The organism is Pseudomonas sp. GP01-A4, from assembly GCF_058780865.1.
Map to the genome: position 1 here is coordinate 1 of NZ_JBYSWF010000044.1, position 57,671 is coordinate 57,671.

The 57,671-nt window shown below is 61.3% G+C and carries 42 protein-coding genes (1 of these 42 running past the window's edge); 15 read left to right on the forward strand and 27 right to left on the reverse strand.

What is annotated here, in order from left to right; translation table 11 throughout:
* Window positions 1–140 precede the first annotated feature (140 nt).
* Window positions 141–434, forward strand: coding sequence for a transposase (locus AC3WKX_RS22475; RefSeq protein ID WP_102605264.1), 294 nt, complete (start codon window positions 141–143; stop codon window positions 432–434).
* Window positions 431–1,288: an IS3 family transposase gene (locus AC3WKX_RS22480; RefSeq protein ID WP_146014440.1), complete on the forward strand. Its 858-nt coding sequence runs from the start codon at window positions 431–433 to the stop codon at window positions 1,286–1,288. The genes AC3WKX_RS22475 and AC3WKX_RS22480 overlap by 4 nt, the downstream gene beginning before the upstream one ends.
* Window positions 1,289–1,421: 133 nt before the next feature.
* Here AC3WKX_RS22480 and AC3WKX_RS22485 read toward each other — a convergent pair whose 3' ends face one another.
* From AC3WKX_RS22485 to AC3WKX_RS22495, 3 genes are read right to left on the reverse strand one after another with little or no spacing between them, the layout of a single operon-like run.
* Window positions 1,422–1,973 carry a GNAT family N-acetyltransferase gene (locus AC3WKX_RS22485; RefSeq protein ID WP_003214088.1) on the reverse strand — a complete coding sequence of 184 codons (552 nt, stop codon included), beginning with the start codon at window positions 1,971–1,973 and terminating at the stop codon, window positions 1,422–1,424.
* 4 nt (window positions 1,974–1,977) lie between these two features.
* Window positions 1,978–2,439 (reverse strand): LEA/WHy family protein, encoded by a 462-nt coding sequence (locus tag AC3WKX_RS22490; RefSeq protein ID WP_003214086.1) that lies wholly within the window; start codon window positions 2,437–2,439, stop codon window positions 1,978–1,980.
* Window positions 2,440–2,452: 13 nt separating this feature from the next.
* Window positions 2,453–3,880, reverse strand: coding sequence for a nucleobase:cation symporter-2 family protein (locus AC3WKX_RS22495; RefSeq protein WP_008431217.1), 1,428 nt, complete (start codon window positions 3,878–3,880; stop codon window positions 2,453–2,455).
* A gap of 234 nt (window positions 3,881–4,114) precedes the next feature.
* Between AC3WKX_RS22495 and AC3WKX_RS22500 the strand changes: the two genes are divergently transcribed.
* Window positions 4,115–5,740: a methyl-accepting chemotaxis protein gene (locus AC3WKX_RS22500; RefSeq protein WP_003214083.1), complete on the forward strand. Its 1,626-nt coding sequence runs from the start codon at window positions 4,115–4,117 to the stop codon at window positions 5,738–5,740.
* 148 nt (window positions 5,741–5,888) lie between these two features.
* Here the strand turns inward: AC3WKX_RS22500 and AC3WKX_RS22505 are convergent, their stop codons facing one another.
* The 5 genes from AC3WKX_RS22505 to AC3WKX_RS22525 form a co-directional block, all read right to left on the reverse strand.
* Entirely contained in the window at window positions 5,889–6,866 is a 978-nt protein-coding gene (locus tag AC3WKX_RS22505) for a 2-hydroxyacid dehydrogenase (RefSeq protein WP_102605813.1), read from the reverse strand.
* Window positions 6,866–8,161: an MFS transporter gene (locus tag AC3WKX_RS22510; RefSeq protein WP_003214078.1), complete on the reverse strand. Its 1,296-nt coding sequence runs from the start codon at window positions 8,159–8,161 to the stop codon at window positions 6,866–6,868. Before AC3WKX_RS22510 ends, AC3WKX_RS22505 begins: the two co-directional genes overlap by 1 nt.
* A gap of 55 nt (window positions 8,162–8,216) precedes the next feature.
* Window positions 8,217–9,161 carry a sugar kinase gene (locus tag AC3WKX_RS22515; RefSeq protein ID WP_087694383.1) on the reverse strand — a complete coding sequence of 315 codons (945 nt, stop codon included), beginning with the start codon at window positions 9,159–9,161 and terminating at the stop codon, window positions 8,217–8,219.
* Window positions 9,154–9,936, reverse strand: coding sequence for a sugar phosphate isomerase/epimerase family protein (locus AC3WKX_RS22520; protein ID WP_102605812.1), 783 nt, complete (start codon window positions 9,934–9,936; stop codon window positions 9,154–9,156). Before AC3WKX_RS22520 ends, AC3WKX_RS22515 begins: the two co-directional genes overlap by 8 nt.
* Window positions 9,937–10,024: 88 nt before the next feature.
* Window positions 10,025–11,083 (reverse strand): LacI family DNA-binding transcriptional regulator, encoded by a 1,059-nt coding sequence (locus AC3WKX_RS22525; protein WP_003214073.1) that lies wholly within the window; start codon window positions 11,081–11,083, stop codon window positions 10,025–10,027.
* A 276-nt stretch (window positions 11,084–11,359) separates the two neighbouring features.
* Here AC3WKX_RS22525 and AC3WKX_RS22530 point away from each other — a divergent pair, with 276 nt between their 5' ends.
* From AC3WKX_RS22530 to AC3WKX_RS22540, 3 genes are all read left to right on the forward strand, one after another.
* Window positions 11,360–13,351 carry a hypothetical protein gene (locus tag AC3WKX_RS22530; protein WP_008431220.1) on the forward strand — a complete coding sequence of 664 codons (1,992 nt, stop codon included), beginning with the start codon at window positions 11,360–11,362 and terminating at the stop codon, window positions 13,349–13,351.
* A gap of 144 nt (window positions 13,352–13,495) precedes the next feature.
* Window positions 13,496–15,526, forward strand: a complete 2,031-nt coding sequence (locus tag AC3WKX_RS22535) for a hypothetical protein (protein WP_102605810.1) — start codon at window positions 13,496–13,498, stop codon at window positions 15,524–15,526.
* A gap of 232 nt (window positions 15,527–15,758) precedes the next feature.
* A complete protein-coding gene (locus tag AC3WKX_RS22540) occupies window positions 15,759–18,026 on the forward strand; it encodes an autotransporter outer membrane beta-barrel domain-containing protein (protein ID WP_102605809.1) in 2,268 nt (755 codons plus the stop codon).
* An 87-nt stretch (window positions 18,027–18,113) separates the two neighbouring features.
* Here AC3WKX_RS22540 and AC3WKX_RS22545 read toward each other — a convergent pair whose 3' ends face one another.
* The 7 genes from AC3WKX_RS22545 to AC3WKX_RS22575 form a co-directional block, all read right to left on the reverse strand.
* Complete coding sequence (locus tag AC3WKX_RS22545) at window positions 18,114–21,962, reverse strand: Ig-like domain-containing protein (protein WP_008431225.1); 3,849 nt, start codon at window positions 21,960–21,962, stop codon at window positions 18,114–18,116.
* A gap of 125 nt (window positions 21,963–22,087) precedes the next feature.
* Window positions 22,088–22,687 (reverse strand): LysE family translocator, encoded by a 600-nt coding sequence (locus AC3WKX_RS22550; RefSeq protein ID WP_008431228.1) that lies wholly within the window; start codon window positions 22,685–22,687, stop codon window positions 22,088–22,090.
* A gap of 188 nt (window positions 22,688–22,875) precedes the next feature.
* Complete coding sequence (locus tag AC3WKX_RS22555) at window positions 22,876–27,072, reverse strand: YncE family protein (protein WP_102605808.1); 4,197 nt, start codon at window positions 27,070–27,072, stop codon at window positions 22,876–22,878.
* Between the two features lie 125 nt (window positions 27,073–27,197).
* Entirely contained in the window at window positions 27,198–28,037 is an 840-nt protein-coding gene (locus AC3WKX_RS22560) for an AraC family transcriptional regulator (protein ID WP_008431232.1), read from the reverse strand.
* Window positions 28,038–28,119: 82 nt separating this feature from the next.
* On the reverse strand, window positions 28,120–28,761 hold the full coding sequence (locus tag AC3WKX_RS22565; RefSeq protein ID WP_003214055.1) for a DUF1345 domain-containing protein: 642 nt from the start codon (window positions 28,759–28,761) through the stop codon (window positions 28,120–28,122).
* Between the two features lie 43 nt (window positions 28,762–28,804).
* On the reverse strand, window positions 28,805–31,897 hold the full coding sequence (locus tag AC3WKX_RS22570; RefSeq protein WP_102605807.1) for a multidrug efflux RND transporter permease subunit: 3,093 nt from the start codon (window positions 31,895–31,897) through the stop codon (window positions 28,805–28,807).
* Window positions 31,898–31,909: 12 nt separating this feature from the next.
* A complete protein-coding gene (locus tag AC3WKX_RS22575) occupies window positions 31,910–33,067 on the reverse strand; it encodes an efflux RND transporter periplasmic adaptor subunit (RefSeq protein WP_102605815.1) in 1,158 nt (385 codons plus the stop codon).
* Between the two features lie 305 nt (window positions 33,068–33,372).
* On the opposite strand from AC3WKX_RS22575, the gene AC3WKX_RS22580 reads away from it, so the two are divergent.
* The 4 genes from AC3WKX_RS22580 (at window position 33,373) to nudC (ending at window position 37,249) form a co-directional block, all read left to right on the forward strand.
* On the forward strand, window positions 33,373–34,074 hold the full coding sequence (locus tag AC3WKX_RS22580) for a response regulator transcription factor (RefSeq protein ID WP_008430287.1): 702 nt from the start codon (window positions 33,373–33,375) through the stop codon (window positions 34,072–34,074).
* 3 nt (window positions 34,075–34,077) lie between these two features.
* Window positions 34,078–35,373 carry an ATP-binding protein gene (locus AC3WKX_RS22585; protein ID WP_003214046.1) on the forward strand — a complete coding sequence of 432 codons (1,296 nt, stop codon included), beginning with the start codon at window positions 34,078–34,080 and terminating at the stop codon, window positions 35,371–35,373.
* Between the two features lie 223 nt (window positions 35,374–35,596).
* Window positions 35,597–36,409: a crotonase/enoyl-CoA hydratase family protein gene (locus AC3WKX_RS22590; protein ID WP_003208502.1), complete on the forward strand. Its 813-nt coding sequence runs from the start codon at window positions 35,597–35,599 to the stop codon at window positions 36,407–36,409.
* Between the two features lie 6 nt (window positions 36,410–36,415).
* Entirely contained in the window at window positions 36,416–37,249 is an 834-nt protein-coding gene (gene nudC, locus AC3WKX_RS22595) for an NAD(+) diphosphatase (protein ID WP_102605806.1), read from the forward strand.
* On the opposite strand, the gene AC3WKX_RS22600 is transcribed toward nudC, so the two are convergent.
* From AC3WKX_RS22600 to AC3WKX_RS22610, 3 genes are all read right to left on the reverse strand, one after another.
* Window positions 37,217–37,996: a TSUP family transporter gene (locus AC3WKX_RS22600; RefSeq protein WP_102605805.1), complete on the reverse strand. Its 780-nt coding sequence runs from the start codon at window positions 37,994–37,996 to the stop codon at window positions 37,217–37,219. The genes nudC and AC3WKX_RS22600 overlap by 33 nt on opposite strands.
* Window positions 37,997–38,191: 195 nt before the next feature.
* Window positions 38,192–38,908, reverse strand: a complete 717-nt coding sequence (pcsA, locus tag AC3WKX_RS22605) for a phosphatidylcholine synthase (RefSeq protein ID WP_003208507.1) — start codon at window positions 38,906–38,908, stop codon at window positions 38,192–38,194.
* 148 nt (window positions 38,909–39,056) lie between these two features.
* Entirely contained in the window at window positions 39,057–39,983 is a 927-nt protein-coding gene (locus AC3WKX_RS22610) for a class I SAM-dependent methyltransferase (protein ID WP_102369233.1), read from the reverse strand.
* Between the two features lie 191 nt (window positions 39,984–40,174).
* Between AC3WKX_RS22610 and mdeB the strand changes: the two genes are divergently transcribed.
* Entirely contained in the window at window positions 40,175–42,853 is a 2,679-nt protein-coding gene (gene mdeB, locus AC3WKX_RS22615; RefSeq protein WP_102605804.1) for an alpha-ketoglutarate dehydrogenase, read from the forward strand.
* Between the two features lie 124 nt (window positions 42,854–42,977).
* On the opposite strand, the gene AC3WKX_RS22620 is transcribed toward mdeB, so the two are convergent.
* A complete protein-coding gene (locus tag AC3WKX_RS22620; RefSeq protein WP_003208512.1) occupies window positions 42,978–43,466 on the reverse strand; it encodes a DUF1289 domain-containing protein in 489 nt (162 codons plus the stop codon).
* A gap of 52 nt (window positions 43,467–43,518) precedes the next feature.
* Window positions 43,519–44,769 (reverse strand): ribonucleotide-diphosphate reductase subunit beta, encoded by a 1,251-nt coding sequence (locus AC3WKX_RS22625; RefSeq protein WP_008432895.1) that lies wholly within the window; start codon window positions 44,767–44,769, stop codon window positions 43,519–43,521.
* A 333-nt stretch (window positions 44,770–45,102) separates the two neighbouring features.
* Here AC3WKX_RS22625 and fae point away from each other — a divergent pair, with 333 nt between their 5' ends.
* The 4 genes from fae (at window position 45,103) to AC3WKX_RS22645 (ending at window position 49,638) form a co-directional block, all read left to right on the forward strand.
* Entirely contained in the window at window positions 45,103–45,615 is a 513-nt protein-coding gene (gene fae / locus AC3WKX_RS22630) for a formaldehyde-activating enzyme (protein WP_003212394.1), read from the forward strand.
* Between the two features lie 10 nt (window positions 45,616–45,625).
* On the forward strand, window positions 45,626–46,660 hold the full coding sequence (locus tag AC3WKX_RS22635; protein ID WP_102606526.1) for an aldo/keto reductase: 1,035 nt from the start codon (window positions 45,626–45,628) through the stop codon (window positions 46,658–46,660).
* Window positions 46,657–48,090, forward strand: a complete 1,434-nt coding sequence (locus AC3WKX_RS22640; protein ID WP_102606527.1) for an NAD-dependent succinate-semialdehyde dehydrogenase — start codon at window positions 46,657–46,659, stop codon at window positions 48,088–48,090. The genes AC3WKX_RS22635 and AC3WKX_RS22640 overlap by 4 nt, the downstream gene beginning before the upstream one ends.
* Before the next feature lie 174 nt (window positions 48,091–48,264).
* Complete coding sequence (locus AC3WKX_RS22645) at window positions 48,265–49,638, forward strand: MFS transporter (RefSeq protein WP_102606022.1); 1,374 nt, start codon at window positions 48,265–48,267, stop codon at window positions 49,636–49,638.
* Here AC3WKX_RS22645 and AC3WKX_RS22650 read toward each other — a convergent pair.
* The 7 genes from AC3WKX_RS22650 to AC3WKX_RS22680 form a co-directional block, all read right to left on the reverse strand.
* Complete coding sequence (locus AC3WKX_RS22650) at window positions 49,585–50,460, reverse strand: LysR substrate-binding domain-containing protein (RefSeq protein WP_008432889.1); 876 nt, start codon at window positions 50,458–50,460, stop codon at window positions 49,585–49,587. The genes AC3WKX_RS22645 and AC3WKX_RS22650 overlap by 54 nt on opposite strands.
* Window positions 50,461–50,603: 143 nt before the next feature.
* Window positions 50,604–51,773, reverse strand: coding sequence for a hypothetical protein (locus AC3WKX_RS22655; protein ID WP_003218578.1), 1,170 nt, complete (start codon window positions 51,771–51,773; stop codon window positions 50,604–50,606).
* An 84-nt stretch (window positions 51,774–51,857) separates the two neighbouring features.
* Window positions 51,858–53,495, reverse strand: a complete 1,638-nt coding sequence (locus AC3WKX_RS22660) for a dipeptide ABC transporter ATP-binding protein (RefSeq protein WP_102606017.1) — start codon at window positions 53,493–53,495, stop codon at window positions 51,858–51,860.
* A 2-nt stretch (window positions 53,496–53,497) separates the two neighbouring features.
* Window positions 53,498–54,334, reverse strand: coding sequence for an ABC transporter permease (locus tag AC3WKX_RS22665; protein WP_003218574.1), 837 nt, complete (start codon window positions 54,332–54,334; stop codon window positions 53,498–53,500).
* Window positions 54,331–55,284: an ABC transporter permease gene (locus AC3WKX_RS22670; RefSeq protein WP_102606016.1), complete on the reverse strand. Its 954-nt coding sequence runs from the start codon at window positions 55,282–55,284 to the stop codon at window positions 54,331–54,333. The genes AC3WKX_RS22665 and AC3WKX_RS22670 overlap by 4 nt, the downstream gene beginning before the upstream one ends.
* 68 nt (window positions 55,285–55,352) lie before the next feature.
* Window positions 55,353–56,978 (reverse strand): ABC transporter substrate-binding protein, encoded by a 1,626-nt coding sequence (locus AC3WKX_RS22675; RefSeq protein ID WP_102606015.1) that lies wholly within the window; start codon window positions 56,976–56,978, stop codon window positions 55,353–55,355.
* Window positions 56,979–57,367: 389 nt separating this feature from the next.
* On the reverse strand, window positions 57,368–57,671 hold the 3' end of the coding sequence (locus AC3WKX_RS22680; RefSeq protein WP_003218567.1) for a M24 family metallopeptidase. It continues 923 nt past the right edge of the window; only the last 304 of its 1,227 coding nucleotides appear in the window; its start codon lies off the right edge, out of view — the gene reads right to left on this strand; its stop codon occupies window positions 57,368–57,370.

Genomic DNA, 57,671 nt, shown 5'->3' on the forward strand with positions numbered 1-57,671 from the left:
GCCCACGGTCCAAAGCCGGAGTGAGGGCACACCGAGCCTAGGCGAGGTGCCGAGTGGTGGGGCAAGAGCGTTTTGCTGGACTTGTTCCCTCGCAGCGGACGCCAAGAAGCGATATTTTAATCGCAATCTTGGAGGTACTTATGGCACAGCAAACTCGCCGCAGTTACACCGACGACTTCAAAGCTCAGGCAGTGACACTTGCTGAAAGCATTGGTCGAGGAGAAGCTGCCCGACAGTTGGATATCTCGGTCAAAACCTTAGGTAATTGGCTGGACGCCGCACGCAACGGGCGTCCTCTCAGATCTCCTGCCCGGCATCCGGTCTCTGACCTGGAAAGCGAGCTGGCTCGGCTTCGAGCTGAAAATGCCACGCTCAAAATGGAGCGAGAAATCCTAAAAAAAGCGACGGCGTTCTTTGCCAAAGAGTCCAACTGAGATACGCCTTCGTCGCCCGTGAACGGACTCGCTTTCCGGTTAGGCTGTTATGTCGAGTGATGGAGGTCTCGGTGTCGGGCTTTCACGGCTATTTGAAGCGCCAGGAGCGTCCGGATCCAGACGCCGCGATTCGCCTGGAGATTCGTGCGATTCATCGAGCAAGCCGCGGCACTTATGGGCGGCCGCGCATGGTTCAGGCGCTTCATAACCGCTCTTACACGATAGGGCACAAGCGGGTAGCTCGGCTGATGAGAGAGGAGATGCTGCGAGGAAAAATCAAAGCCCGGTTCAAACATTCAACGGATAACCGGTATATCCAACCCATTTCTGACAATGTGTTGAAACGACGCTTTTCTGTGACAAGTCCCGTAGCCGCTTGGGTGGGTGATATCACGTATATTTCGACACGCCAGGGGTGGTTGTACTTGGCTGTGGTGTTGAGTGTTCAGACCCGGCAGGTGCTTGGATACAGCCTGTCGGATCGTATGCCCGAGGGCTTGGTACAACAGGCGTTCATGAACGCCTGGACGAAAACGCCAGTTGATCACGGGGTGATTTTTCACTCTGATCGAGGCCGGCAATACACGGGTAGCGGTTTTCGCAGCATGATCGCGGAAAGAGGCTTTGTGCAAAGCATGAGCCGTAAGGGAAACTGCTGGGATAACGCCGTAGCCGAGAGCTTTTTTGCCTCACTCAAGAAGGAAGAAGCCACGGGTGTGTATCCCAGCAAAGCACAGGCCCATGCATCAATCGCAAGCTACATCCATGGGTTTTACAATGCGACACGGCTGCACTCGGCGCTGGGATACAGGTCACCTAATGACTACGCAAAGCACCTGAAGCACTCTGCTTAACACTCGCTTTATGGCGTACGTTTGGAGGGAGCAAGTCCATGCTTACTTTTGCGCTTTTCAAAAGTGAGCCGCTGTAAGAGCGGAACCCATATCAGCCGTTACCCAAATAACGGATATACACCCAAAACCCACCTCAGCCCCGCCGACTCCCCAGCCATTCCTCCCGGGTAATCTCCCAGATATCCTTGGGCAAACTCCCCGCGACAAACTGCCCCTCATCGGTCCTGACCAACCGCATCCCCGTCCGCTCGGAAATCCTGCGAGACGCCACGTTCGGCGCCGCCTTGGGCACGCGCATCACAGGCCGCTCCAGCACCTCAAACCAATACTCGGTCACCGCCGCACTGGCCTCGGCCATCAACCCCTGGCCCTGCCACTGCGGCGCCAGCCAAAAGCCGCGGTTGTTGTCCACCTCATCCATCAGGCTGACATTACCAATCAACACCCCAGGCGCGCTTTTCAGGCGGATCGACCAATGCCACTCCTCACCCCGAGCCATCGCCGGCAATGCAACATGCTCCAGATAGCTGCGCGCACCGTCCGCCGGGTACGGCCAGGGCACCAGGGCATTCAGGTAACGCACCACTTCCCAGTGCGGAAATTGCTGCTGGACACCCTCGGCATCCTCCAGCGTCAACGGCCGCAGGATCAGCCGTTCGGTATACAGCGTAGGTTGCGCATCCATGTCGTTACCATGTGGCAGTGTTGGGAAAGTCCAGGGTCCCGCGATCCACAAAACGCATGGTGCCAAACAGGCCACCTGCGAGTTTCCCGCGCAACACGTACGGCAGGTTATTCAAACTCTGGGTCTGGCTCAAGCCAAGGGTCTGGCGCAACACGGAAAACGCCGAAACGCTCACCGGCACCGTCAGCACCGTCTCCGAAAAGCGTGGGATCGAGCCACCCTGGTCACTCACCCCGGACGCCAGCGGCCGGCCATTGACCTCCAGGTCCAGGGCCACGCCGCTGTAGTCGATCGCGGTTTCATTGGGGTTCTGTATGCGCAGTTTCACCGCGAACCGCACTTCCAGGTCCTGGCTCTGCAGCGGCTCGATGCCCACCACGTTGATGTTCACCGGGTCGCGGTTGGGGAACAGCGCGCACGCGCTCAGGGTGAGCAGCAGCAGTGACAAAACCATGAGCTTGCGCATAAAACGGGTTCTCCTATTTCGTGACGTCCGGGTCCTGCATCACTTTGAGGGTGGAGGCTTCCGGATCAAATTCATCTTCTTCCAACTCTATGAACTCCTCAGGCAGGAAGATGTTCAGCACGATAGCGCAGAACGCCCCCACGGTGATTGGCGACTCGAAGATGTTGTGCAGTGCCTTGGGCAGCTCGCGAAGTACTTCCGGCACTGCTGCCACACCCAGGCCCATGCCCAGGGAGATCGCCACGATCAGCACATTGCGCCGGTGCAGGCCGGCTTCGGCGAGGATCTTGATCCCGGCCACGGCCACGGTGCCGAACATGATCAGCGTGGCGCCACCGAGTACCGGCTTGGGCATCAGTTGCAACACCGCGCCGATCATCGGGAACAGCCCCAGCAGCACCAGCAGCCCGGCAATGAAGTACGCCACATAACGGCTGGCCACGCCGGTCAACTGGATCACCCCGTTGTTCTGGGCGAAGGTCACCATCGGCAAGCTGTTGAAGGTGGCCGCCATCACCGAGTTGAGGCCGTCGGCCAGCAGGCCGGACTTGATGCGCTTGATGTACAGCGGGCCCTTGACCGGCTGTTGCGAGATCATCGAGTTGGCGGTCAGGTCACCGGCGGCTTCCAGGGGCGAAATCAGGAAGATCACCGCCACCGGGATAAACGCCACCCAGTCGAACGAAAAACCGTACTTGAACGGCACCGGTACGCTGATCAGTGGCAACTGGGGCAGGGCGCCCAGGTCGACGCGGCCCATCCACCAGGCCACCACAAAACCCAGGGTCAGGCCGATCACGATCGAACCCAGGCGCAGGAACGGGTTGTTGAAGCGGTTGAGCACCACGATGGTCAGCAGCACCAGGGCCGCCAGGCCCATGTTGCCGGCGGCGCCCAGGTCGCTGGCGCCATAACCGCCGGCCATGTCGGTGACGGCTACCTTGATCAGCGACAACCCCATCAAGGTAATGATGGTGCCGGTGACCACCGGGGTGATCAGCTTGCGCAGCTTGCCGATGAACTGGCTGAGCACCACTTCGATAAACGCCGCGAAGAAGCAGATGCCGAAGATCGTCGACAGGATCTCATCGGTGCCGCCGCCCCGGGCCTTGACCATGAAGCCGGCACTGAGGATCACGCTGATAAACGAAAAACTGGTGCCTTGCAGGCACAGCAGGCCCGAACCCACCGGGCCGAACTTGCGGGCCTGCACAAAGGTGCCGAGCCCGGACACAAACAACGCCATGCTGACCAGGTACGGCACTTCGCTTTCCAGGCCCAGCACGCCGCCGACGATCAGCGTCGGGGTGATGATCCCGACAAAGCTGGCCAGCACGTGCTGCAGGGCGGCAAATATCGCCGCGCTGAAGTGCGGACGGTCGTCGAGGCCGTAGATCAGGTCGGATTTATAACGGGGGCGAGGGGTTTGAGTGTCAGACAAAATACGGGCCCGGGTAGGAAAAAGGAGGCGCAGGATGCCAGAAAGTGCCAGTTGTCAGAAGTGTGAAAAAATATTTCGAAACATCCCCCATTAAATCCTCAAGCCGGCCGATAACGTTGTAGGCACCACATACCTATTAAAACAGTGGCGCCGTAAGGTCAGAGCAGCGCGTTGACGCTGACTGACCGTGTCGCGGCAGGGACGCGCGCAGCCACTACTTCTGAGAGCGCACCTATGTCCCTCCGTAACCTGAATATTGCCCCCCGAGCTTTCCTTGGTTTTGCGTTCATTGCGTTGCTTGTGGTTATCCTGGGGGTGTTTGCGGTCAACCGCATGACGCTGATCCGCCAGGCCTCGGTCGACATGGGAACCAACCAGTTACCCAGCGTGAAGTACCTTGGCAACATTACCGAAAACGTGTTGCGCCTGCGCATCCTGTCCTTCCGCATTCTGATCAACCGCGAGCCGGCCGCCGTGCAGGACGCCAAGGAGCGCTCGGCCATTCTGGTGGACAAGGTCAAGGTGGCCCAGGCCGCCTATTCGGCCTTGCCTGCCGAGGGCGAAGAGGCCAGCGTCTACAAAGCCTTTTCCGCGACCCTCGACAGCTACCTGACCGCCCAGGCCGAGATGATGTCGCTGTCGCAGCAAAACAAGGTCGAGGAGATGCGTACCCTGATCAATACCCGGATCAAGGACGGCACCGACCTGATGGGCGAGCAGTTGAATAAACTGATCGCCATCAACAGCGCCGGGGCCGATCAGGCCAACGTCGCCGCCGAAGGCAGTTATTCCCAGGCTGTGACCGGGATCATCATCGTCGCCGTGGTGGCAGCCTTGATGACGGTGTTGCTGGCCTGGCTGCTGACCCGCAGCATTGTCGCTCCGCTGCAAAAGGCGGTCAGTGCTGCCGAATCCATCGCCGGCGGCAACCTGAGCAAACCCATCGAAGTCGACGGCAAGGACGAACCGGCCCGCCTGCTCGGCGCCCTGGCCGCGATGCAGAACAACCTGCGCCAGACCATCCAGCACATCGCCGGCTCAGCCACGCAGTTGGCCTCCGCCGCTGAAGAGCTCAGCGCCGTCACCGAAGAAGCCTCCAAAGGCCTGCAACAGCAAAACAACGAAATCGACCAGGCCGCCACCGCGGTCAACGAAATGACGGCCGCCGTGGAAGAAGTGGCGCGCAACGCGGTGTCCACCTCCGAGGCCTCCAGCCAGTCCAACCAGGCTGCGCGGGAAGGGCGCGACCGGGTGGTGGAAACCGTCGGCGCGATCCAGACCATGACCCAGGACGTGCAAAACACCTCGGTGCTGATCGAAGGCCTGGCCACCCAGGGCCGTGACATTGGCAAGGTGCTGGACGTGATTCGCGCGATTGCCGAGCAGACCAACCTGCTGGCCCTCAACGCGGCGATTGAAGCGGCGCGTGCCGGTGAAGCCGGGCGTGGTTTTGCGGTGGTGGCGGACGAAGTGCGGGCCCTGGCCCATCGCACGGCGCAGTCGACCCAGGAAATCGAGAAAATGGTCGCCGGCATCCAGAGCGGTACGGGTGAGGCGGTGCAGTCCATGCAGCAGAGCAACCAGCGCACCCAAAGCACCCTGGAAATGGCGCGGGCTGCCGGTGTGGCCCTGGAGCAGATCACCCAGTCCATCAGCCTGATCAACGAGCGCAACCTGGTGATCGCCAGTGCCTCGGAAGAACAGGCTCAGGTGTCCCGCGAAGTGGATCGCAACCTGGTGAACATCCGCGACCTGGCGACGCAGTCGGCGGCGGGCGCCAATCAGACCTCAGCCGCCAGTCACGAACTGTCGCGCCTGGCAGTGGATTTGAACGGGATGGTGGCGCGCTTCGTCATCTGACCTGAAATACGATCAAAAATGTGGGAGCGGGCTTGCTCGCGAAAGCGGTGTGTCAGTTGATGCATTCGGTGGCTGACACACCGCCTTCGTGAGCAAGTCGAATCGTCGCACCGCCGCTCCCACATTGGCTTCTGTGGTGCTTCAGGAATCAGTGTTTCCAGGCGGCAGGGTTCACCAGGTTCTTCGGCTTCTCACCCGCCAGCGCCGCCAGCAGATTGTCCACCGCACACTTGGCCATCGCCTCCCGCGTCTCATGAGTCGCTGAACCGATATGCGGCGTCGCCACCACATTGTTCAAACGCAACAACGGCGAGTCATGCTGCAGCGGCTCGCGCACAAACACATCCAGCCCCGCCGCACGAATCGTGCGCTGTTGCAACGCCTCGATCAGCGCCGCCTCGTCCACCACCTTGCCTCGGGAGATGTTGATAAAGATCGTCTCCGGGCCCATCAGCGCGAACTCTTCAGCGCCAATCAAACCTTCGGTTTCAGCCGTCAGCGGCAAGGTCAGGCACACAAAGTCGGCTTCCCGGAGCAGGTCCGGCAGGCTGCGGTATTGCGCGTCAAACCGCGCCTCCACCGCAGGTTTTGGCGAGTGGCTGTGGTAGATCACCGGCATGCCGAACCCGAAGTGCCCACGCTGGGCCAAGGCTTCGCCAATTCGGCCCATGCCGATAATGCCCAGTGTCTTGCCATGCACGTCGCTGCCGAAATGCAGCGGGCCGATGTTCTGGTTCCAGTTGCCGGCGCGCACCATATTGGCCAACTCCACCACTCGCCGGGCGGTCGCCAGGATCAGGGCGAAGCCGGTATCGGCGGTGGTTTCGGTCAGTACGTCGGGGGTATTGCTGAGCAGGATGCCGCGCTCGGTCAGGTAGTCGATATCGTAGTTGTCGACACCGACCGACACGCTGGCCACCGCCTCAAGGTTTGGCGCCAGATCCAGCAGTTTGGCATCCAGGCGCAGGCTGGCACCGAGCAAGCCCTGAGCGGTCGGCAAGGCTTCACGCAGTTTGGCCAGGCCGCTTTCATCCAGCGATTCAATAAGCGTGACCTCGGCCTGTTCATGCAGGCGGGCCATCAGCGGTGCAGAGAGTTTCTTGTAGAGCACGACAGACTTTTTCATCAGGTCTTTACCTTCAATTCAAGGGATTGCAGCGGGGCGCGTTCGCGGTCACTGGCGCCGGGCTTGAGAAAGATCGTCAACACCACCGACACCAGCAGCGCACCGCTCATCAGCAAGTACGAGGCGCCGGGCGATCCGGTGCTGCTGTTGAGGTAGCCCACCAGATACGAACCGCCGAACGAACCGAGGGCGCCCATGCTGTTGATCAGCGCCATGGCGCCGCCGGCGACGTTGGCCGGAAGGATCTCGGGGACGATTGCGAAAAACGGCCCGTAAGGCGCATACATACAGGCCCCGGCGATCACCAGCAGGGTGTACGACCACCAGAAGTGTTCGGCGCCGAGCACGTAGGACGCATAAAACGCGATGGAGGCGATCAGCAACGGTGGCCACACAAAACGTTTACGTTTTTGCAGTTTGTCCGAGCCCCAGGACACCGCCAGCATGCCGATCACCGCCGCCAGGTACGGCAGCGCCGACAGCCAGCCGGCCTCGACCATGTCCATTTTCAGGCCGGCCTTGAGGATCGACGGCAGCCACAGCACGAAGCCATACACGCCAATGCTCCAGCAGAAAAACTGCAGCGCCAGGATGATCACCTTGGGTGACCGAAAGGCCTCGGCGTAGTTCTTTACCGCCTTGATGCCCACTTGTTCTTCGGCGAGGGCGGTTTCCAGGTCTTTTTTATGCTGGGCGCTCAGCCATTTGGCGTCGGCGGGTTTTTCATCCGCCAGCTTCCACCAGATAAACGCCCACAGCACCGCCGGCAAACCTTCGATGATAAACATCCAGCGCCAGCTGAAATGCTGCACCAGGTAGCCCGAGACCACCGACATCCACATCATGGTCACCGGGTTGCCGAGGATCAGGAAGGTGTTGGCTCGCGAGCGTTCCGCGCGGGTGAACCAGTGACACAGGTACACCAGCATCGCCGGCATCACGGCGGCTTCGACCACCCCGAGCATGAAGCGGATCACGATCAGCATGTAGGCGTTGGACACCATGCCGGTCAGGGTGGCCAGGCCGCCCCACAGGATCAGGCTGACGAAAATCAGCTTCTTCACGCTGCGTTTCTGCGCGTAGATCGCACCGGGCACCTGGAAGAAAAAGTAGCCAAGGAAGAACAGCGCGCCGAGCAATGACGACATGCCCGGGGTGATCATCAGGTCTTCGGCCATCCCGGAGGCGGCGGCAAAACCGTAGTTGGCGCGGTCCAGGTACGCCAGGCTGTAGGTGATAAACACGATGGGCATGATGTACCACCAACGGCGGGTGGCGAGTTTCAACGGTTCCATAAGGTTGCTCCTGAGCTTGTTGTAGTTGTGGCAACAGGTAACTCGGTGATGCTGATTAACCGGCTTTCTGGGTGTGGGGCAGATCGGTCCTGAACGGCAAGCCTTCCATGTCGCCACGGCTCTGCACCGCGCGGCTGCCGATCCAGTTGCCGCGCTGCACGGCTTCGCTGAAGCTCAGGTTTTCCAGGAGTGCGCTGATCATGCCCACGGCAAATCCATCGCCGGCGCCGACCGTGTCGACCACCTTGGCCACTGGCACGGCGGCGACAAATCCCTGGTCCAGCTGGGTGCGGTAATACGCGCCGTGGGGCCCGAGCTTGATGGCCACGGCTTCCACGCCCTGGTCCAGGTAAAACGCGGCGATGTCGGCCGGGTCTTCAAAACCGGTGAGCAAGCGGCCTTCGCTCAAGCCCGGCAACACCCAGTCCGCCAGGCAGGCGAGGGCGTTGATTTCGCTGATCATGCGTTGCTCGTTCGCCCACAGGGACGGGCGCAGGTTCGGGTCGAAGGACACGCTGCGCCCGGCCTCGCGCATTTGCGTCATCAACTGGCGCGACAGGTCGCGGGTGGCATCGGACAGCGCCGGCGGAATGCCGGTGGCGTGCAGGTGCCGGGCTTGCAACAGCTCAGGCTTGATCGCCTCGACCGACAGATGGCTGGCGGCCGAGCCACGGCGGAAGTACTCCACCTGCGGATCATCGCCGGCTTCCTCGCGGGACTTGAGTTGAAAGCCCGTGGGGTGCAGCGGGTCCACCGCCACATGAGTGCAGTCCAGGCCTTCGTTCTGCAAGGTGTCCACCACGAAGCGCCCGAGGGAATCAGCACCCACGCGGCTCAGCCATGCGACGTTGAAGCCCAGGCGTGACAGGCCGATGGCGACGTTGCTGTCGGCGCCGGCAATACGCTTGTGAAACTGGGCAACCTGGGCCAGGTCGCCGGTCTGTTCGGCGACAAACATCGCCATGGTTTCACCAAACGACAGGATATCGATCTCAGACATGTGCGTTCTCCACGCGGGGCTGGCCGAGGACGGCGAGGGTGGCGACCTGCTGGGCGGTGACCTGCACCAGGTCATTGCCTTGCAGCGGAAATTCCACGGCCCGGGTAATACCTTGAGTCATGTGCTTGAGCAGTTGTTCCCACAGATGCAGGTCGGCGGCGCCCGGCGGCAGGGCCACCAGCTTGCCGTCGGCGCGGCGGGCCACGGCCTTGCAGTGCAGGTAATCCACGTGGCGGCCCAGCAGGCGCGCGGCGGTGGTCGCGGATTGGTCCTGCCATTGCCAGTTGCCGATATCGAAGGTCATTTTCACCGGCACCGCCAACCGCTCGACTTCGTTGAAAAAGCGCTGCATCGGCTCAATGCGCCCGCCGTGCAGGGTCTGGTCGTTTTCCACCAGCAGCTTGACCGGATGCCGGTTGAGCAGGGCGCTCAAACTGTCGAGGTCGTTGGTGTCGGTGAAATAGCCCAGGGAGACTTTCAGCCAGCGGGCGCCGAATGCCTGGGCGCGGTCGAGGGTGGCGGCCAGTTCGGCATTGGGCTGCGAGCGACCGGCCACCCAGAGTTCCAGGGGCGATGAGAACACGCACTCCAGGCCTTGATCGGCTGCAGCTTGCGCCAGCTCATGGGGTTGTTCGGTGGTCAGCAGCTCTTCGCGCCATTCGATGCGTTGCGCGCCGGCGGCAGCCAGCACCTCGACGAAACTCAACTGGCCTTGCTGGCGGACCAGGTCGGCGCCGTAACTGGAAAGGCTGATGGAGACGGGGTATTTATGCATTGTTGTGGACCTCTGAAACCGGTTTCATTTTTATTCGCAAAATAAACGTGTGGGAGCTGGCTTGCCTGCGATGGCGGCGGTCAGCCGCCTACTGCTTCGCCGGAGAAACCGTTATCGCAGGCAAGCCAGCTCCCACAAGAGATTGGGTCGAGCCCCGGATAATCAGTTGTGGCAAGAAATCCAGGGTGCGTGGGGGCTGGCTATCGCCGCGCAAACGCTTGAGTAAACAGTCAAACGCACTGGCGCCAATGGCCTCGGTGGGCTGGGCGAGGGCGGTGATGCCGTTGCCCACCAGCGGGTACCAGTCGAGGTCATCCAGGGCGATCAGGCCCACGTCATCAAACAGGTCGCAGCCTAGATTTTTCAACGCGCGGGTACACGCCAGTGCCGCGATTCCGTTGGCGCAGAACAACGCCTTGGGGCCGGATTTGCCTAGAAACTTTTGCAGACGCTGTTCCAGTTCGCCATCCAACTCCAGTACGGCGCCGGTCAACGTCGGACGGTTGGTCATCTCCGCCTTGAAACTGTCCAGGCGCTCAAGCCGCGAGCTGGTGCCGTCGGTGGCTTCAGTCACCAACAGCAGGTCGCGATAGCCTTGCTGTTCCAGATGCTCCACGGCCATGCGCACCGCCACCGGGTTGTCCAGCCCTACCAGGTCGCTGTGCAGCGGTTCGACCTTGCGGTCCACCAGCACCAGGGGCATTTCCCGTTGCAGTTCCAGCAATTGGTCCAGGTGATGGCCGAGGGTATTCACGATCAGCCCTTCGATATTGTAGGCACGCAGGGCCGCCAGGTGCTGGCGCTCCTGCTCGTCATCGCGGTCGGTGTTGCACACCACCAGGCTGTAGCCGTGCTGGCGGCAGGCGGTTTCCACGCCATGCATCACGGCAATCGAATAGGGGTTGCGGATATCGGCTACCAGCATGCCGATCAGGCGGGTGCGCCCGCGTTTCAGGCCGCGGGCCATCTGGTTGGGGCGATAGCCCAGCTCATCGATGGCCTGCTCGATGCGCAGGGCGATGGCATCGGAGAGCAGGGCACGGTCGTCGCCGATAAAGCGCGACACGCTGGCCTTGGACACACCGGCGCGCTCGGCGACGTCCAGCATGGTCACGCGGCTGCGTTGGGCGGCGGAAAAAGTAGTCACGGCGGCGGGCCTTTCTTATTGGATTTATCTGGGTTCCAAGGCGAAACCAATTGCTGAAACCGGTTTCAGGAAACACCAAGTAGGAAATTTCGTCAAGCGCTGCTCAGTAACCGCCCTGGCAGCAAGGCCGAGCAAAAGCGACGAATGGAGGGGTCTACCTGTTAATTCTGACAGTATCCGGACGAAGGAATCGGGCGCTTAATTCTCTCAACGCCACTTGGTATACACACGCCGCCTGCCGGCAGGCCACTGTCCACCGTGTTGAGGATTAAACCCATGTCTGACGTCTCTGAATCCACTTACCTGATCAAACCCTTGGGCGCGGACGACGGGGGCACTGTGTTGCTGGACCCGATGGACATACCCGGCGTCGACAGTGGTGACCCCCGGGGCGTGATCCCGCGCTCGCGCCTGCAGGGCCCGCTGCAGGTCAACATTCCGATGTGGAACCCGCGACCCGAGCCGCTGCTGGATGAGCCGCACATCGTGCGCCTCCGCTGGGTGTGGGCGGGTGTCGATGAGGTGGTTGATTCGCGGCAGGTGTTTGGCCCGCCACCCCCTTTGCCAGCGGTGATCTCACTGGAGGTGCCCCTGTCACGATTGACTGACGAGGGCTCCGGCACCGCGCAACTCTACTACACGGTTCAGGACTCCTTTGGCGGCGTCAGTGTGCTGAATCCCAGGAGAACACTCACCATCGATCTGGATTCGCCTGAGTTACTGAACCCTCTGGATACTGTGGATTTTGTAGTTGCCCCGACCCCGAACGTCGATGAGCAATACCTGCTCGATAACGTGCCGATGGCGTTCAATATTCCGTTCTACACCGTGCGCTCGGACAGGGACCGGATTGAATTCTACCTGTCCAACCGGGATAACCCGCCGCTAAGCGCGGCGGACGCCGAGTACGTGATCGCGTTAGCCTCAGACCCGCTGGTTGCTTACGTGGACCCCGATATTTTTCGCAGGTTGAACAACGGTGACGCCTATATTTTCTACCGCATTTTTGACGAGGCAGGCAATTTCAGCAGCCAGAGTGCCGGACTGCTGTTTCAGCTGGCACTGACGCCGTTGCCGAGCAACTTGCCGCGTCCGCAAATTCGGCCACCGGCATACGACGACGGCCTGATCAAGCGCGATGATGCACGTCGTGGCGTGTTCATGCGCATTGACCCCGCCTACGACGATTGGGCGCCGGGGGACCAGGTAATCGCCTATTGGAATGCCCGTCCGACAGTCCCGCAGCCGGTACTGGGCTTCCCTTGTGATGTGGAAATTCCATGGCTGACCCTCAGGGGGCCTGCGCCTGTACCGGTTCCCGAAGCGGCGGTGGTGCGCTACGAAATCATTCGCGGAGCCCTGCCTCCATTTCGTTCCTTATCGGAACGGTTCAATGTCGACCTGACGATTGCCGGCCAGGACCATCCCAATGCGCCCGCATTGCTTAACCCGACCCTGGCCAGCGTCACGGTGATAGGGCGCGGCTCCAAGACTCCCAATCAGCTCAATCATCTGGATCGTGGGCTGGCTGCCCAGGCATATGTTCCTTTGTTTGCAGATCCGGTTGCGGGTCAATTGCTCAGTCTGTTCTGGAACGGTGTTGGCCCGGTGGCCAGCCATCCCGTGCAGTTGGGGGAGGTAGGAGGGCAGTTGGTGTGGTTTACCGATATTCCCTGGAATCTGATCGAGGGGACGGTCAATCCACGTCTGCCGGTCCATTACCTCACCAGTAATGGGGTCAACGAACAACAGTCGCCGCCAACTTTTGTGAATGTCGATGTGACGGCGCTGATTGATTTTACTCCTCCGCAAGTTCAGCACACCCTGACTAGCGAGTATGTGACCTGTTGTTCTTCGCCTTCGCCTTTATATGGCGTGCATTGGTTGATTCCGGGCAATATCGGCCTGCAACTTAACGACGAGGTGCGTTTTCACTGGCAAGGCTATGCGCGTAATAACTGGGTTGATCCTATTGCTGGCACTGAATACGAAGAAACCATCCAGGTGCTGCAACCCCATATTGATAACGGTATTAAAGTTGTGGTGGAACCGTTCGACCGGACCTTGGAGCCTATGCGCGAATACGGTTCAGCTGTCGCCAGTTTCGAAGTGTGGCGCAACCTGGGCAAGGTGGGTGACTCCCGGCCAGACGTCAAGGGGAGCGGACATATCCGTGTCGACCTGACCTTTCCAACGGGTGGGTTTTGTAAACCCGGGGATGTCATTAGTTGCACTAGTGATGGAAAGGCAACGTTGGTCAAAGATTAAAGGACTGGGTGTATTTGTTGTTGTGCAGGGAATAGTCGGCGTGTGATAGGCGTGCAAGCGCTTTGTCTCGCGACGCGAACGGCTACGTCAATGGTAGGGAAGTGTGGGTGAGATGTAATTCGTCTTAATATCTGGAGACACGTAATGAAAAAGGACACGCTCGACTTTATCCGTAACTATGCAAAGAATCGAAGTGCCAATACGGCTGACTACTTGCCTGATGGTCGTCTTGAAGGTGAGGTGCCTGGGTACCCTGGATTGCTTTCACGGGAGTACAACCTGCGTGAGAATTTGAATTTCTCTATTCCACTATGGCCTGACGCCGATACCCATCCGACGCTTGACGATATTGTCACTGTTTGGTGGAAAAATTTCGATGACACCGAGTGGGGCACGCCCATTTATAATTTCACCGTTGTTGCCCCAGGGCCTGAGACACCGGTGAACATTGCTCAAGGTCGGCGGCCCGCGGGGCGGTACCAAATCAAGTACGGAATTAACGTACGTGGCGTTGACAACTATTCCGAATCAGATCCGCAGACCGTTGTCGTTGACCTGACACCACCGTATGCCATTTCCCCCGATGCACCGCCGGCGCCGATTCCGCCTGCCGACCTGCCGACACCTGCCGACCGCGACTACTTTGAAAGCAAGCCCAATGAGTCTGCAGTGTTTACGATCCCGGATTATGTGGCGCATGGTCGGGCAGACGGCGATTGGGCGTATCTTTACTATAATGGCTCCGATACGCCCTATGCACCCAACCCGCCCGATCCTTCGCCACGCTGGAATCTGCCTGCGGACCTGAGCTTTCCATTGCCATTATCCGTGGTTGACGCCAATCCGGATGGCCTGCGCAATTTGCGGTATGAGTTGTTCGACGCGGCAGGGAATTGGGCGCGGCTTTCGACTGCCTACGAGATGGACGTGGGCCTGTTTCCAGCGCCCGAGAACCTGCTGGCCCCCCTGGTTGACCGAACCTCACCCCCCGGCGATGTATTGATTGATCGGGCGGACGTTGCGCTGGACGGCGGCATGATCGTGCGTATTCCTGAATATACGAACTTTCTGCGCGGCGTCGATGGAGATGAATTCCTCGTCACATTGAGGACAAGCATCACCACCGTTAACTTGGAGGCCCAGCCACTGGGCAACAGCCGTTTCCCGGCGGAGGTTTACGTTCCGTACAGGGTGCTGGAAATCCTGTATGGCGCCACTCGAGGGCTATTGCCGTTGACCGTTTCCTATGTGGTGCGGCGGCGGTCTGTCAACAACCCGGCGACACCGACCACCACCGTCAACCTGGACCTGTTTGTTGTCGGCCCCACTCCCATTGGCCCGGACCCGATCAACGATGACCTGCTGCCCGTAGTCGTGAAGGGGGTGGACGCAACCGGTACCGAGGGCCCCGACGACGAGCTGGAGCGCGACCACGCCAACCGGCCTGCAATTGCTCGGGTAACGTTATGGAGTACGGCACCCACACCGGATGCCAGCGACTTTACGATCCGCCTTTACTATTCGGGCGAACTCGTTGCTACCCAACCGGTGACTGGCGCCTCGGCTGGCCAGGTGATTCCGCTCTCAATCCCGTGGAGCTTCATTGAGCGTCATGGCAATGGCCGCAAGACGGTGTTCTACACCATTGCCCAAGGGGCCAGCACCAACCGCCAGTTTTCCCCTGACACCACGGTGACGGTGAATGCCAACTTTAAAGAGCTTGCCCCGCCGGTGGTACGACATCTGTCGGACGCAGGGGCGATCAACTGCACTACGTTCAGGCCTGAAAATCCTCCCGGAAACGTTGTGGTGTTTATCCCGTCTTCGGAGCACTTTGAACTGAGGATGGTGGTTACGCTGCACTGGCAGGGCTACAGCGACAATGCAGGAATGGTAGCGGTCCCGGCAGCAGTGGGTCGTGTGGACTCCATACCGCTCACGCAAGCCATGATCAATTCTGGGTTCGAGTTGCTCCTGGGGCCCTATGAGACCATCTACAAACCCATCCAGCCCCACTCGGGTGCAAGGCTGGCCGGCTCCGCGCGGATCTGGTACACCATCAACCTGCCTGAAGGACCATTACCTTCCGATGAAGCGCATCCTCTTGTTCGCGGGGTTCGGATAGGTGGAACGAATGGCTTTTTCTGCGACGGTACTGCCGTCCCGCTTCCTTGATACTTGTTTGAGCCCTAATGCCAAAGAGGAGCCTTGCTCCTCTTTGGCATTTTTGCCGTTGGGTCGACTACAAACTGCATTCACTTTCAGCACAGCACCTTGGGATTAGTCCTACAGATGTTGGGAACAGCTCTGGGTACCTTGGGCGCCGCTTGATTGGCAGGGTCCACACGCTTTTCGGAACCGGCCAGTTTTTTTCCGTAAAGGAACGCCAACCCAGAGGTCCGTAAAGATGTCAGCTCCATTCAATTTCAAACCAACTCCCTTAAGTCTTGCCTTCAAGGCCAAGGCCGTCACACTGCTGATGCTCATGGCGCAGTTGTCCGAAGCGCGTGTCGTGACCGGCCCGGATGAAATGGCGGGGCCTGGCCCGCGCCCTGACACTTTTGAATTGCGTGCAGGTTCCCGCCTGACGGTTCTGGGAGTGCCCACCCTGCAAATCACTGCCAACTCCGCAACCCTGCTTGTCAATGCCGGCAGCAGCACCCGGGACATTGCCGCAATCAACTCCGACATCCGCATCGATGGTTCGGACGTCGTTGCGCGGGATTCGGCAAGGGCCGGGGTTCATGTCACGGGCAGCAACGTGCTGATCACCAACAGCAACATTACCCACAACAACGGAACCGGGCTGGCAGCGGCCCGTTCCCTGGGCGCCACCAATGGTTCCAGCGTCACGGTCGTCAACAGTCACATCACCGGCAGCACCCGCGGTGCCTCGGCCAGTGCCCACAGTGTGCTGGACCTGACCGATTCGCGTGTCGAGGCGACCGCAGATGATGGCGTGGGTATCGAACTGTTCAATGGCCAGGCCCGTGCGTTCAATACCAGCGTCGTTGGTGGAGACATTGGCGTGAAGATGGGCGTGGATAACGACCCGACTTTGGCCAGCAGCCTGATCCTCGACCGCTCGAGCGTCGAGGGCAAGACCGGTTCGGCGATTCAGGTCGGCTCGTTCCGGCCCGGGGAATCCACCCTTGCTGATATTCATGTACTCAATGGCTCCACGCTGACCGGCGCAAACGGTGTGCTGCTGGAAGTCATGAACGGCGCCACCGCCAACATGAACGTCGACCGCAGCTTCCTGGTCGGCGATGTCGTGGCCGAAGACGGCAGCACCGCCAGGTTGCAGCTCAACAATGGCTCCTGGCTCACCGGCAAACTGCAGAACGTCGCCGAGTTGAGCGTCAATTCAGCGTCCCACTGGATGCTGGTGGATGACAGTTCAGTCGGCGACCTGATCATGGGCGGCGGCACCGTGCACTTTGGCGGCGCCGATGAGTTCTTCCAGTTGGACGTCAACAGCCTGTCGGGTGACGGCAGCTATGTGATGCACACCGACTTCAGCACCGGCCAGACTGACTTGCTCAACGTCAACGGGGTTGCCACGGGCAACCACAGCCTGCTGTTGGCGGCGACCGGCTCCGAGTTGGCGAGTGCCTTGCCGATTCGTGTGGTGCACACCGAAGGTGGCGATGCGCACTTCTCGCTGGACGGCGACACCGTGGATGTGGGCGCCTATTCCTACGGGCTGAAGAAGGAAGACACCGACTGGTACCTCGACCCTAACCGTCGTGGCACCAGCAACAGCACCAAAACCGTGATGGCGTTGTTCAACACGGCCCCCACCGTGCTGTACGGCGAGATGTCCCTGCTGCGTACCCGCATGGGTGAACTGCGTTTCAGCGACGGCCAGAGCAACGGGTTCTGGATGCGTGGCTACGGCAACAAATACGAGGTAGCCGGGAACAAGGACGGTGGTGGCTACACGCAAAACCAGCGTGGCCTGAGCCTGGGTGCCGATGCGCTATTGTCGGGCGGAGATGGCCAGTGGATGGCCGGTGTCATGGCGGGTCACAGCACGTCCGACATCAGCGCCAACACTTCCGGCAGCGGCAAGGTCAACAGCTACTACCTGGGGGGTTATGCCACCTGGATCGACGACGAGAGCGGGCTGTACTTCGACGGCGTGGTCAAGCTCAACCGCTTGCACAACGAGGTCAACGTGACCATGAGCGACGGCAAGCGTGCCAAGGGCAACTACACGCAGAATGCCGTGAGCGCATCGGCGGAAGTCGGCCGGCATATCAAGCTCGACGATGGTTACTTTGTAGAACCGTACTCGCAACTGAGCACAGCGATTATCCAGGCGCAAAGTTACGAGCTGGACAATGGCCTGCAGGCCAAGGGTGATCGCAGCGCCTCCGTGGTGGGCAAGCTCGGCGTGACAGGTGGCAAGAATATCCAGCTGGAGAGCGGCGGGGTGCTGCAGCCCTACCTGCGTACAGCGTTGGCCCATGAGTTCAACCACAGCAACAAGGTCAAGGTGAACGACCAGCGCTTCAACAACGATGTGTTCGGTTCGCGTATTGAAGTGGCAGCGGGCGTGGCGATGTCGGTGTCGAAGAACGTCAAGCTGCACGCTGATATTGAACATGCCCAAGGCAAGAAGGTGGATCAGCCGTGGGGGGTTAATGTGGGAGTGCGTTACGATTTCTAGGAAACAGGGGTAAGAAAAAGGAAGCCGAGGCTTCCTTTTTTTGTGGGTGGGTTTTTGGGAGTTGAATAAAGCTGTCCCGGTTATTTGCTAAAACGGAGTGATGCACCATGCCGGCCAATTCGGCAGTCCGTTAATGGAGTAAATTGGTGTTCCGCTGTTTGACGCCTGAACAAAGTAATACCACCTGCCGCTAGCATCGAAATAACACAATCCGTACGGAATTGAGCGAGCCGGAGGGGTGTAGCGTGTTTGCAGTAGCGTCCAACTGGAAACTATGCTGCCTCCAATTGATCTCATCCAATTTATTTGAGCTTGTGGAGATTGCTGTGTTTCGTTAATGCGTAGTTGAAAAATATTGGAAACAACCACTGCGTACGCTCGCGAGACGTTGTTCCTATCTCTCACAGTAATAGTCGCTTGACCGTTACGGAGGCCGGTTACTTTGCCTGTGTTGGCGTCCACAAAAGCAACATTAGGGTTGCTGGAAGCGTAGCTATAGTTACTCACGCCGCCGCTTGCTGTGCGGGTTGCTGTATTGCCTGGCCAGTCCAGCCCGGTTGCTGGCCAGTTAGTGATCACCTTAATACCATTCAAATTAAGCTGGCTTTGATCGATCCTCAGTGAAGAGATAATGCTGTAACTTGCAATGGGGAAGGTAATGGCGGCTGACTCAACACTACTGCCATCAAAAGCCACTTTGCAGGTTACGGTAATGGTGCTGTTGTTGGGTAGCCCATCCAGCCATGAGCGCAGCACAGGCTTATTCACCAAGCCGGTAGATACTTCTCCCGCCTGCAGGCTGTAGTTTGTCAGCACGTTCAAAGGCGCGCTACCGGACCTGGAGAGTTGTACCCAAACCTTCTGCCCTGCAACAGCCAACGGCCATGGTGCAACGCTGAGCGTGGCATTACCGCTGAAATTGTTCAGGTTCAGAACGCCGCCATTGGCAATCCCGTTAATAGACGGCCGAGGCAGGGCCGACGACGGAACGCGGTTAACGCTCAGCTTCTGGGGCTCTGACGGGACAATATTCGTCCCTATCGTCGCCATATAACGGAGCTCGATCAATTTGCCCGCGCTGTTGGCGAGGATGTCCCGGCTGATCTGAAAGTCGACGCGCTTATTGGTGTTACCGTTCTGTGCCGGGATGGTCGCCATGGTGCCGTTCGGGTAAATCCACTCGAGGGCGATGCGGTGGGCCGCGGTCATTTCGTTATAGGCCACCGCCACATAGGCGTTGTTCTGCCAGTCCTGTGGGTCGATGGTCAAGGTGGCGCCCTGCAGATTGGCAAAGGCCGGGCGCGGCAATGTGGCGGGGATCGACTGGATAATATGCTCGCGTACACCAAACAATACTGCGGTGTTTTTATCAGTGCTTTCGGCCAGGCTGACCCAGAAGCGAATGGTCAGGTGCGACTCGTTCCTGAGACCTTGCAGCTCCGCCAACGGTATGGGTTGCGAGACACCCAGGGTGGCGCTTTCTCCAACGGGGGCGGCGATAAAAGTGTCCAGGTTGAACGCACTGCCGTCGGTGTTGGTACCCGTGTATTGCAGCCACATGAACTGCTCTTCAAAGGCCAAAGGCCAGGCCGCCACACGGGTGCGGGCTTGAGCGACGAGCTCGTTCGTCGGCAGGATCACGCTGTTGCCGACCCCGTCGATGGTTGGTGTGGGTAAGCCACTCAACGGCAGCAAGTCCAGGTTCAGAGTATCCGACTCATGGAGAAACCCGCTGCGGGTAAAACTGTATTGCACACTGATGCGGTTACGCTCGTTGCGAATGCCCTTGGCAATGGTACGGGCCTCTATCGGCACACCCACTTCATTGGTGTCGGGGTTGCCCCAACCCGTTTCGACGGTGCTGCCCAGCAGATCGGCCGTCACCCATTTCACTGAAAACGATTCGCTCTCGCGCATGCGCCGGTATTTCACCAGCACCGTTGCACCCGATTGAGCCACCAGCGGGTCAAGCCGGTCAGGGTACTGCTCGGCTTCCACGACTTCAGGCGCATCCAGTTCCACGCCACGGCCCACGGTCAGGAGGGTTGTAAACGAGCGCAAGGTGAGTTTGGGCAGCGGGGTTTCGCGTTCCAGGCTGTAGGTGATGCGCAGTTGGCCATCGAAGTTGTTATCCAGCACCGCACGGCTCACCGGCAGTACCAGTGGCTGGCCCTGTGTCGCACCGTTGATCGTCACCGAACCGCTGGCGGAACCGCCTGTGCCCGTGCCCACAATGTTCCATTGGATATGGTCGCGGCTCCTGGTTGCCGTATAGGGTAGCGTCAGCAGCACGCTGTCGCCCACTACGTCAACCGGGTCAACGTTGTCGTCAATCGCCCCCTGCAGGGTGGGAGCAGGCATGGTTTCGAGGCGTTCGTCGATGCGTACTGTCAGCACCCGGGATTTGCGTTCAATCAGCGCACCGTAGGCATGCAACTGGCTGTCTGCGCCGTCATCGACCAGGTAATACACCGCGACATCACCGAGCCCCTTGAACTGTTGCAGTATTTCGCTTGGAACCCGGCGCGTGCCACCCTGGTCCCCGGCCAGTTGCGGGTCGGAATAGCGCATTCCACCGCCCCCTGGAACAATCTGCTCGATGACCAGGGTTTCCATCGAATCGTAGGCGTGTGGCTGGTAGGACGGGATGCTGATAAACGCATCATCGTCGGGGTTGATCAGGCCCAGCTCGCTCGGGGTCACGGTCACTGCCGGCATCGAGGTCGGTGTACCCACCACCGTCACGGTGACACTGCCAGACTGCCCGAGGTGCCCACCGGTGGCGGTGTGCCAGACGAATGAAGCCCTGAACGAGCCGCCGATGACGCGCTCGATCAAATCGCGGTCCACCGGGAAGATCTCTTCCCGACCGTTCCTGACTTCGACAGGATCAAGCACCAGTTCTTCGATCGTGCCGTCCGCCAGCGTGGCCGTCAGGGTAATCGTGACCTGGTTTGGGGGCAGCGGGGCCGGTGTCACCCGTGGGGTCTGCAACAGGATTTCGAACAGTGAATTACTTTGCGTGTCGTAATCGATTTGCCGGCTTTCCGCGTCATCCACCAGGAAAAACGGCGCGCTCATCAAGCTGGGGTCCAGTTCGGCGACCAGTCCATACGGCTTGGAGTACTGGTATTTTTCCCCTGAGTAATTCTGAACCACATCGAACACCCTGAAGCGCAGGGTGAGTGCGCCGTTGAGGCCGCCCTTGAGAATATTTTCCTGGCTGATAAATACCCTGATCGGCTGGATACCGGCGGCCTCGGCGGCCGTGACCAGGTGCCTGATCTCAACTCCGTCCCAATAGAACTCAATGGTGTCGTTCTTGCGCACGTTCGGATAGGGCGCAATCACGGCGTATAACCCGCGACTGATCGTCTCCATGTTGATCGTGCTGCTTTCGGGCAAGCCGTCGACACTCAGGCTCAGTTTACTGTGCCATTTGTCGTCACCATTGTTCTCTATCCCGCCGGGACGGGTGGTCTTGATCAATATGCTTTGCGGCGGCGAGGTGCTTTCCTGGCCACTGCCTGCGCGCAGTACCCGCGCGCGCACTTGCACTTCACCTTCAGGCATGCGTTCGGCGATGACGTACATGCCATAACGATCCTGGTCCAACTCGACGACACCAGACGCCAGAAGATCGTTATTGAGGTACAACTCAAAGGCGTCGAAGATGGCCCAGGTGTGCCATTTTTCCAGGACGAAATACGCATAGGGCTGAACATGCCGAATGCCCAGGCCATAGGCGTAAGGTTCATCGGGATACTGGTCAAGCGAGACCGGCGGGAACGCCGAATAGGGCGGGGCCAGGTCTTCAGCCGTGATCACCGGCAGGGGCGCGGGCTCAAGGAGGGTCAGGGGGCTGTCGGAAACAGGTACACCTGGGGCTTCAATGACCGAGGCATTGTCATCGGGGTCGATCGGTTGGTTGGGCATGCTGACCACTCCTTGCTGGAAGTCACGCACAGCGCTGGCTGTGCATATAGGCAAGGGAAATCAAACACCCGCAGCCCCGATAGCGGATAGCTGTGAAAACTGACAGTGCCGACGAACGGTTGTGTCTACACCCAGACGCTCAGCCAGCTTGAGACCAGCAACAACACCGCCATGCAGCGGTTGAACCGTTGCATCGCCTTGGGCGAGCGAAACACCCGGCTGCTTCCAACCCCCAGCAATGCCCACGCGCCGAGGCACGGCAAGGCGATCACAAAGAACGCCAGCGACAGGTACAGCACATGGCTCTGGCGTTCATCGCCATTGCCGGCAAACACGCTCACCACCGCCAGGGCCATCATCCAGGTCTTGGGGTTGACCAGTTGCAGGCTGGCGGCGCCGGCCAGGCCCAGGGGTTTTTGCACGGCAGCCGGGTCGATTGACTCGGCGGGGGCGCTGAAGATCTGCCAGGAAAGGTAGCTGAGCCAGGCGACCCCCAGCCATTGCATCGCTGCCTGCACCCGGGGCCAGTGCGCCAGCGACTGGCCAACGCCGCAGCCTACCAGCAGCACAATCCCCGCCGCCCCCGCGCATGCCCCCAGCACGATAGGCAGTGCGGCTTTGAAGCCATACCGTGCGCTGTTACTCAGCACCAGGATATTGGTGGGGCCAGGAGTGATGGAGGCTACAAAAGCGAATAACAGGAAGGGCAACAGGGTAGGGAACATGGTGGGGCGACTCCGTAGGTGGGGCGATGGAGTCGATGGTTGCAGGGGCGTGGTGGCGTGTCTGGAAGGTTTGAGCAGGGGCGTGCGGACACGGGCAGGGGATAGTGGCGGGAGAGCTATAGGGGACAAAAAAAGGGACAAGTCCATGGTTTAGATGGACCTGTCCCGGTTATACCTCGGTTAGTTAATCAATAACGCATGACGTAGAGTCCTTGCGAGTCACTGTCGGTGAAATAAGCTTTTGAACCGTTCGGTAGTACTGCAATATTGCCAGATCCAAACCCAATGTCCACGGGTACAGTCGCTATAAGCCTGTCCGTATTTGTGTCAAATATGTTGAAGACCCTGTACCCTGCCGTATAGACATGAGGAAGTACCGGGTTGACTGCAACCGACCTTCCCCATCCCACCCCAATCACGGTCACCAAACTGTTGGTGTTGGTGTTTATTATCGCCAAGCCATCAGCTCTCGCCAAATAGAGGCGAGGGGTGTTGGTACTTAAAGCCATGGGCCCAATCACTCCCTGAATGACAGTTACAACACTATTGTTTGCAGTATTGATAACAGTCGTATCAACCGCGTTGAAACCGCCGCCATAGGTCGTAAGATAGGCACGCGTATTATTAGGTGAGCGGGCGATGAAGCGAGACTGACCCGCTATTTGAGCTATCCGATTGCCGGTGGCGGCGTCGTAAGTATAAGCACCGCTCCTCGCAGTAACATATAGCCGAGTGCCTGCAGTATTGATCGCCAAGTCCACTATAATTTCATTTACGGTGGCATAGGTCGCAACTCTGGCGAAGGAGGTTGTACTGATTACCGCTATGCTGGTGCGGACCAGGTCCAGGTAGAGTCTTGATCCGTCCGGGTGAATTGCAAGGTGCCCACTGGACTGAATGTCATACGAAGCCGAGTGAATAATGGCGTCCGTTGCTGTGTCGATAACGTAAATCGCAGTTCTACCACCCGCGCCAACAGCGACATAAACGCGGCGCCCGTCAGGGCTGACGACGACCCCGTTTGATGAGTGGAGGAGGGTAGGAATAAATTTGACCTCCGCTAGCCATGTCACGGTATAGGTACTTTGCAGGAGCGGGATGGCTTTTGACTCATCGTCACTGCCGTCATACGTCACTTTGCAGGTCACCGTGAACGTAGTGTTTTTCCCCAGGCTTGCCAGCCAGCTGCGGGAGACAGCTTGGTTGGTGATGCCGTTGGCCGCTTGAGCAGCAGTAATGGCGTGTGCCCTCAGCACCGACAAAGGTTCTACACCTGCCGCCTCCAGCGTGATCCATACACGTTGACCTTGCTTGCTCAATTCCCATTTGGCTACTGAGGCGTGTGCATCCCCGGTGAACGCCTGGAGGTCCAGGGTTGTGCCGCTGTTCATGTTATTGATTCGCGGTTGTGGCGGTCTTCCCGCCGGGATCCTGGCCACTGTCAATACCTGCGTTTCTGAAGGCACCGGGCTGCCATTGATGGTGGCGACATAGCGCAACTCAATGGTTTTGCCGACGCTGTCTGCCAGCACTTCATTGGTAATGACGAAATCCACACGACCGCCGTCCAGGCCGTCCTTGGCGTCAATATCCGCAACACCGCCATCCGGGAAAATCCATTGCAACTGGATGGAATGGCTTGGATTCATGCCGCCATACGCCACCGTGACACTGGCGTTGTCTACGTGGTCCAGCGGCTGAATGGTCAGCGTTGCCCCGGGCTGGTCGTTGAACCGTGGGTGTGGCAGCACGGCGGGCAGGGTTTGCACACGGTGTTCACGCACGCCAAACAGCACGGCGGTGTTCTTGTCGGGGCTTTCTGCCAGGCTGACCCAGAAGCGGATGGTCAGGTGCGAGCCATCCATCAAGCGCTGCAGTTTGTCCACTGGCGCGGGTGGCGAGATACCGTTGGCGGCACCGTTTTCGGTGACCAGGTTGGCGGTGTAGGTGTCCTCGCGGTACGGGCTGCCGTCGGCAAACGTGCCCTCCCAACTCATCCACATAAACTGCCCGGCATCGATAAACGGCCAGACGGATACACGGGAGCGGGCCTGGTCATTGAGTTTCGACAGGTCGAGCAGGGTGCTGTCGCCAATGCCGTCGATCGTCGGTGTGGGCAGCCCGGTGAGGGGAAGCAGGTGCAGGTCGACAGTGTCCGAAGGGTACGGAAAGGCGCCACGGTTGAAGTGGTATTGCACGCTGATCTGGTTGCCACCGGGGCGAATACCCCTGGCGATGGTGCGCGCCGGGATGGTCACGAATACTTCGTTGGTGGACGGGTTGCCCAGGGTGTACTCGGTGGCACTGCCCAGCCCGTCGCGGCTCAACCAGTCGACCTTGATCTGGTCGGTGGCCTGCATCGGCCGGTATCTCACGATGACCTTGGCGCCGCTCAATGCGGCCAGGGGGTTGAGTGCGTCGGGGAACAGGGTGGCGCCGTCGATAACCGGACGGTCCAGTTGCACGCCGCGGCCCACGGTCAGGTTGAGCACCTCGGAGCGCAATACCAGGCGTGGCGGGCCGCTGCGTTCGAGGCTATAGGTAATGCGCAGGCTGCCATTATTGTTGTTGTCGAGGATCGCCCGGCTCACCGGGAAAACCAGGGGCTTGCCTGCCGTGCCGCCGTTGATGCTTACAACGCCACTGGCCGAGCCGTCAAGGCCGGAGCCGATGGCGTTCCAGTGGATCAGGTCACCTTCTTCGGTCTGCCCGTGCGGGGCGGGCAAGGTCAGGGGCAGGGTCAGCAGCAAGGTGGGCGTGGTCACATGGCTGGGGTCGATGTTGTTGCCCAGGGCGCCTTCCAGGTGTGCAGTCGGCATGTTGCCGATGCGTTCACCCACGTGGGCGAACAGCTCGCGGGACTTGCGAGTGGTCAATGCGTTGCCGTCCAGGACGTGGCCGGCGCCATCGTTGACCAGGTAATAAAATGCGATGTCGCCCACGCCTTCAAACTGTTTCAGGTGCTCTTTGCTGACGTAGCGCGTGCCGCCCTGGGCGCCCGCCAGTTGTTCTTCCACGTAGTCTTCGCCGCCGCCGCCAGGACGGATATGTTCGATCACCAGGGTTTCCAGCCAGTCCGGGTTGTGGGGTTCGTAGAAGGGGATCTGCACGGTGATGTCCTGATCGGGCTCGATCAGCCCCACCTCGATCGGTGCGACCGTCACTGCCGGCATCGCCACCGGCGTGCCCACCACGCTGACGGAGGTACTGCCGGATTGCTCCACGCGGCCGTCGTTTTTCAGCCACTGGAACGAGACCCGGAAGGACCCGCCCACCAGTTGTTCGATAATCTCCCGGTCGACGGTGACAAATTCAACGCTGAGGTTTCTGTCCACCACCGGGGCCAAGGGGAACACCTGGGTCGAACCGTCGCCCAGGGTACCGAACAACGTCACCGCCAATTGGTGCCGCGGCAGGGGCGCCGGGGTTTGCCGAGGCACCGTCACCAGCACTTCGAAGGTTGCCTCGCTCTGGGTATCGAAGTCGATCTGGGTCGCCTCTTCGCCATCCACCAGGAAGATCGGTGCAGAAAGCAGGTTTGGATCCAGCTCGCTGTCCAGGAAGTAGGGTTTGGAATACTGGTATTTATCCCCGGAGAAGTTTTGCACCACGTCCGAGACCCGAAACCGCAGGGTCAGCTTGCCGAAATGCCCCCCCTGCAAAATGATGTCCCTGGAGACAAAGACGCGAATCGGCCCTGAACCCGCGACTTCGGCCGGGCTGACGATATGCGTGACTAAAACCCCATCCCACGACAGCTCGATCTGGTCATTCTGGCGCAGGTTTTCATAGCGCTGGATCAGGCACCAGACCCCGCTGTTGGCATTATCTATATTAACGGTGGAGCCCTCAGGCAGGCCTTCCACCGTCATCACCAGGCCCGGGTGCCATTTGCTGCCGGGGTCGTTATCGCGGCCACCGGGGCGGGTGGTCTTGATCAGGATGGTTTGCAGCGGCGACGTACTCTCCTGGCCGCTGCCGGCCCGCACTACGCGGCCGTATATCTGGACGTCGCCTTCGGGGATGAATTCTTCGGGGACGAACAAGTCGTAACGGTCCCGGTCTTCAAGCGCAATATCGGCGGCGACTGCATTGACCAGGTCGTTGAGGTAGAGGGCGTAGAAGTCGTAATTGAAGTTGAACCAGCGTTCGAAGGTCCACTGGGCAAAGGGGCGCACGTGGCGGATTCCCAGGCCGTAGACCCCTCTTTCAGGATACAGCGTGGCATCCAGCGGGACCGACGGATAGGCCGACTTGGGTGGGTCGAGGTCTTCGACGCGGCGCGACGCCAGGCCTGACGATGGGTTATGCAGCACGAGGGCGTTGCCGGGCGGGTTGTTGTCGCCCAGCGGCGCATTATCCGGGGCTATGGGAAAATTGGGCATGGACAGGCTTCCTTGAATGAGGCGCGGCCCTGAGTGGCCGACTGCTGACAAGAAGATCAAACACCTATCGGGGGGCGTGGCGAACCTGTGAGAATTGACAGTGCCGACGAGTGGTGGTGGCGCAGCTAGCGCTGCAAAACGCTTGAACACCGCTTGCGATACGCCGCCGGCGTCAGGCCATACGCCCTCACGAACCAGCGCCCCAGGTGACTCTGGTCGGCAAAGCCCAGGGCAATCGCTACGTCGGCGGGTTGCTTGCCGTTGGCCAGCCAATGCCGGGCGCGGGCCAGGCGCAGTTGCACCAGGTAGGCATGGGGTGGCAGGCCGAAGGCGCTCTTGAAGGCGCGGGTAAGGCGAAAGCGATCGACGCCGCAGGCCAGCGCCAGTTCATCCATGCCCACATCTTGCTGCAGGTGCGCATGCAGGTATTCCCGGGCCTTGTGCGCCACCCGTGGCAGGCGAGGGTCTTCATGGTAGCGGGTGCGCCAGTGCAGTTGCGCAGTGAGGCGTTCGAGCAGTTGGTCCATCGCCTGTTGCCGCACGATGCGCAGCTCACCTCCGTGCAAGGTCTGGAAGGCCCGGCTGGTGGCCAGGGCCAGGCGCGGGTCGCTGGCCAGGGTGCTGGCAAACCCCAGCTGGCTGTCGAGCGGCGCTTCTTCGAACACTGCGCTGACTTCCCGCGCCAACCACTGCGGGTCGAGGTAAAGCATGTGGTAGGTAAAACCGTCCGCCGTGGGCGCATCGCCGTCGTGCAGCTCGCCGGGCTCCACCAGGAACACCTGGCCGGGCACGCTGTTATGGCGGGTGCGCCGGCAGTTGAACTGCTGCACACCTTGTTCCGTGACGCCCACCAGGTAGCTGTCGTGCCAGTGCGGGTCGTAGGCGTGGCCCTCGAAATGCGCGCGCAGGGTCTCGATGCCGGTGTCGGCGTCCTGAGCCAGGTCGATCCAGTTGTGGGCGGCCATAAAATACCTATGGAATGGAACACTGCAGGAGCGAACAAGCTCGCTCCTGCAGGGGCTTAGCGTCTAGAAGGTTTGTGCAGCTTCATCCAAACAATCCGGCGGCGATGTTGATCGAGAACCCCAGGATCGCCGTGTTGAACAGAAACCCGATCAACGATTGCCCCAGCACCACCTTGCGCATGGTACGCGTGGCAACCCCGACATCCGCCGTTTGCACCGCCACGCCGATGGTGAACGAGAAGTACAGGAAGTCCCAGTAATTGGGCGTGCGTAAATCCTCGGCAAAGCGCAGTGCCGGCTCGGGGCCGTCCCAGGTGTAATACAGGCGCGCATAGTGCACGCTGAAAATCACCCCGATCAGCAGCCATGAGCCAACCACCGTCAGGCCGGTGAAGCCGTAATGCAACAGGCGCTGGCTATCGCTCAGGTCCTTGGTGCCCACCAGGTTCAGGGTGATGGTCGCCAGGCTGGCAATCGCCGCGATGCACACCATGAACAACACCAGGCCGGCGTTCTCGTCCTCGATCTCGGCGATGCGTTTCACGTCGTCGGCCCGGGAATGGCTGGTGAGCCACAGCATCAGCACCAGGTAGGTCCAGACCCCGGCGTTCCAGCCGATGAGGATTTTGCTGATGATCGTGTCGGCGGGAGCCAGGAGCCCCACCGCCAGGCCCAGGACGGCGGCGGAGGACAGGCGAGGGTGGGTGCGTGCGAGGAAGGGCATGGCGCTCACAAATCAGGGATGTGTAAGCACCATAGCGCATTTATTACGTGTGGCGCTTGCGCACCAGCTTCATGACCACGACGAAGAACACCGGCACAAACACCACCGCCAGCGTCGCGGTAATCATGCCGCCGATCACCCCGGTACCGATGGCCTGCTGGCTGGCCGAGCTGGCGCCCGTGGCAATCGCCAACGGCACCACGCCGAGGATGAACGCCAGGGACGTCATGATGATCGGCCGCAGGCGCAGGCGTGCGGCTTTCAACGTGGCGTCGATCAGGTCTTCACCCTGGTCATACAGGTCCTTGGCAAACTCGATGATCAGGATCGCGTTCTTCGCCGACAGCCCAATGATCGTAATCAGGCCGACCTTGAAGAACACATCGTTGGGCATCCCGCGCAAGCTTACGGCCAATACCGCGCCGAGCACGCCGAGGGGCACCACCAGCAGCACCGAGGTCGGAATCGACCAGCTCTCATACAGCGCCGCCAGGCACAGGAACACGATCAGCAGCGACAAACCGAGCAGCAGCGGGGCCTGGGAGCCGGACAAGCGTTCCTGCAACGACAGGCCAGTCCATTCCTGGCCCAGGCCGGCGGGCAGTTGGCTGACCAGGCGCTGGATTTCCTCCATCGCCTCGCCGGTACTGTGGCCCGGTGCCGATTCACCGGAAATCGCGATGGCCGGGTAGCCGTTGTAGCGGGTCAACTGGGCGGGGCCCTGAATCCAGCGCGCCTCGACGAAGGCCGACAGCGGCACCATCTTCCCGGCATTGTTGCGCACATGGATCTTCATCAGGTCGGCCACCTGGCTGCGCTGATCACCTTCGGCCTGCACCACCACCCGCTGCATGCGGCCCTGGTTGGGGAAGTCGTTGATATAGGCCGAACCGATGGCCGAGGACAGCACATTGCCGATATCGGCAAAGGAAATACCCAGGGCATTGGCTTGCTTGCGGTCCACCTCAAGCTGTACTTGCGGAGCTTCGGCCAGGGCGCTTTCACGCACGTTGGCCAGGATCGGGCTTTTCTCGGCAGCGGCCAGCAGTTCGGTGCGGGCCTCCATCAACGCGGCATGGCCGACGCCACCACGGTCCTGCAGGCGGAACTCGAAACCACTGGAGGTGCCAAGGCCATCCACCGGCGGTGGCAGGATTGCATAGGCAATCGCGTCCTTCAGCTCACTGAAAGCCGCGTTGGCACGGTCCGCAATGGCCGCGGCGGAATCCTTGCTGCTGCGTTCCGACCAGTCCTTGAGCGTGGTAAACGCCAGCGCGGCGTTCTGCCCCGAACCGGAGAAGCTGAAACCCATGATCATCGTGGTATCGCCCACGCCTGGCTCGCCGGCGTTGTGTGCCTCGATCTGCTCGGCCACCTGCACCGTGCGGTTTTTGCTGGCACCCGGCGGCAGCTGGATATCGGTGATGGTGTAGCCCTGGTCTTCCACCGGCAGGAAGGACGAGGGCAGGCGGGCGAACAACACCCCAAGCCCCACCACCAGCACCAGATAGATCAACAGGTAACGCCCGCTGCGCTTGAGGGCGTAGGCCACCCAGCCTTCATAGCGGTCGGTGAACTGCTCGAAGCGCCGGTTGAACCAGCCGAAGAACCCGCCTTTCTCATGGTGCTCGCCCTTGGCAATCGGCTTGAGCAAGGTCGCGCACAGGGCTGGGGTCAAGGTCAGGGCGAGGAATGCCGAAAACAGGATCGAGGTGGCCATCGACAACGAGAACTGCTGATAGATCACGCCTACCGAACCCGGCATGAACGCCATCGGCAGGAACACCGCCACCAGCACCAGCGTGATACCGACAATCGCCCCGGTAATCTGGCCCATGGCCTTGCGGGTGGCCTCCTTGGGCGACAGGCCCTCGGTGACCATGATCCGCTCGACGTTCTCCACCACCACAATCGCATCGTCCACCAAAATGCCGATGGCCAGCACCATGCCGAACATGGTCAGCACGTTGATCGAGAAGCCCAGCAACAGCATCGTTGCAAAGGTGCCCATCAGCGCGATGGGCACTACCAGCGTCGGGATCAATGTGTAGCGGATGTTTTGCAGGAACAGGAACATTACCGCAAACACCAGCAACATCGCCTCGCCCAGGGTGTACACCACCTTGGTGATCGAGACCTTCACGAATGGCGAAGTGTCGTAAGGGATCTTGTATTCGACGTTGGCCGGGAAGTAGCGCGCCAGTTCGTCCATCTTCGCCCGCACCAGGGTTGCGGTGCTCAAGGCGTTGGCGCCCGGTGACAGCTGCACGCTGACGGCGGTGGACGGCTTGCCGTTCAGGCGGGTGGAGAACTGGTATTCCTGGCTGCCGATTTCCACCCGCGCCACGTCACCGACGCGCACGGTGGAACCGTCCGGGTTGGCCTTGAGCACGATGTCGGCAAATTCGGCCGGGGTCGACAGTTGGCCTTTCACCAGGATCGACGCGGTGATTTCCTGGGTCCTGGTGCCCGGCAAATCGCCGATGCTGCCGGCCGACACTTGGGCGTTCTGCGCCGCAATCGCCGCGTTGACGTCGGCCGGGGTCAGGTTGAAGCCGATCAGCTTCTGCGGGTCGATCCAGATGCGCATTGCGCGTTCGGCGCCGTACAGCTGGGCCTTGCCCACACCGTCCAGGCGCTTGAGTTCGTTCATCACGTTGCGCGCCAGGTAATCGCTGAGCGCCACGTCATCGAGCTTGCCGTCACTGGAGGTCAGGGTCACCAGCAGCAGGAAGCCGGCGGAGACTTTCTCCACCTGCAAGCCTTGCTGCGTCACGGCTTGGGGCAGGCGCGGCTCCACCGCCTTGAGACGGTTTTGCACGTCAACCTGGGCCATCTCCGGGTCGGTGCCCGGCTGAAAGGTGGCGGTGATGGTGGCCGAACCGAGGCTGCTCTGGGATTCGAAATACAGCAGGTGATCGGCGCCGTTAAGCTCTTGCTCGATCAGGCTGACCACGCTTTCGTCCAGGGTTTGCGCGGAGGCACCCGGGTACACCGCATAGATCTCGACTTTCGGCGGCGCGACGTTGGGGTACTGCGCCACCGGCAACTGCGGGATGGCGAGGGCGCCGGCCAGCAGGATAAACAGGGCGACCACCCAGGCGAAGATCGGGCGGTCAATAAAGAACTGCGGCATGTTTAACGATCCTTATTGGCCGGATGCCTGGGCGATGGGCGCGGGGCTGTCGTCGACCTGGACTTTCTCGCCAGGGCGGGCGTGTTGCAGGCCTTCGACGACGATACGGTCACCGGCCTTCAGGCCGCGGGTCACCACCCAGCGGTCATTGACCACCGAACCCAGTTCTACCGGCTGCTGGCTCACGGTTTGCTCGGCGTCCAGCAGTAACACCATCGGGATCCCGGCGCTGTCGCGGGTGATCGCCCGTTGCGGCACGCTGATGCCTTGCTGGTCGACGGCTTGCTCCAGGCGCACGCGGATAAAGCTGCCGGGCAGCAGGTCGAGATCCGGGTTGGGGAACTCGCTGCGCAAGATGATCTGCCCGGTGCCCGGGTCGACGCTGATCTCGGCGAACAGCAACTTGCCCGGCAGCGGGTACAGGCTGCCGTCATCCTGGATCAGCGTGGCCTTGGCCTGGTCCTGGCCGACTTGCTTCAAGTGCCCGGCGCGAAAGGCCCGGCGCAGGTCGTTCAGCTCGCGGGTGGATTGGGTCAGGTCGGCGTGGATCGGGTCCAGTTGCTGGATCAGCGCCATCGGTGTGGCTTCGTTCTGGCCCACCAGCGCACCTTCGGTCACCAGCGCACGGCCAATCCGACCGGAAATCGGCGCAGTCACGGTGGCATAACCCAGGTTCAATTTGGCGCGCTGCACGGCGGCCTGGTTGGCGGCCACATCGGCGGCGGTTTGCCGGGCGGCGGCGCGGGCGTTGTCGTATTCCTGGCCGCTGATGGCGTTGCCTTCCACCAGTTGGCTGTAGCGCTGCTCTTGCAGGCGCGCCTGGAATGCATTGGCCTCGGCCTTGCGCAGGCTGGCCTGGGCGCTGTCGAGGTCGGCCTTGAACGGCGCCGGGTCAATCCGGAACAGCACATCGCCCTGTTTGACGTCATGGCCTTCCTGGAACACCCGTTGCAACACCACGCCGGCCACCCGGGCGCGCACTTCGGCGATGCGTGGCGCGGCAATCCGTCCGCTCAACTCGCTGGTGATGGACAGGGGCTTGGCTTCCAGGGTTTCGATCCGCACCTTGGCCAGCGGCGCCTCGGCGGCGTCGTCCGCCGACTTGCCACACGCGCTCAACGCCAGTGTCAGGGCCAACAGGCAAAACGGCGCAAACAGATTCTTCGACATGCTCATATCCCAATATTGACTGGCGCATCCTACGGGCGCCCCCGCCACAGTGCTGTGAAGCTCTGTAGGTGGTGTGTGAAGAAATGTAAGGTGCGACCCACAGATGCACGCGGGCGTATATCCTTCATAACCGCCGAACCTTACACGATCTTCCTGATACCGAAGATCAAATGTGGGAGCGGGCTTGCTCGCGAAGGCGGTGTGTCAGTCGCCGTGTGCGTTAACTGAAACACCGCTTTCGCGAGCAAGCCCGCTCCCACATTGGATTTGCGTACTACTCAGAAATTGTATTATTTGGAAATACCATGCCCAACATTCTTCTGGTGGAAGACGACGCCGCGCTCTCCGAATTGATCGCCAGTTACCTGGAACGCAACGGCTATCACGTCAGCGTGCTCAGCCGTGGCGACCACGTGCGTGAGCGTGCGCGACTCAACCCGCCGGACCTGGTGATCCTCGACCTGATGCTGCCGGGCCTTGACGGCCTGCAGGTGTGCCGGTTGCTGCGGGCCGACTCGGCCACGCTGCCGATCCTGATGCTCACCGCCCGCGACGACAGCCATGACCAGGTGTTGGGCCTGGAAATGGGCGCCGACGACTACGTCACCAAACCTTGCGAGCCGCGGGTATTGCTGGCGCGGGTGCGAACCTTGCTGCGCCGCAGCAGCCTCACCGAACCCCAGGTGGCCAACGACCAGATCCTGATGGGCAACCTGTGCATCGACCTGTCGGAACGTACCGTGACCTGGCGCGGCCAGCCGGTTGAGCTGTCCAGCGGGGAATACAACCTGCTGGTGGTGCTGGCCCGGCACGCCGGCGAAGTGCTCAGCCGCGACCAGATCCTGCAACGCCTGCGCGGCATCGAGTTCAACGGCACCGACCGTTCGGTGGACGTGGCGATTTCAAAGCTGCGGCGCAAGTTCGACGACCACGCGGGCGAGGCGCGCAAGATCAAGACGGTGTGGGGCAAGGGCTACCTGTTCAGCCGTTCCGAGTGGGAATGCTGAGCCATGTTTCGCGTCCTGATTCGGCTGTACCTGATCACCATCGTCACCTTCGCCGCCGCGATTTACCTGGTGCCCCGGGCGGTGATCCAGCTGTTTGAACACCGTTACATGAACTACAACATCGAGCAGTCCCGAGGCATGCAGAGCCTGATCGTCAAGGAGTATCGACGGGTGCCGATGGAGCAGTGGGCCAATGTCACCGTGCGACTGTCGGCGGATTTCGCGCCGCTGAAGGTGCAACTGCTGCGTATCCAGGACGCCAGCTACACCCCTGAAGAACAGCGCCTGCTGGAAAAAGACCAGATGGTGATTCGCCTGGGCGAGTGGGGCTGGGCGGACGACGTCAGCTCGGCCCTGGACGACCAGTTGGTGGTCAAGGTCTCGGTACCGCCGGACCCGCTGGACATGAACCTGCTGTACTGGAGCATGAACGTGCTGATCGGCGCGGCGCTGCTGGCATGCCTGCTGTTCTGGCTGCGGCCCCACTGGCGCGACCTGGAGCGCCTGAAAAGCACCGCCGCGCAACTCGGCCAGGGCAACCTTGCGGCCCGCACAAAAATCCCGCCCAGCTCCAACATCGGCAGCCTGGCGGCGGTGTTCGACACCATGGCCAACGACATCGAACAGCTGCTCAACCAGCAACGCGACTTGCTCAATGCCGTCTCCCATGAACTGCGTACGCCGCTGACGCGCCTGGACTTCGGCCTGGCCCTGGCGCTGTCCGACGACCTCCCGGCGGCCAGCCGTGAGCGGCTGCAAGGGTTGGTGGCGCACATTCGCGAGCTGGATGAGCTGGTGCTGGAGCTGCTCTCCTACAGCCGTTTGCAAAACCCGGCGCAAACACCCGAGCGGGTGGAAGTGGTGCTGGATGAGTTCATCGACAGCATCCTGGGCAGCGTCGACGACGAACTGGAAAACCCCGATATCGTGATGGACGTGGTGCTGGACTGCGCCGTGGAACGCTTCACCCTGGACCCGCGCCTGACCGCCCGGGCCCTGCAAAACCTGCTGCGCAACGCCATGCGGTATTGCGAGCGGCGAATTCAGGTGGGGGTGAAGGTGTGTCCCAGGGGGTGCGAGATTTGCGTGGATGATGACGGTATTGGCATTCCGGTTGACCAGCGGGAGCGGATTTTCGAGCCGTTCTACCGGCTGGATCGCAGCCGGGATCGAGCCACTGGCGGTTTTGGCCTGGGATTGGCCATCAGCCGGCGGGCGCTGGAGGCGCAGGGCGGAACATTGACGGCCCAGGCTTCGCCATTGGGTGGTGCACGCTTCCGCCTCTGGCTGCCGAGTTAAAGAACACCACAAAACCATTGTGGGAGCTGGCTTGCCTGCGATGGCGGTGGGTCAGCTTGCATCTTTGCTAACTGATACACCGCCATCGCAGGCAAGCCAGCTCCCACATTTGATCTTCATCGTTCTTCAGTCCCGAATTTGGCGTTTGCACAGCCTTACCACCTCACGCGGTGCCTTGTTATAGTTCGGCCCCTATTCCAGCCGCCAGTCAAGGATCACTGCCATGTCCGAATACCAAGCCTTTGTCGTCGAACTCAGCGGCAACGTCGCCCATGTGCAGCTCAATCGCCCGGAAAAGATCAACGCGATGAACGCGGCGTTCTGGACCGAGATCATCGACATCTTCCAATGGGTCGAAGACACCGACGCGGTGCGTGCCGTAGTCATCAGCGGCGCCGGCAAGCATTTCTCCTCCGGCATCGACCTGATGATGCTGGCCTCGGTGGCCAATGACTTCGGCAAGGACGTAGGCCGCAACGCGCGCCTGCTGCGGCGCAAGATCCTCGAACTGCAAGCTTCCTTCAACGCCGTCGACAACTGCCGCAAGCCGGTACTCGCGGCGATCCATGGCTACTGCATCGGCGGCGCCATCGACCTGATCAGCGCCTGTGACATGCGCTACGCCGCCGAAGATGCGCAATTCTCCATCAAGGAAATCGACATCGGCATGGCCGCCGACGTCGGCACCCTGCAACGCCTGCCGCGCATCGTCGGCGACGGCATGCTGCGCGAGCTGGCCTACACCGGCCGCCAGTTCGGCGCCGAAGAGGCCCGCAGCATCGGCCTGGTGAATCGGGTGTACAGCGATCACCAGAGCCTGCTGGCCGGCGTGCTGGAAATCGCCCGGGAAATAGCCGCCAAATCACCGATCGCGGTCACCGGCACCAAGGCGATGATCAGCTACATGCGTGACCACACGATCAATGACGGTTTGGAATACGTTGCCACCTGGAACTCAGCTATGTTGCAATCCAACGACCTGCGCGTGGCCATCGCGGCCCATATGAGCAAGCAGAAACCCGACTTCGTGGATTGACTGAACATGACCCCAGGCTGGATTACCACAACGCTGCTGGACAATGACGCCCCGGGCGGCTGGGCCGTGGCCCGCAGCCGTGAAGGCTTTTTACACCACCAGAACGGCCCGCTGTTTCCCCGGGAATGGCTCAAGCGCCAGGACCTCTCGGTGTTCGCCGAGCATGGCATCGGCCACCTGGACGGCGAGCCGGTGTACCTGCTGGAACTCAACAGCCCCGCCGACGTGCCGGGCTGCGGCTGGCAGGGCCTGCGGGCATTCATGCTGCAGGGCGATCACACGCTGTACAAAGTCCTGGGCTACGCCGCGCAAATCGGCACCTGGGCCCGGGAGCATCGTTTTTGCGGCAGTTGCGGCCAGGCGATGGTGCAGGTGCCACGGGAGCGGGCGATGTTCTGCCAGGCCTGTGACCTGCGCAGCTACCCGCGGATCTCGCCGAGCATGATCGTGTTGGTGACCCGTGGCGACGAGATCCTGCTGGCCCGTTCGCCGCGCTTTGTCACGGGTGTCTACAGTACCCTGGCGGGGTTTGCCGAGCCGGGCGAGTCGGCCGAGGACTGCCTGATTCGCGAAGTGCGTGAAGAAGTGCAGGTGGAGGTCAAGAACATCCAGTACATGGGCAGCCAGTGCTGGCCGTTCCCGCACTCGATGATGCTGGGCTTTCACGCCGAGTACGCCGGCGGCGACATCGTGCCCCAGGCTGACGAGATCGAAGACGCGCAGTGGTTCAACATCCATGAACTGCCGCCGTTGCCGGCGTCGCGCTCGATTGCGCGCTACCTGATCGACCTCTACCTGGCTCGTCGCCTAGGCCGCGCTGAACCAGTGCTGCCAGGCTAGGCGCACCGTCAGGCCGAGCACCACGGTGATGAACACCGGGCGAATGAACTTGGCGCCGCCGCTGATGGCGCTGCGTGCGCCAAAAAACGCGCCGCACATCACCGACACGCCCATGCACAGGCCGACAATCCAGTCTACCGAGCCATTGAAAATGAACACCGTCAGCGCCGCCGCGTTGCTGACGAAGTTCATGCTGCGCGCCACGCCGCTGGCCTTTACCAGGTCGATGGGGTGCAACAGCATGGTACTCACGGTCCAGAAGGCCCCGGTGCCCGGGCCGGCGACGCCGTCGTAGAAACCCAGGCCAAAGCCCTGGGTGGACTGCCATTTCTTCTTGATCGGTGCGTCGTTGTCCAGCGCCGCCTTGGGCGTGCCGCCGAACAGCAAATACAAACCGCAGCCGAACACAATCACCGGGAGCATCTTGTTCAGGGTTTCTGCCGGCAGGTAATGGGCCACGACCGCGCCGGTGAGTGCACCGACCAGGGTGCCGACGATGGCGTGCACCCACTGGCGCGGATGAAACAGCTTGCGCCGGTAGAAGGTAAAGCTGGCAGTGGCCGAGCCGAAGGTGGAACTGAGTTTGTTGGTGCCCAGCACCAGGTGGGGCGGCATGCCGGCGGTCAGCAGGGCGGGCGTGGTGAGCAGGCCGCCACCGCCGGCGATGGCGTCGATGAAACCGGCGATAAAGGCAACCACGGCGAGGATCGCCAGGGTGGTGAGGTCAACGCTGAGTTCGAAAGGCATGGGCAAGACTTAGTCGGCAGGGCGCAGCAAGGGCTGCGCGAAAGGCCGGTATCTTACCCATAACCCTGGGTCGAGGCGATCCAAATGTGGGAGCGGGCTTGCTCGCGAATGCGCAGTGTCAGTCACCGGATAGAGTGGCTGATCCACCGCATTCGCGAGCAAGCCCGCTCCCACATTTCAACCGTGCCTGCTTGGCTATTTATGTGTTTCGACCCACTCCAGTGCGGTCCGCCAGATGCAGATCCCCAGGAAGTACGCCGACATCAGCAACCACAGGCCCAGGGTCAGGCGATTGGTGTACGGGAAGTCGATCACCAGCAGCAGGCTGCACAGCAACCAGATGGTGGTCACGGCAATATTGATCGGCATGAAGCGCTTGACCCGGAACGGGTGCAGGAACTTCATCGGCGTCACGGTCAGCAACGCCAGGCCGATCACGGTGAGCAAGGTGACCCAGGCTTCCGGCTGGATGATATAGACGCACAGCGCCACCACGTTCCATGCGGCGGGGAAGCCGACGAAGTAGTTGTCCTTGCTCTTCATGTTGACGTTGCAGAAGCAGAACAGCGACGACACCAGAATCACCGACACCGTAAACAACGGGGTGAAGTCCGGCAGGGCGATATAGCGATAGATAAACAGCGCCGGAATAAACACGTACGTCAGGTAATCAATCACCAGGTCCAATACCGAGCCATCGAAGCTTGGCAGCACTGTTTGCACATTCACCCGTCGCGCGAGAGAGCCGTCGACCCCATCGACGATCAAGGCCAGGCCCAGCCACAGCAGGCAAGCCTTGGGCTGGTTGTCGAGCAGTGCCAGGGTGGCCAGGAAGGCCAGCACCACGCCGGTGGCGGTAAAACCATGGGCGCCCCAGGCCTTGAGACGGGCTACATGCAGGGTCGATATCACAGGGGCGTTCTCCAAAAGGTGAAACAGGGCAGCCGACGGGGTAGCACCGTCGAATCTGGCCAGAGTGTGCAGGTATCGACCGGGAAGGGTGGGATAAGGTTCACCACCCGGCGTAGGTTAAGCGTAGCAAGCGCAGGACGTTTCGGCATCAGCCTTGGCGAAACACCAGTGCCTTTAATCCGCTTTGCGGGTCGATATCGGGGAATTCCGGCGGGTTTTCCAGCCGCTGGTCAAAGCGCAGGCCAGGCGCTTCGCGGGTTACGCCGTCGATCAGGAAGTCTTCGCCGAACGCCGGGTCGTTCATGCACGCCAGCACCGTACCCTGGGCCGTGAGCAAATCCGGCAGGCGACGCAGCACCCGCTGGTAGTCCTTGGTCAAAAGGAAACTGCCTTTCTGGAACGAGGGCGGGTCGATGATCACCAGGTCGTACGGGCCGCTGTTGGTGACCTTGGCCCAGGACTTGAACAGGTCGTGGCCGAGGAACGTCACCTTGCTCAGGTCGTGGCCGTTCAGGCGGTGATTGTCGCGACCCCGGCTCAGGGCGCCACGGGCCATGTCCAGGTTCACCACATGCTCGGCGCCGCCTTCGATGGCCGCCACGGAGAAACCACAGGTGTAGGCGAACAGGTTCAGCACCCGCAGGCCATGAGCCTGTTCGCGTACCCAGTTGCGGCCGTAACGCATGTCGAGGAACAGCCCACTGTTCTGCTTTTTGCCCAGGTCGATCAGGTAGCGCAAGCCGCCTTCGGTGATGGTCAGTTCGTCGACCACCTCGCCCAGCAGCCATTCGGTGGTGCTTTGCGGCAGGTAGCGGTGTTGCAGCGCCACGGTATGGGCGCCGAATGACCGCCAGTCGATCTGCACCAGCATCTGCTTCAAGGCCTCAAGCTCCGCGGCTTCAGGCTCCTTGAACAGCGAGACCAGCACCACGCCTTGCAGCCAGTCCACTGTCAGTTGCTCCAGGCCCGGCCAGCAGCGGCCACGCCCGTGAAACAGGCGCCGGGTCTCGGCGGGGACGGTTTGCAGGGCATTCAGCAAATGGGTGTGCAGGGTGGCGAGTGCGTCTGGGTTCATCGGGCAACGTCGGTCATTGAGCGGGCGGCATTTTAAACACAATTGCGGGGTGTTCGGGAGTTGAAGCACAACGTGCTTTGAATTTGCTGATTGGCAGTGATTTATGCTCAAAAGTCCCCGAGAGGCGGCGCACAACAGTCAAAAAATCCCTTGGCACCGACATAAACTGGAAAAAAAGCCCGGAGGTGCCCATGAACGGTTTCGCGAGTGCAGTGAGTCAGACAGCGATGGACCAGGAAGAACTGGCCGAATGGCGCGATGCCCTGGCCTCCCTGGTGGCCAACGCCGGCGCGGCGCGCGCACGGGAGATCCTCGACATGCTGGCGGATGCCGGCGGCGCGCCGCACATCGCCTGGAAACCCCGGCATGGCACGCCCTACATCAATAGCATCGCCGTAGAGCAGCAACCGCCGTTTCCCGGCGACCTGGCCACCGAAGAACGCTTGGCCTCAGTGGTGCGCTGGAACGCCCTGGCCATGGTGGTGCGCGCCAACCAGGCCTATGGCGAACTGGGCGGGCATATCGCCAGCTACGCCAGCGCGGCGGATTTGTTCGAGGTGGGCTTCAACCACTTTTTCCGGGCCCGAAGCGACAGTTTTGGCGGCGACCTGGTGTTCTACCAGCCGCATTCCGCCCCCGGCATCTATGCTCGCGCCTTCCTTGAAGGGCGCCTGAGCGAGGCCGACCTGGCCCACTATCGCCAGGAAATCGGTGCAGGCAAGGCGGGCGCCCGAGGTTTGTCCAGCTATCCCCATCCGTGGTTGATGCCGGACTTTTGGCAATTTCCCACCGGGTCCATGGGCATTGGCCCCATCAGCTCGATTTTCCAGGCGCGGTTCATGCGCTACCTGCAACACCGCGGCTTGCAGGACAGCACCGACCGCCACGTATGGGGCGTATTCGGCGACGGCGAGATGGACGAACCGGAAAGCATGTCGGCCCTCACCCTGGCCGCCCGTGAAGGCCTGGACAACCTGACCTGGGTGGTCAACTGCAACCTGCAACGGCTCGACGGCCCGGTGCGTGGCAACGGGCGAATTATCGACGAGCTGGAGGCGTTGTTCGCCGGTGCCGGCTGGAACGTGATCAAGCTGGTCTGGGGCTCGGACTGGGACGCCTTGCTGGCCAAGGACACCGACGGCGAGCTGGCGCGCACCCTGTCGCAGACGGTGGACGGACAATTCCAGACCTTCGCCGCCAAGGACGGCGCCTACAACCGCGAACATTTCTTCGGCCAGAGCGAGGCGCTGTCCAAACTGGTCGAGGGCCTGAGCGACGAGCAGATCGACCGGCTCAAGCGTGGCGGCCATGACATGGTCAAGATCCACGCGGCCTATCACGCGGCGCGCCGGGTCGCCGGCAAACCCACGGTGATCCTGGCCCAGACCAAAAAGGGCTTTGGCATGGGCGAGGCCGGGCAGGGCAAGATGACCACCCACCAGCAGAAGAAGCTCGACCGCGAGGCCTTGATCGCCTTCCGCAATCGCTTCCAGTTGCCGCTGTCGGATGAACAGGCCGAATCCCTGAGCTTCTACAAGCCCGCTGAAGGCAGCCTCGAAATGCGCTACTTGCACCAACGCCGCGCCACCCTCGGCGGGTATGTGCCGAGCCGTGGCCAGCAGGCGCCCAGCGTGAGTGTCCCGCCGGTGTCGGGCTACGGCGCGTTTGCCACCCAGGCGGAGGGCAAGGAAATGTCCACCACCATGGCCTTTGTGCGCATGCTCACCAATCTGCTCAAGGACAAGGCCCTCGGCCCGCGCATCGTGCCCATCGTCGCCGACGAAGCGCGCACCTTCGGCATGGCCAACCTGTTCAAGCAGATCGGCATCTATTCCAGCGTCGGCCAGCGCTACGAGCCCGAAGACATCGGCTCGATCCTCAGCTACCGCGAAGCCACCGACGGGCAGATCCTTGAAGAAGGCATCAGCGAAGCCAGCGCCATCAGTTCCTGGGTCGCGGCGGCCACCAGTTATTCGGTGCATGGCCTGCGGATGCTGCCGTTCTATATCTATTACTCGATGTTCGGTTTCCAGCGCGTGGGGGACCTCATCTGGGCCGCGGCCGACCAGCGTGCCCGAGGTTTCCTGCTGGGCGCCACTGCCGGGCGCACCACCCTGGGTGGCGAAGGCTTGCAGCACCAGGACGGCAGCAGCCACCTGATGGCCGCCACCGTGCCCAATTGCCGCGCCTACGACCCGGCGTTTGCCGGCGAGTTTGCGGTGATCCTCGACCATGGCATGCGCCAGATGCTGGAGCACGATGTGGACGAGTTCTACTACGTGACCCTGATGAACGAAAACTACCCGCAGCCGAGCCTGCCGGAAGGCGTCGAAGCGGCGATCATCAAAGGCATGTACCGGCTGAGCGGGCAGCCTGGCGGTAAGGTCCGGTTGCTCGGCTCCGGCACGCTGGTGCGCGAAGCCCAGGCAGCGGCGCAATTGTTGGCGGAGGATTGGCAGGTTGACGCTGAAGTGTTCAGTGTCACCAGCTTCAGCGAACTGGCCCGGGACGCCCGTGACGTGGAACGCTGGAACCGCCTGCATCCGCAACAGCCGGCGCGGCGCAGCCACCTGGCGGAGTGTTTGCCCAAGGGCGCGCCGGTGGTGGCGGTATCTGACTATGTAAGGGCGGTGCCGCAGATGCTTGGGTCGTACGTGGATTCGGCTTACACCGTGCTGGGGACGGATGGCTTTGGTCGCAGCGATACCCGGGCGGCGTTGCGGGATTTCTTCGAGGTGGACCGCCATCACATCGTGCTGGCGGCGCTGACGGCGTTAGTAGAGCAGGGGAGTCTGGACAGGCAGGTTTGCCAGCAGGCGATAAAGCGTTATGGGGTGCAGACCGATCGCGAGCCGTCCTGGACCTCCTGAGCGACAAAGATCTAAATGTGGGAGCGGGCTTGCTCGCGAATGCGGTGTGTCAGTCAATATATCCGGCAACTGATACACCGCTTTCGCGAGCAAGCCCGCTCCCACACTGGTTCTGTGTGGTTGTCTAAATACTGGCTATCAACGGCGCCCCAAACGATTCCCGCAGAAACCCCGGCGCGATATACCGCTCGTAATGCGCCTCGGACAACAGGAAAAACTCCCGGTCAATCGCATCCCGCAAATCTGCCAGATTGCGCTCGCGAAACTCCGGCAACAGCGCCAACCCATACGCATCCAGCTTCGAAATCACCCGCGCGCCCCGGGCGATCAACTGATACGCCCAGCAATACGGCGACTGGTGGGGCACAAAGCGGATCTTGCGATCTTCCAGTTGCTGGCGCAGGCGCTGCGGGTCCAGCACCTGCAGCTTGCTGGTCATCACCTGCACCAGCAGTTGTTCCAGGCGCAGCCACACCGCCTGTTTCTCCTCGGCGTTGTAGCCGTTCCACTGAATCACTTCATGGTGATAGCGCTTGCAGCCCCGGCATACCAGGTCTCCGTAGACGGTGGAGCACAGGCCGACGCAGGGGGTCTTGATGGTTTGATTGGGCATAAAAAAACATCGACAGGTGAAACAACACGGCCCCCGAAGGGGCCGCTTTAAATCAATCCCAGCTCAGCGCGCCGCCAGTCTGGTACTCGATCACACGGGTCTCGAAGAAGTTCTTCTCTTTCTTCAAGTCCATGATCTCGCTCATCCACGGGAATGGGTTAGTCGTCCCTGGATACTCTTCCTTCAACCCAATCTGCGACAGACGACGGTTGGCGATGAACTTGAGGTAGTCCTCCATCATCGCCGCATTCATCCCCAGCACCCCACGCGGCATGGTGTCACGCGCGTATTCAATCTCCAGCTGAGTCCCTTGCAGGATCATCTGTGTCGCTTCTTCCTTCATCTCGGCATCCCACAAGTGCGGGTTTTCGATTTTGATCTGGTTGATCACATCGATACCGAAGTTCAGGTGCATCGACTCATCCCGCAGGATGTACTGGAACTGTTCCGCAACGCCGGTCATTTTGTTCCGACGGCCCATGGACAAAATCTGGGTAAAGCCGCAGTAGAAGAAGATGCCTTCCAGGACGCAGTAGTACGCGACCAGGTTACGCAGCAATTCTTTGTCGGTTTCGACGGTGCCGGTTTCGAACTTCGGATCGGAGATCGAACGGGTGTACTTCAAGCCCCAGGCAGCCTTTTTGGCGACCGATGGAATCTCGTGGTACATGTTGAAGATCTCGCCTTCATCCATGGCCAGCGATTCGATGCAGTACTGGTAGGCGTGGGTGTGGATCGCTTCTTCGAAGGCCTGGCGCAGGATGTACTGGCGGCACTCCGGGTTGGTGATCAGGCGGTATACGGCCAGTACCAGGTTGTTCGCGACCAACGAATCCGCAGTGGAGAAGAAGCCGAGGTTGCGCATCACGATGCGACGTTCGTCGTCGGTCAGGCCTTCGGGGTTTTTCCACAAGGCGATGTCGGCGGTCATGTTGACCTCTTGCGGCATCCAGTGGTTGGCGCAGCCGTCGAGGTACTTCTGCCAGGCCCAGTCGTACTTGAAGGGTACGAGTTGGTTGAGGTCGGCGCGGCAGTTGATCATGCGCTTTTCGTCAACGGCGACGCGGGCGGCGGAGCCTTCCAGTTCGGCGAGGCCTTCGGCGACGTCGAGTTTGTCGAGGGCGGCCTTGGCGCGGATGATCGCGGCGGAGTCGCTGGCGGTCACGTTGCGGGCTTCAAGGGCGGCGGCAGCGCCGGCACCGTCGAGGCGGTCCATGTTGGCTTCGGTGGCGTGGCCGGCGTTGGCGCCCCGGATGACTACGTCACCGGTGTCTGGTTGATCTGCTTCATCCCAACTCAGCATTGAATTGCTCCTACGTGGTCCGTCTGACGGCGTGGGCTTCGATTCACCCAGCGTGTTCAAAAATGTGCGTTTTGCAGGCTTCAAGGCATTGAAATACTGCGCATAGTGTGGTCGGTGTTCAGCGTTCTTGCACACTATGTAGTGGTTGTCTGTGTTTGTGGGCACACTATATGGGGTGTAACAACGATGGTCAACGCACAAGACCAGGCCGATGGTCGCAGGGCCATGACTAAAACTCACAGCCCCATGACTTTTAATGGTTACGGCCGCTACGCGGGCCAGTGCTAAAAATTCGCCAACCAGCTCCCCATAACAAAAAAGAGCGTTTGCGAAATGAAAGCACTTGATCTGTACATCGGCGAAGGCTTCGAAGGCCCAGGCGTAAATGCTGCCCACATCAACATCCTGATCGGCCCGCGCAACGGTCCGGCCGGCCAGGCGTTTGCCAACAGTTTGGCGTCGCCAAGCCAGGGCCATTGCCCGTTCATGGTGATTGCCCAGCCGAACATCCCGGTCAAACCCATGACCCTCTACGTCAACAAGGCCGCCATCGGCAGCGACCTGCACGGCAATGCCACCTGGGGCGCGTCCCAGGCCGGGATCGCCAAGGCGGTGCTCGAAGCCCTGCTCGACGGCACCCTGCCGCCGGAAGCCGAGGACGAGTGGGCGATTGTCACCGCCAACTGGGTAAACCCGGCCTGCGACGACCTGGATGCGGTCTACCTCAACAACTACAACGCCTGCCGCACTGCGATCCGCGCCGCCCTCACAGGCTTGCCGCACACCGCGCAACTGGCGGATGTGGTCAACCACATCAGCAACCCTTTCTACACGCCAAAAGCCTGAGGACATTCCCATGCAATACATCCGTTTGGGCAACTCCGGCCTGCAAGTCTCGCGCCTGTGCCTGGGCACCATGAACATGGGCACCCCGGACTGGAAACCGTGGATCTTCGACGAGAAACAAAGCGAACCCATCGTTGCCCATGCCCTGGCCAACGGTGTCAACTTCATCGACCTGGCGGACTTCTATTCCGCAGGCGTCGGCGAGGAAGTGGTCGGGCGCATCCTGAAGCGCGTTGCGCGCCGTGAAGACATCGTGGTCACCACCAAGGTCGGCTACGGCACCCGCAGCGGCATCAATGCCAGCGGCCATTCGCGCAAGCACATCATGGACAGCATCGACGCGTCCCTGAGCCGCCTTGGCATGGATTACGTCGACGTGTTCATGCTGCATTACTTCGACGTGAACACCCCGGTGGAAGAAACCATGGGCGCCCTCAACGACATCGTGCGTTCCGGCAAGGCGCGCTACATCGGCGTGTCGACCATGCTCACCGGGCAACTGGCAAAAATCCTCATGGCCTGCGAGCGCAATGGCTGGGTCAAGCCGATCAACATGCAGCTGCAACTGAACTGCGCCTACCGCGAGGAAGAGCGCGAGATGATCCCGTTCTGCCGCGACCAGGGCCTGGGCGTGTCGGTGTTCAGCCCGCTGGCCCGTGGCTTGCTCACCGGCGAAGTGCAGTCGACCCGCAACCAGACCGACTTCTTCACCCAGCAGATGTACAGCGACCAGGCGTCGTTCGACATCGCCCACTCGGTGCAACGTGTGGCCCGTGCCCGTGGCGTGTCCAACGCACAGATTGCCCAGGCCTGGGTGGCCAATCATCCGGGTGTGGACGTGATGCTGGTGGGCGCCGACACCACCGCTCAATTTGATAGTGCGCTTGCAGCCCTCGACACCCAACTGGATGCCGAAGAACTGCACGAGCTGGAGCGCAACTACACGCCGTGCGATGTGATCAACGACTACACCGCCGGCAAACGCATCTTGCGCAGCGCCCGTCCGGGCCTGGACCGTTTTAACCTGATAGAGGCCGTGGCATGAACCCGCTGATTCGCACAGGCAATTTCATTGATGGCCAATGGTCCAGCGGTGGGCCGGTCTACCCGGTGCGCAACCCGGCCAATGGTGCGCAGATCGCCGAAGTCCAACGCGCCGGGGCTGAAGAAACCGACCTGGCCATTGCCGCCGCCAACCGCGCGTTGCCGGCCTGGCGCAAGCTCACCGCCAAGGAACGCAGCCAGTGCCTCAAGCGCTGGAGCGAGTTGATGCTGAGCAACCAGAAGGACCTGGCCCACCTGCTCAGCCTGGAACAGGGCAAGCCGCTGGCCGAAGCCATGGGCGAAGTGGTCTACGCGGCGAGCTTCCTCGAATGGTTTGCCGAAGAAGCCAAGCGTGCCTATGGCGACGTGATCCCGAGCCACAAGGCCGACGCGCGGATCATCGTGACCAAGGAAGCCATCGGCGTGGTCGCAGCGATCACCCCATGGAATTTCCCCCTGGCCATGGTCACCCGCAAGGTCGGCCCGGCGCTGGCGGCGGGTTGCACGATGATTCTCAAACCGTCGGAAGAAACCCCGCTGTCGGCCTTCGCCCTGGCGGTGTTGGCAGAACAGGCCGGGATTCCGGCGGGCGTGTTCAACATCGTGTCCGGCGATGCCGTGGCCATCGGTGGCGCACTGCAAGCCTCCAGCATTGTGCGCAAGCTGTCCTTCACCGGCTCCACCCGCACCGGCAAGCTGCTGATGCGCCAGGCCGCCGACACCTTGAAAAAGGTCTCCCTGGAACTGGGCGGCAACGCGCCCTTTATCGTGTTCGACGATGCCGACCTGGACGCTGCCGTCAAAGGCGCCATGGCTTCCAAGTTTCGCAATACCGGGCAGACCTGCGTCTGCGTCAACCGCTTCTTTATCCAGGACGCTGTGTACGATGCGTTCACCCGCAAGCTGGCCGAAGCGGTCTCTGCGATGCGCGTCGGCAGCGCCCTCGAGGGCGAAACCGAACAAGGCCCGCTGATCAATGCGGCCGCGTTGGCCAAGGTTGAAGCCCACGTCGGCGACGCCCTGGAGAAAGGCGCCAAGCTGCTGTGCGGCGGCCGTCGCCATGCCTTGGGCGGGACGTTCTTCGAACCGACCATCCTCACCGAAGCCCACGGCGAGATGCTGATTGCCCAGGAAGAAACCTTCGGCCCGGTGGCGGCCTGCTTCCGCTTCAAGGACGAAGCCGAAGTGCTGCAACGGGCGAATGACACGCCGTTTGGCTTGTCGGCCTACTTCTACAGCCGCGACATCGGCCGCGTATGGCGCATGGCCGAAGGCCTGGAAGCGGGCATGGTCGGGATCAACGAAGGGATCATCTCCACCGAAGTCGCACCGTTTGGCGGGATCAAGGAGTCGGGCCTGGGCCGTGAAGGTTCCAGGTACGGCCTGGAGGATTACCTGGAGATCAAATACCTTTTGATGGGCGGTCTCTGACCCCATTTACCCAAACAACCCCGATCCAATGTGGGAGCGGGCTTGCTCGCGAAAGCGGTGGGCCTGCCACCACATGCATTGACTGACACACCGCCTTCGCGAGCAAGCCCGCTCCCACAGGGAAATGGGCTTGCCCGCTGTTACTCCGTCAAGAACAAAAATATGGAGAACACCATGTCCACTCAACCCATCAAAATCGACGACCTGCCCATCGGTCGCTTCCACCTTAAAATCGCCGGCCTGACCTTCGGCGCGCACTTCACCGATGGCTATATCCTCGGCCTGATCGGCATTGCCTTCACCTTGCTCAGCCCACAGATGCAACTGGACGCCTTCTTGCAAGGCCTGATCGGCGCCTCGGCCCTGATCGGCTTGTTTATGGGCAGCCTGTTCTTTGGCTGGATCTCCGACACCCTCGGCCGGCAGAAAATCTTCCTGGTCAGCTTCGTCCTGATCACCGTTGCCTCGGTGATGCAGTTCTATGCCGAAACCGCCATGGGCCTGTTCCTCTGCCGGGTGTTGATCGGTATCGGCCTGGGCGGCGACTTCAGCGTCGGCCACGCGATGCTTGCCGAGTTCTCACCCAGGAAACATCGCGGGGTACTGCTGGGCTCCTTCAGCGTGGTGTGGACGGTTGGTTACGTGGCCGCGACCTTTGTCGGCACCGCCATGCTCAGCCTCGGCGATGATGCCTGGCGCTGGATGCTCGCATCGTCGGCAATTCCTGCCGGGCTGATCCTGATCGCGCGCATCGGCACGCCCGAATCGCCGCGCTGGCTGGTCAACCAGGGCCGGATTGCCGAGGCCCGAGCCATCGTCAAGAAACACCTCGGCGAACACGTGGTCCTCGATGAAGAGCCGTCGACGCAAACCCGTTCCGGCTACGGCGTGCTGTTCAGCCGTGAATACCGCAAGCGCACCGCGTTCAACTGCCTGTTCTTCGTGTGCATCGTGATGCCGTACTTCGCCATCTACACCTTCCTGCCGTCGATCCTGCAGAAGATGGGCCTGGCCGAAGGTTTTGGCACCGAGCTGATGCTCAACCTGCTGCTGATCATCGGCGCCTTGATCGGCATCTGGTGCACCGTGAAATTCTCCCGGCGGGGCTTTCTGATCAACTCGTTCATCATCCTGGCGGCGGCGCTGTTCCTGCTGGCGGTATTGCCGGGCAGCATGGCGTGGTTGATGGTGCTGACGTTCGGCGTGTTCACCCTGGTGCTGTCGGCGGTGAGCAACCTGGTGGGCGTATTCCCGGCGGAGAGCTTCCCGACCGAAGTGCGGGCCAGCGGCATCGGCCTTGCCACAGCCGTCAGCCGCCTGGGTTCGGCGGTGAGTACCTTCCTGTTGCCGGTGAGCGTAGCGGGGATCGGCCTGAGCCCGACCATGGGCATCCTCGCCGCTATCCTGGTGCTGGGGGCGATCATCTCCTGGGCCTGGGCGCCGGAAACCAAGGCGTTGACCTTGAGCCAGGCGTGCAAGGCCGAGCCTGCGGTGTCAGGGATTGCTCACCCGGTTCAACCACTGCGTAAACAACCGAACCTTGGATAAACCCTGCTTGTCACTTGCCACATCCAGCCAATAGCCATACGGGCCGATCACCTCCACCGGGGTGATCGGCAGCAGGCTGCCATTCGCCAGTTCGCGCTCGATCATCTGCCGGTCGATCACCGCGAGCCCACCGCCGGCCAGGGCGGTGTGGATCACCTGGTCCAGGGTGCTGAATTCCAGGCCCTGGCCTGCATCGATATCTTCCCGGCCCATGGCCGCCAGCCAGTTCTCCCAAACCTTCAAGCGCTTGCCGTCGTGCAGGATGTGCAGCAGCGGAAAGCGCCGCAGGTCGGGCGGCTGACCGTCGCTGAACAGTTCCGGGCTGGCGACGGCGATGTGGCGTTCCATCACCAACAGTTCACTGCTGCACTGCGTGGCCGCTTCCAGGCCGAAGCGGACCTGGCAGTCGATTTCCGCCAGGCTCGCGTGGGTGTTTTGGTGGGTGACGCTGAGGTTGATGTCCGGGTAACGCTCGCAAAACCGGCGCAGGTGGGCGGACAGCCAGCGGGTGGCCCAGGTGGGCGGGGCGACGATGCGCAGGCGCTGGCGCAGGTTGGGCACGCGCACGGCGTGCAGGGCGCGCTCGATATGGTCGAAGGCGTCGCTCAGGTGCGGGGAGAGGGCGAAGCCGGCTTCGGTCAGGGACAGGCCCTGGGGCGTGCGGATGAAGAGGGCGACGCCGAGGTAGTCTTCCAGTTGTTTGATCTGGCGGCTGACGGCGCCCTGGGTGACGTTGAGGCCCACGGCGGCCTGGCTGAAGCTGCGGTGGCGGGCGACTTCTTCGAAGACACGGAGCATGTTGAGGGAGGGCAGTTGGCGCATGAAATGGATTCCACACCTGTTGTTTTTATGGTGTTTTTGGCGGCCTCTTCGCGAGCAAGCCCGCTCCCACATTTGATCGGCGCCGCGGTCAAAATGTGGGAGCGGGCTTGCTCGCGAAGGCGTCAGTGAAGACGCCGCCTATTTTAGAAGTAGTAGCCAATGTTCATATACAACTGATTCTCCCACTGGTTACTCCCCCCAGCCCCCAAGCTCTCGGTATAGCTGCTCCCACCAATATACGGATCGTTCTTGCCGATCAACCACTCCGTGGCCACCCACAGTTTACTCACCGAAAACGACGTGCCCAGGATCACCCGCTGCGAGGTCTTGAACTGATCCTCGGACTTGTCAAACGCGCTGTAGTTGGCATACAGCTTCACACCGCTGACCTGGTCAAACAGGTACTTGCCACCCACGTCGTAGCTCAAATCCGCCACATACAGATTGCCGCGGCTGGCCACGTTGAACGTGCCGTCATACCCGCCCAGGGTCACCACGCTGTCGGTGCCCGGGTTGCGCGGCGACATCTGCTGGCGTGCCGCCTGCAATTGCACGCCCCACGGGCCGTTCTTGCCCAGGTAGTGGATCGCCACCGCGTTGCGCCGGCCATCGTCGTTGGTGTCCTTGTTCTCCAGGGTGGAGGTCAGGCCGGACAGCCCGACTTCCGATTTCCACCCGCCCAGGTCCATGGCCTTGGCCACCCGCACCACCACGGTATTGCGTTCCTGGTTGTTGCTGCCGTCGCCCACGTAGCTGTCGGCCTCGGAGATCACGCTGGAGTAGGTCACGCCCTTGCTCGTGCCTTTGCCTTGCCACGCCGGGCGCAGGTAGTAACCGGCCTGGATGTTCCAGTCGCCGCTTTGCTGGATGTACTTGGCGCCCACCTGCTGCACATCTTCCAGGCCGATCACGTTGCCCAGGGTTTCGTAGAAGGTGCTGCCGAAGTACGGCTGCAAGCCAAACGGCACGGTGTTCAAACCCACTTGCACCTGCTGGTCGGGGTTGAACTTGTAGCCCACCCAGGCGAACTTGGCGAACTGGATATCGCCGTAGTTCTTGGTGTACTGGTACGGGTAGGAGCGCCCGTAGAAGCGGTACTGCGCTTCGCCGATCCAGGTGTCGGAGTTGTACTTGGCGCTGAGGTACGCGGTGTCGAGGCCGAACTTCTGGATGTCGCGATCCGGGTCATAGTCCCAACGGGCGCGCACGGCGCCGCCGAGGTCGAGGTTGTCGGTGACTTGAATGGCCATGGCCGGTGCCGCAAGGGCGCCAAGCACAGGGACCAGAGCGATGTAACGGAAGGTTGGTCGCATGGTTTTACTCTCGTTATTAGTTATTTTTTGGCAACAGCAGCCCCTTGCCGCAACGAACGCTGCGACGCGGGGTAAAGGGTTGACTCAGTGCGCTTGCGGGCGAATCAGCCGCAACGGCGGGCCGGCGGCGGGCAGCTCCGAGGCGCCGGGGGCGGCGGCCAGCAAGGTCTGGGTGTAGGTGTTCCGGGGGCGCAGCAGCACTTGCTCGGCAGTGCCGTACTCGACGACTTCGCCCTGGCGCATCACCGCGATGTAGTCGCTGATCTGCGCCGCCACCCGCAGGTCGTGGGTGATGAACAGGATGCTCAGGTTCAGGCGCTGCTGCAGTTCGGCCAGCAGTTCCAGCACCTGTTTCTGCACCGAGACATCCAGGGCCGACACGCTCTCATCGGCGATCAACACTTCCGGGCGCATCGCCAGGGCGCGGGCGATGCCGATGCGCTGGCGCTGGCCGCCGGAGAACTGCCGGGGCTTGCGCTTGAGGGCGTCGCGCTTGAGGCCCACCTGTTCCAGCAAATCTCCGGCTTCAGCCCACGCATCCTTGGCCGACAACCCGCGCAATTGCGCGGCGCGGGCGATGATGTCGCCCACCCGGTGCCGAGGATTGAGCGAGCCATACGGGTCCTGGAAAATCATCTGGATGCGCCGACGATTCGCCGCCAGCGCCGAGCCGCGCAGGGCCAGGAAGTCGGTGTCACCGACCCATACGTGGCCGCTGTCGCTGTCCACCAGGCGGATCGCGGCTTTCACCAACGTGCTTTTGCCCGAACCGGACTCGCCGACAATCGCCAGGGTCTTGCCCCGTGGCAGTTGCAGCGAGACATTGCGCAAGGCCGCCACCGAGCTGCCACCGACGGTGTAGGTCTTGGTCAGGTGCTCGATGCGCAATGCCAGCTCGCCGTCGGCGCTCGGCTTGTGCAGCTCCGGGTGCAGCGCCGGCACGGCCGCAATCAGCTTGCGGGTGTAGGCGTGGGCCGGGGCATTCAGCACCTGGTCGCGCTCGCCGATTTCCACCAGCCGGCCGCCTTCCATCACCGCGATACGGTCGGCAATCTGCGCCACCACGCCGAAGTCATGGGTGATAAACAGAATGCCGTGTTGCCCGCGGCCGCGCAGCTCGCGCACCAGCTTCAGCACTTGCGCCTGGGTGGTCACGTCCAGCGCCGTGGTGGGCTCGTCGGCGATCAGCAGGTCCGGGTTCATCGCCAGCGCCATGGCAATCACCACTCGCTGGCACTGGCCGCCAGACAATTGGTGCGCAAAGCTGTTGGCGATGCGTGGCGGGTCCGGTAGTTGGGTGGATTCCAGCAGCGCCAACATGCGCTCGCGACGCTCCGCCGCCGGCATCTGCGGTGCGTGAATATCGAAGATCTCTTCCACTTGCTTGCCAATGCGAATCGCCGGGTTCAGCGCCGCCATGGGCTCCTGGAAAATCATCGCGATACGGTTGCCCCGCAGCTGGCGCAAACGCTCCTCGTCGAGGGTGCAAATGTCATCGCCGAGGAAGTCGATCACGCCTTCGGTATGCCGCAAACCCTTGGCGTAGTCGCCCATGATCGCCGCCGACAGCACGGACTTGCCGGAGCCGGACTCGCCGATCACGCAGAGGATTTCGCCCTTGCGCACCTCCAGGCTGATGCCTTGCACCGCGTGGCTGCGGTCGGCGCCGGCGGGCAATTCGATGGACAGGTTCTGCACCCGCAGTACTTGCGTGTGGTTCATGCTCAACTCCTTGCGCCTTTCTGGGCGTGTTCATCCAGGCCGTCCGCCAACAGGCTCAGGCCCAGCATCAGGGTGGAGATGGCGATGCACGGGAAGATCACCAGGTGCGGGAAGGCGATGGCCATGGCGCGGCCGTCATTGATCATGCCGCCCCAGTCCGGTGTGGGCGGCGGCAGCCCGAGGCCCAGGAAGCCGAGGGCGCCGATCATGATCGCGGTGTAGCCGATGCGCAGGCAGAAATCGACAATCAGCGGCCCGCCGCAGTTGGGCAGGATTTCCACCAGCATGATCCGCAGCGAGCCTTCGCCCTGGGTGATGGCGCTGAGCACGTAGTCTCGCGAGCGAATATCGATGGTCAGGGCGCGCATGATCCGGAAGATCGCCGGTGCGCTGGTGAAGGTCACCGCAATCAGGATATTCAGCGCCGAAGCGCCGAGGGCGATGATGATCACGATGTACAACACCAGCACCGGGAACGACAGCACCGTGTCGGCCACATACGACAGCACGCTGTCGACCCAGCCGTTGAAGTAGCCGGCGCACAGGCCCATGGCGATGCCCACGGCAAACGCGGTGAGCGTGGCGAGGATCGACCAGAACAGCACGGTACGGGTGCCCCAGATCAGCCGCGAGAGAATGTCGCGGCCAATCATGTCGGTGCCCAGCAGGAAGCTCTGGCCGTTGTCGCCGACGGTCATCGGCGTCAGTAAGGGCGTGAAGCTTTCCAGCGGATCATGGGGCGCGATCCACGGTGCGAACAGCGCGATCACCACCCAGCCGCCCACCAGCAGCAGGCCGAGCAATGCCAAGGGATGTTTGAACGAGTGCAGCAGGTTCATTGGGCACCTCCGCCGAGGCTGCGCAGGGTGATGCGCGGGTTGAGCCAGGTGTAGGCCAGGTCCGAGAAGATCTTGGTGATGCCCACCACCACGGCACTGACCATCGCGCAGGCTTCGATCAGGTACACGTCATGGTTCAGCGAGGCGGTGTACAGCAGCGAGCCGAAGCCCTTGTAGGCGAAGAACACCTCCACCACGATCACGTTCGACAGCAGCCACGGGATGTACAGCATGATCACCGTGACCGGCGCGATCAGCACATTGCGCAGGGCATGCCGCAGCACAATGCGTGAGGTCGACGCTCCCTTGAGCCGCGCCGTGCGGATGTACGGCGCCTGCATCACCTCCACCATCGAGGCCCGGGTGATGCGCGCCAGGTAACCGACGCCGAACAGGCACAGCACCATCAGTGGCAGCACCAATTGCACGACGCTGAAGCCTTCGCTCATGCTACTCACACCGGGCAGCCAGTTAAGCCAGAACACAAAGATCGCGGAGACGAAAACCGCGCTGGCGAAGTCGGGAATCGAGGTGGTGACGATCGACAGGAACGACACCAGGCGGTCCAGCGCCGAGCCCTGGCGAATCCCGGCCAGAACGCCGAGGGTCAACGCCACCGGCACCATCACCAGCAAGGCCAGGCCGGCCAGGGTCAGGGTTTGCGCAAGGTTCGGCAGCAGCAGCTTGATCACTGATTCGCGAAAGTACACCGAGGTGCCCCAGTCGCCGCTGACAAAGTCCTTGAGCCACACCAGGTAGCGCCACACAAAGGGTTGGTTATAGCCATGTTCCACCAGCCACGCGGCGCGCTGGTCGGCCGCGGAGTAGGGGCCGAGGACGTTGATCGCCACGTCTTCTATATTCAGTTCCAGGGCCAGGAACACGATCAATGACACCGACAGCAGGGTCGCCACCAGCGCCAATAACTTGCGCATCAGAAAATGAGCCATGGGTGCATGCTCCGACTGTTCAAGGGATGCCTGCCCGTGTGCGGGCAGGGAGGAGGGCGTGCGCTAAATCAAGCGCTCATCCACACACTGTCCATCGGGTAGAAGTCGGAAGGGTGCACCTGGAAGCCCTGGACCTTTTTGCTCACGGCGGTGAACTTGTCGCCCCAGAACGGCTGCACGATCACGCAGGCGTCCTGCAGGATGCGTTCGACATTTTCCATCGCCACGGCGCGCTGTTTCGGGTCGATGATGCCCATGGCCTTGTCCAGCGCGGCATCGAACGCCGGGTCGCTGTAATGGCTTTCGTTCCAGGCACCACCGCCACGGTAGGCCAGTTCCAGGGACATTACGCCCAGCGGGCGGTGGGCCCAGTAGGTCAGGCTGAAGGCGGCCTTGTCCCAGATCGGCCAGTACTGTGCAGCAGGGATCACTTTGAGGTTGATGCGGATCCCGGCTTCCAGGCAGTTCTGTTGCAGGATCTGCGCGCAGTCCTGTTCATAGCGGCCCTGGGTGTTGCCGACGATCAGGTCAATGTCGATGCCGTTGGGGAAGCCGGCTTCGGCCAGCAGCTTCTTGGCCGCCGCCACGTCGCGGTTGCGCTTGGGCAGCGGGAAATATTCGGGGTGGGAAGGCGCCACATGATGGTCTTCGCCGAGGGTGCCCATGCCGCGATAGGCGATCTTCAGCATCTGCGCGTTATCGGCGCACAGCACCACCGCCTTGCGGATGCGCAGGTCGGTGAACGGCTTCTGGTCGCAGGCCATGCGCATCACCACGGTTTGCGCCGACTTGCAGGTCAGCAACTGGGCCCCGGGCAAGCGCTTGGCCAGGTCCAGTTCAGCCACCGTCACGCGGTACAGCACGTCGACTTGCCCGGCTTGCAGGGCGGCGAGGTGGGTGGACACGTCGGTGCCCATGTCGATGTAGCGCAACTCGTCAAGGTTGGCTGGTTTGCCCCAGTAATCGGCGCGCTTGGCGAAGGTCGCCTGCTTGTTCACGGCGAACGACGTCAGCTTGAACGGCCCGGTGCCCAGCGGGTTTTTCGCCCAGTCGTCACCGGCCTTGAAGCTGCGGTGCACGATGGCGCAGGTGAAGGCGTTGAGCATCTCCGGGATCGCCAGGATCGGCCGCTTGAGCACCAGGCGGAACTGGAACTCGCTGACTTTTTCGAAGGCCTTGATGTCCTGGAACGCGGTGCGGTTCACCGACTTGGAATCGGCGGCGATCCAGCGTTCGATATTGTGCTGCACGTCGTCGACGTTGAAGGTGTCGCCGTTGCTCCACTTCACGTTCTGGCGCAGGTTGAAGGTCCAGGTAGCGAGGTCTTCCGACGGGCTCCAGCTCTCGGCGAGGTAAGGGTGGGTGATGTTGTCGGCGTCGACCCAGGTCAGGTATTCCACCGAGTTGCGCAGCAGGTTCGAGGCTTCGATCCAGGTGATCAGCATCGGGTCCTGGATTTCCTGGATCGCGCAGGCAAACCGCAGGCTGCCGCCCTGGCGTGGCTCGGCGGCCTGGGCGTCATTGCCCAGCAGTGCGGAACCGAGAAAGGTGCTGGCACTGGCGACGGTGATGCCCAGCAGCGCGGCCGTGCGCAGGAATTGGCGGCGGTTGATTTCGCCGCTTTGCACTTGGGCACACAGATCATTTACGGCTGGATGCGGCGCGGCGCCGTCCAGGGTAGTCAATTCTTTCATAAGCCTCTCCGGTACTTGCGAATATGCGTTTTTTTGTTGAACCGCAAGGGTCAGTGGCAAGCGCCGCGAAGGCGTGACCGTGACCGCTGTGAAGCCGGCAGAAGAACAAGGCGCAACGAAGTCGGGAGGGTGGCAATGGGACAGGACATAGGGCAGCTCTCATGTTGTTTTTATTAGAGATGCCCGCAGTTTTGTCATTTGCGCAAAGATCGACAAACGACAAATTCTGCGTTGGAACGTTCTATAAACGCATGTTACATATCGCTCCCCACCGACCGATCGTTCCCACGCTCTGCGTGGGAATGCCGCCCCGGACGTTCCGCGTCCCCTCTGCGAAACGGTGACGCAGAGCGTCACGAGATGCATTCCCACGCAGAGCGTAGGAACGATCAGTACCTCAACAAGCGCGGGTCGAACGGGTAGTCGGAGAGCAACTCGATGCCGTGTTCGTGGATGTAGATCTGCTCTTCGAGCTTGACCCCTTCGCCGCCGTCGTCGTGGCCGATGTAGCTTTCAACGCAGATGGTCATGCCGGCTTCGAACACGCCGTCGTAGCCCAGGGCATCAATGTCTTCGCGATGCACCACGTAGGGGTATTCACCGGTCATGCCAACCCCGTGCACCAGGGCGAAGTAACGGTTGTTTTTGTAATGCTCGGGAATCTTCCAGGCCAGTTCCGCGTACTCCTTGAAA

What these genes read in the sequence shown, in the direction of transcription:
- AC3WKX_RS22475 (WP_102605264.1), top strand. Translation starts at nt 141, where the DNA reads ATGGCACAGCAAACTCGCCGCAGTTACACCGACGACTTCAAAGCTCAG.
- AC3WKX_RS22485 (WP_003214088.1), bottom strand. Translation starts at nt 1,973, where the DNA reads ATGGATGCGCAACCTACGCTGTATACCGAACGGCTGATCCTGCGGCCG.
- AC3WKX_RS22490 (WP_003214086.1), bottom strand. Translation starts at nt 2,439, where the DNA reads ATGCGCAAGCTCATGGTTTTGTCACTGCTGCTGCTCACCCTGAGCGCG.
- AC3WKX_RS22500 (WP_003214083.1), top strand. Translation starts at nt 4,115, where the DNA reads ATGTCCCTCCGTAACCTGAATATTGCCCCCCGAGCTTTCCTTGGTTTT.
- AC3WKX_RS22505 (WP_102605813.1), bottom strand. Translation starts at nt 6,866, where the DNA reads ATGAAAAAGTCTGTCGTGCTCTACAAGAAACTCTCTGCACCGCTGATG.
- AC3WKX_RS22510 (WP_003214078.1), bottom strand. Translation starts at nt 8,161, where the DNA reads ATGGAACCGTTGAAACTCGCCACCCGCCGTTGGTGGTACATCATGCCC.
- AC3WKX_RS22515 (WP_087694383.1), bottom strand. Translation starts at nt 9,161, where the DNA reads ATGTCTGAGATCGATATCCTGTCGTTTGGTGAAACCATGGCGATGTTT.
- AC3WKX_RS22520 (WP_102605812.1), bottom strand. Translation starts at nt 9,936, where the DNA reads ATGCATAAATACCCCGTCTCCATCAGCCTTTCCAGTTACGGCGCCGAC.
- AC3WKX_RS22530 (WP_008431220.1), top strand. Translation starts at nt 11,360, where the DNA reads ATGTCTGACGTCTCTGAATCCACTTACCTGATCAAACCCTTGGGCGCG.
- AC3WKX_RS22535 (WP_102605810.1), top strand. Translation starts at nt 13,496, where the DNA reads ATGAAAAAGGACACGCTCGACTTTATCCGTAACTATGCAAAGAATCGA.
- AC3WKX_RS22540 (WP_102605809.1), top strand. Translation starts at nt 15,759, where the DNA reads ATGTCAGCTCCATTCAATTTCAAACCAACTCCCTTAAGTCTTGCCTTC.
- AC3WKX_RS22545 (WP_008431225.1), bottom strand. Translation starts at nt 21,962, where the DNA reads ATGCCCAACCAACCGATCGACCCCGATGACAATGCCTCGGTCATTGAA.
- AC3WKX_RS22550 (WP_008431228.1), bottom strand. Translation starts at nt 22,687, where the DNA reads ATGTTCCCTACCCTGTTGCCCTTCCTGTTATTCGCTTTTGTAGCCTCC.
- AC3WKX_RS22555 (WP_102605808.1), bottom strand. Translation starts at nt 27,072, where the DNA reads ATGCCCAATTTTCCCATAGCCCCGGATAATGCGCCGCTGGGCGACAAC.
- AC3WKX_RS22560 (WP_008431232.1), bottom strand. Translation starts at nt 28,037, where the DNA reads ATGGCCGCCCACAACTGGATCGACCTGGCTCAGGACGCCGACACCGGC.
- AC3WKX_RS22565 (WP_003214055.1), bottom strand. Translation starts at nt 28,761, where the DNA reads ATGCCCTTCCTCGCACGCACCCACCCTCGCCTGTCCTCCGCCGCCGTC.
- AC3WKX_RS22570 (WP_102605807.1), bottom strand. Translation starts at nt 31,897, where the DNA reads ATGCCGCAGTTCTTTATTGACCGCCCGATCTTCGCCTGGGTGGTCGCC.
- AC3WKX_RS22575 (WP_102605815.1), bottom strand. Translation starts at nt 33,067, where the DNA reads ATGTCGAAGAATCTGTTTGCGCCGTTTTGCCTGTTGGCCCTGACACTG.
- AC3WKX_RS22580 (WP_008430287.1), top strand. Translation starts at nt 33,373, where the DNA reads ATGCCCAACATTCTTCTGGTGGAAGACGACGCCGCGCTCTCCGAATTG.
- AC3WKX_RS22585 (WP_003214046.1), top strand. Translation starts at nt 34,078, where the DNA reads ATGTTTCGCGTCCTGATTCGGCTGTACCTGATCACCATCGTCACCTTC.
- AC3WKX_RS22590 (WP_003208502.1), top strand. Translation starts at nt 35,597, where the DNA reads ATGTCCGAATACCAAGCCTTTGTCGTCGAACTCAGCGGCAACGTCGCC.
- nudC (WP_102605806.1), top strand. Translation starts at nt 36,416, where the DNA reads ATGACCCCAGGCTGGATTACCACAACGCTGCTGGACAATGACGCCCCG.
- AC3WKX_RS22600 (WP_102605805.1), bottom strand. Translation starts at nt 37,996, where the DNA reads ATGCCTTTCGAACTCAGCGTTGACCTCACCACCCTGGCGATCCTCGCC.
- AC3WKX_RS22610 (WP_102369233.1), bottom strand. Translation starts at nt 39,983, where the DNA reads ATGAACCCAGACGCACTCGCCACCCTGCACACCCATTTGCTGAATGCC.
- mdeB (WP_102605804.1), top strand. Translation starts at nt 40,175, where the DNA reads ATGAACGGTTTCGCGAGTGCAGTGAGTCAGACAGCGATGGACCAGGAA.
- AC3WKX_RS22620 (WP_003208512.1), bottom strand. Translation starts at nt 43,466, where the DNA reads ATGCCCAATCAAACCATCAAGACCCCCTGCGTCGGCCTGTGCTCCACC.
- AC3WKX_RS22625 (WP_008432895.1), bottom strand. Translation starts at nt 44,769, where the DNA reads ATGCTGAGTTGGGATGAAGCAGATCAACCAGACACCGGTGACGTAGTC.
- fae (WP_003212394.1), top strand. Translation starts at nt 45,103, where the DNA reads ATGAAAGCACTTGATCTGTACATCGGCGAAGGCTTCGAAGGCCCAGGC.
- AC3WKX_RS22635 (WP_102606526.1), top strand. Translation starts at nt 45,626, where the DNA reads ATGCAATACATCCGTTTGGGCAACTCCGGCCTGCAAGTCTCGCGCCTG.
- AC3WKX_RS22640 (WP_102606527.1), top strand. Translation starts at nt 46,657, where the DNA reads ATGAACCCGCTGATTCGCACAGGCAATTTCATTGATGGCCAATGGTCC.
- AC3WKX_RS22645 (WP_102606022.1), top strand. Translation starts at nt 48,265, where the DNA reads ATGTCCACTCAACCCATCAAAATCGACGACCTGCCCATCGGTCGCTTC.
- AC3WKX_RS22650 (WP_008432889.1), bottom strand. Translation starts at nt 50,460, where the DNA reads ATGCGCCAACTGCCCTCCCTCAACATGCTCCGTGTCTTCGAAGAAGTC.
- AC3WKX_RS22655 (WP_003218578.1), bottom strand. Translation starts at nt 51,773, where the DNA reads ATGCGACCAACCTTCCGTTACATCGCTCTGGTCCCTGTGCTTGGCGCC.
- AC3WKX_RS22660 (WP_102606017.1), bottom strand. Translation starts at nt 53,495, where the DNA reads ATGAACCACACGCAAGTACTGCGGGTGCAGAACCTGTCCATCGAATTG.
- AC3WKX_RS22665 (WP_003218574.1), bottom strand. Translation starts at nt 54,334, where the DNA reads ATGAACCTGCTGCACTCGTTCAAACATCCCTTGGCATTGCTCGGCCTG.
- AC3WKX_RS22670 (WP_102606016.1), bottom strand. Translation starts at nt 55,284, where the DNA reads ATGGCTCATTTTCTGATGCGCAAGTTATTGGCGCTGGTGGCGACCCTG.
- AC3WKX_RS22675 (WP_102606015.1), bottom strand. Translation starts at nt 56,978, where the DNA reads ATGAAAGAATTGACTACCCTGGACGGCGCCGCGCCGCATCCAGCCGTA.